The sequence below is a fragment of the Paenibacillus sp. 1SOY10 genome (assembly GCF_056836745.1).
Map to the genome: position 1 here is coordinate 1 of NZ_JBXENK010000011.1, position 56,399 is coordinate 56,399.

59 protein-coding genes and 1 riboswitch (1 of these 60 running past the window's edge) are annotated in these 56,399 nt (G+C 51.3%); of the genes, 18 read left to right on the forward strand and 41 right to left on the reverse strand.

Features of this window, described 5'->3' with window-relative positions:
• Positions 1-196 precede the first annotated feature (196 nt).
• From AC1VOR_RS19650 to AC1VOR_RS19665, 4 genes are all read right to left on the reverse strand, one after another.
• A complete protein-coding gene (locus AC1VOR_RS19650; protein WP_482620345.1) occupies positions 197-1,405 on the reverse strand; it encodes a GTP-binding protein in 1,209 nt (402 codons plus the stop codon).
• A 67-nt stretch (positions 1,406-1,472) separates the two neighbouring features.
• Positions 1,473-2,606 carry an NAD(P)/FAD-dependent oxidoreductase gene (locus tag AC1VOR_RS19655; protein ID WP_482620346.1) on the reverse strand — a complete coding sequence of 378 codons (1,134 nt, stop codon included), beginning with the start codon at positions 2,604-2,606 and terminating at the stop codon, positions 1,473-1,475.
• A gap of 16 nt (positions 2,607-2,622) precedes the next feature.
• Positions 2,623-3,444: an AAA family ATPase gene (locus AC1VOR_RS19660; RefSeq protein ID WP_482620347.1), complete on the reverse strand. Its 822-nt coding sequence runs from the start codon at positions 3,442-3,444 to the stop codon at positions 2,623-2,625.
• A 55-nt stretch (positions 3,445-3,499) separates the two neighbouring features.
• Positions 3,500-3,883, reverse strand: coding sequence for a DUF3024 domain-containing protein (locus tag AC1VOR_RS19665; protein ID WP_482620349.1), 384 nt, complete (start codon positions 3,881-3,883; stop codon positions 3,500-3,502).
• A 244-nt stretch (positions 3,884-4,127) separates the two neighbouring features.
• Here AC1VOR_RS19665 and AC1VOR_RS19670 point away from each other — a divergent pair, with 244 nt between their 5' ends.
• The 3 genes from AC1VOR_RS19670 to AC1VOR_RS19680 are packed head-to-tail and all read left to right on the forward strand — an operon-like array spanning position 4,128 to position 7,143.
• The gene (locus AC1VOR_RS19670; protein WP_482620351.1) at positions 4,128-5,063 is read left to right on the forward strand and encodes a permease; all 936 of its coding nucleotides are present in this window, start codon (positions 4,128-4,130) and stop codon (positions 5,061-5,063) included.
• A gap of 16 nt (positions 5,064-5,079) precedes the next feature.
• Positions 5,080-6,084: a TIGR03943 family putative permease subunit gene (locus AC1VOR_RS19675; RefSeq protein WP_482620352.1), complete on the forward strand. Its 1,005-nt coding sequence runs from the start codon at positions 5,080-5,082 to the stop codon at positions 6,082-6,084.
• A 30-nt stretch (positions 6,085-6,114) separates the two neighbouring features.
• Complete coding sequence (locus AC1VOR_RS19680; RefSeq protein ID WP_482620354.1) at positions 6,115-7,143, forward strand: CobW family GTP-binding protein; 1,029 nt, start codon at positions 6,115-6,117, stop codon at positions 7,141-7,143.
• Between the two features lie 12 nt (positions 7,144-7,155).
• Here AC1VOR_RS19680 and AC1VOR_RS19685 read toward each other — a convergent pair whose 3' ends face one another.
• On the reverse strand, positions 7,156-7,848 hold the full coding sequence (locus AC1VOR_RS19685; RefSeq protein ID WP_482620355.1) for a Crp/Fnr family transcriptional regulator: 693 nt from the start codon (positions 7,846-7,848) through the stop codon (positions 7,156-7,158).
• 137 nt (positions 7,849-7,985) lie between these two features.
• Between AC1VOR_RS19685 and AC1VOR_RS19690 the strand changes: the two genes are divergently transcribed.
• Genes AC1VOR_RS19690 through AC1VOR_RS19715 form a run of 6 tightly spaced genes read left to right on the forward strand, consistent with a single transcriptional unit; the run spans position 7,986 to position 12,023 of the window.
• Positions 7,986-8,318: a cupin domain-containing protein gene (locus tag AC1VOR_RS19690; protein ID WP_482620356.1), complete on the forward strand. Its 333-nt coding sequence runs from the start codon at positions 7,986-7,988 to the stop codon at positions 8,316-8,318.
• A 17-nt stretch (positions 8,319-8,335) separates the two neighbouring features.
• Positions 8,336-8,683: a cupin domain-containing protein gene (locus AC1VOR_RS19695; protein WP_059049501.1), complete on the forward strand. Its 348-nt coding sequence runs from the start codon at positions 8,336-8,338 to the stop codon at positions 8,681-8,683.
• Positions 8,684-8,698: 15 nt separating this feature from the next.
• Entirely contained in the window at positions 8,699-9,457 is a 759-nt protein-coding gene (locus AC1VOR_RS19700; RefSeq protein ID WP_482620357.1) for a class I SAM-dependent methyltransferase, read from the forward strand.
• A 51-nt stretch (positions 9,458-9,508) separates the two neighbouring features.
• Entirely contained in the window at positions 9,509-10,567 is a 1,059-nt protein-coding gene (locus AC1VOR_RS19705; RefSeq protein WP_482620359.1) for an ABC transporter substrate-binding protein, read from the forward strand.
• The gene (locus tag AC1VOR_RS19710; protein WP_482620360.1) at positions 10,542-11,303 is read left to right on the forward strand and encodes an ABC transporter permease; all 762 of its coding nucleotides are present in this window, start codon (positions 10,542-10,544) and stop codon (positions 11,301-11,303) included. The genes AC1VOR_RS19705 and AC1VOR_RS19710 overlap by 26 nt, the downstream gene beginning before the upstream one ends.
• Positions 11,304-11,324: 21 nt before the next feature.
• Positions 11,325-12,023: an ABC transporter ATP-binding protein gene (locus tag AC1VOR_RS19715; RefSeq protein ID WP_482620362.1), complete on the forward strand. Its 699-nt coding sequence runs from the start codon at positions 11,325-11,327 to the stop codon at positions 12,021-12,023.
• Between the two features lie 113 nt (positions 12,024-12,136).
• Here the strand turns inward: AC1VOR_RS19715 and rpsN are convergent, their stop codons facing one another.
• The 19 genes from rpsN to AC1VOR_RS19810 all read right to left on the reverse strand — a co-directional run bounded on the left by rpsN (position 12,137) and on the right by AC1VOR_RS19810 (position 31,828).
• Complete coding sequence (gene rpsN / locus AC1VOR_RS19720) at positions 12,137-12,406, reverse strand: 30S ribosomal protein S14 (RefSeq protein ID WP_059049499.1); 270 nt, start codon at positions 12,404-12,406, stop codon at positions 12,137-12,139.
• 22 nt (positions 12,407-12,428) lie between these two features.
• Positions 12,429-12,851: a Fur family transcriptional regulator gene (locus tag AC1VOR_RS19725; RefSeq protein WP_482620363.1), complete on the reverse strand. Its 423-nt coding sequence runs from the start codon at positions 12,849-12,851 to the stop codon at positions 12,429-12,431.
• A 45-nt stretch (positions 12,852-12,896) separates the two neighbouring features.
• Positions 12,897-14,090, reverse strand: a complete 1,194-nt coding sequence (locus AC1VOR_RS19730) for a metal ABC transporter substrate-binding protein (RefSeq protein WP_482620364.1) — start codon at positions 14,088-14,090, stop codon at positions 12,897-12,899.
• Positions 14,071-14,955: a metal ABC transporter permease gene (locus AC1VOR_RS19735; protein WP_482620365.1), complete on the reverse strand. Its 885-nt coding sequence runs from the start codon at positions 14,953-14,955 to the stop codon at positions 14,071-14,073. Before AC1VOR_RS19735 ends, AC1VOR_RS19730 begins: the two co-directional genes overlap by 20 nt.
• On the reverse strand, positions 14,901-15,608 hold the full coding sequence (locus tag AC1VOR_RS19740; RefSeq protein ID WP_482620366.1) for a metal ABC transporter ATP-binding protein: 708 nt from the start codon (positions 15,606-15,608) through the stop codon (positions 14,901-14,903). The genes AC1VOR_RS19735 and AC1VOR_RS19740 overlap by 55 nt, the downstream gene beginning before the upstream one ends.
• A 93-nt stretch (positions 15,609-15,701) precedes the next feature.
• Positions 15,702-16,901, reverse strand: coding sequence for a GTP-binding protein (locus AC1VOR_RS19745; protein ID WP_482620367.1), 1,200 nt, complete (start codon positions 16,899-16,901; stop codon positions 15,702-15,704).
• A gap of 12 nt (positions 16,902-16,913) precedes the next feature.
• Complete coding sequence (gene rpmG / locus AC1VOR_RS19750) at positions 16,914-17,063, reverse strand: 50S ribosomal protein L33 (RefSeq protein WP_082672940.1); 150 nt, start codon at positions 17,061-17,063, stop codon at positions 16,914-16,916.
• A gap of 218 nt (positions 17,064-17,281) precedes the next feature.
• Positions 17,282-18,250 (reverse strand): carbamate kinase, encoded by a 969-nt coding sequence (arcC, locus tag AC1VOR_RS19755; protein WP_482620368.1) that lies wholly within the window; start codon positions 18,248-18,250, stop codon positions 17,282-17,284.
• A 6-nt stretch (positions 18,251-18,256) separates the two neighbouring features.
• A complete protein-coding gene (locus AC1VOR_RS19760; protein ID WP_482620369.1) occupies positions 18,257-19,675 on the reverse strand; it encodes a YlbE family protein in 1,419 nt (472 codons plus the stop codon).
• Positions 19,676-21,235 carry an acyl-CoA synthetase FdrA gene (gene fdrA / locus AC1VOR_RS19765; protein ID WP_482620370.1) on the reverse strand — a complete coding sequence of 520 codons (1,560 nt, stop codon included), beginning with the start codon at positions 21,233-21,235 and terminating at the stop codon, positions 19,676-19,678.
• On the reverse strand, positions 21,195-22,154 hold the full coding sequence (locus AC1VOR_RS19770) for an oxamate carbamoyltransferase subunit AllH family protein (RefSeq protein WP_482620371.1): 960 nt from the start codon (positions 22,152-22,154) through the stop codon (positions 21,195-21,197). The genes fdrA and AC1VOR_RS19770 overlap by 41 nt, the downstream gene beginning before the upstream one ends.
• A gap of 15 nt (positions 22,155-22,169) precedes the next feature.
• The gene (locus tag AC1VOR_RS19775) at positions 22,170-23,477 is read right to left on the reverse strand and encodes a nucleobase:cation symporter-2 family protein (RefSeq protein ID WP_482620372.1); all 1,308 of its coding nucleotides are present in this window, start codon (positions 23,475-23,477) and stop codon (positions 22,170-22,172) included.
• Between the two features lie 119 nt (positions 23,478-23,596).
• Entirely contained in the window at positions 23,597-24,700 is a 1,104-nt protein-coding gene (atzD, locus tag AC1VOR_RS19780; protein ID WP_482620373.1) for a cyanuric acid amidohydrolase, read from the reverse strand.
• Positions 24,701-24,741: 41 nt separating this feature from the next.
• The gene (locus tag AC1VOR_RS19785) at positions 24,742-25,980 is read right to left on the reverse strand and encodes a hypothetical protein (RefSeq protein WP_482620374.1); all 1,239 of its coding nucleotides are present in this window, start codon (positions 25,978-25,980) and stop codon (positions 24,742-24,744) included.
• 222 nt (positions 25,981-26,202) lie between these two features.
• Entirely contained in the window at positions 26,203-27,849 is a 1,647-nt protein-coding gene (locus AC1VOR_RS19790) for a PucR family transcriptional regulator (RefSeq protein ID WP_482620375.1), read from the reverse strand.
• A 91-nt stretch (positions 27,850-27,940) separates the two neighbouring features.
• Positions 27,941-28,309: a RidA family protein gene (locus AC1VOR_RS19795; protein ID WP_482620376.1), complete on the reverse strand. Its 369-nt coding sequence runs from the start codon at positions 28,307-28,309 to the stop codon at positions 27,941-27,943.
• Positions 28,310-28,487: 178 nt separating this feature from the next.
• On the reverse strand, positions 28,488-29,273 hold the full coding sequence (sdhB, locus tag AC1VOR_RS19800) for a succinate dehydrogenase iron-sulfur subunit (RefSeq protein WP_187377738.1): 786 nt from the start codon (positions 29,271-29,273) through the stop codon (positions 28,488-28,490).
• Positions 29,274-29,285: 12 nt separating this feature from the next.
• Positions 29,286-31,031 carry a succinate dehydrogenase flavoprotein subunit gene (gene sdhA, locus AC1VOR_RS19805; RefSeq protein ID WP_482620377.1) on the reverse strand — a complete coding sequence of 582 codons (1,746 nt, stop codon included), beginning with the start codon at positions 31,029-31,031 and terminating at the stop codon, positions 29,286-29,288.
• A gap of 125 nt (positions 31,032-31,156) precedes the next feature.
• The gene (locus AC1VOR_RS19810; RefSeq protein WP_482620378.1) at positions 31,157-31,828 is read right to left on the reverse strand and encodes a succinate dehydrogenase cytochrome b558 subunit; all 672 of its coding nucleotides are present in this window, start codon (positions 31,826-31,828) and stop codon (positions 31,157-31,159) included.
• 220 nt (positions 31,829-32,048) lie between these two features.
• Here AC1VOR_RS19810 and AC1VOR_RS19815 point away from each other — a divergent pair, with 220 nt between their 5' ends.
• Entirely contained in the window at positions 32,049-32,960 is a 912-nt protein-coding gene (locus tag AC1VOR_RS19815; RefSeq protein WP_482620379.1) for a LysR family transcriptional regulator, read from the forward strand.
• A 79-nt stretch (positions 32,961-33,039) separates the two neighbouring features.
• Here AC1VOR_RS19815 and AC1VOR_RS19820 read toward each other — a convergent pair whose 3' ends face one another.
• Positions 33,040-33,708 (reverse strand): potassium channel family protein, encoded by a 669-nt coding sequence (locus AC1VOR_RS19820; RefSeq protein ID WP_482620380.1) that lies wholly within the window; start codon positions 33,706-33,708, stop codon positions 33,040-33,042.
• A gap of 16 nt (positions 33,709-33,724) precedes the next feature.
• The gene (locus AC1VOR_RS19825; protein ID WP_482620381.1) at positions 33,725-35,059 is read right to left on the reverse strand and encodes a TrkH family potassium uptake protein; all 1,335 of its coding nucleotides are present in this window, start codon (positions 35,057-35,059) and stop codon (positions 33,725-33,727) included.
• A 75-nt stretch (positions 35,060-35,134) separates the two neighbouring features.
• Positions 35,135-35,295, reverse strand: a riboswitch (cyclic di-AMP (ydaO/yuaA leader).
• Between the two features lie 258 nt (positions 35,296-35,553).
• Between AC1VOR_RS19825 and AC1VOR_RS19830 the strand changes: the two genes are divergently transcribed.
• A complete protein-coding gene (locus tag AC1VOR_RS19830; protein ID WP_482620383.1) occupies positions 35,554-37,299 on the forward strand; it encodes a CPBP family intramembrane glutamic endopeptidase in 1,746 nt (581 codons plus the stop codon).
• Here AC1VOR_RS19830 and uvrC read toward each other — a convergent pair.
• Together uvrC and trxA are read right to left on the reverse strand one after the other, a co-directional pair.
• Positions 37,259-39,265, reverse strand: coding sequence for an excinuclease ABC subunit UvrC (uvrC, locus tag AC1VOR_RS19835; RefSeq protein ID WP_482620385.1), 2,007 nt, complete (start codon positions 39,263-39,265; stop codon positions 37,259-37,261). The genes AC1VOR_RS19830 and uvrC overlap by 41 nt on opposite strands.
• Before the next feature lie 103 nt (positions 39,266-39,368).
• The gene (gene trxA / locus AC1VOR_RS19840) at positions 39,369-39,686 is read right to left on the reverse strand and encodes a thioredoxin (protein WP_482620388.1); all 318 of its coding nucleotides are present in this window, start codon (positions 39,684-39,686) and stop codon (positions 39,369-39,371) included.
• A 286-nt stretch (positions 39,687-39,972) separates the two neighbouring features.
• On the opposite strand from trxA, the gene AC1VOR_RS19845 reads away from it, so the two are divergent.
• Entirely contained in the window at positions 39,973-40,128 is a 156-nt protein-coding gene (locus tag AC1VOR_RS19845; RefSeq protein WP_482620390.1) for a YqzM family protein, read from the forward strand.
• Between the two features lie 96 nt (positions 40,129-40,224).
• Here the strand turns inward: AC1VOR_RS19845 and dnaI are convergent, their stop codons facing one another.
• From dnaI to AC1VOR_RS19860, 3 genes are all read right to left on the reverse strand, one after another.
• On the reverse strand, positions 40,225-41,178 hold the full coding sequence (gene dnaI / locus AC1VOR_RS19850) for a primosomal protein DnaI (RefSeq protein WP_482620392.1): 954 nt from the start codon (positions 41,176-41,178) through the stop codon (positions 40,225-40,227).
• Positions 41,179-41,559: 381 nt separating this feature from the next.
• Positions 41,560-43,089 (reverse strand): DnaD domain protein, encoded by a 1,530-nt coding sequence (locus tag AC1VOR_RS19855; RefSeq protein ID WP_482620394.1) that lies wholly within the window; start codon positions 43,087-43,089, stop codon positions 41,560-41,562.
• A 427-nt stretch (positions 43,090-43,516) separates the two neighbouring features.
• The gene (locus AC1VOR_RS19860) at positions 43,517-43,810 is read right to left on the reverse strand and encodes a YuiB family protein (RefSeq protein WP_059049685.1); all 294 of its coding nucleotides are present in this window, start codon (positions 43,808-43,810) and stop codon (positions 43,517-43,519) included.
• A 231-nt stretch (positions 43,811-44,041) separates the two neighbouring features.
• Between AC1VOR_RS19860 and hemQ the strand changes: the two genes are divergently transcribed.
• Positions 44,042-44,788: a hydrogen peroxide-dependent heme synthase gene (gene hemQ / locus AC1VOR_RS19865; RefSeq protein ID WP_482620396.1), complete on the forward strand. Its 747-nt coding sequence runs from the start codon at positions 44,042-44,044 to the stop codon at positions 44,786-44,788.
• 65 nt (positions 44,789-44,853) lie between these two features.
• Here hemQ and AC1VOR_RS19870 read toward each other — a convergent pair whose 3' ends face one another.
• Complete coding sequence (locus AC1VOR_RS19870; protein WP_482620398.1) at positions 44,854-45,102, reverse strand: hypothetical protein; 249 nt, start codon at positions 45,100-45,102, stop codon at positions 44,854-44,856.
• Position 45,103: 1 nt separating this feature from the next.
• The gene (locus tag AC1VOR_RS19875; RefSeq protein ID WP_482620400.1) at positions 45,104-46,297 is read right to left on the reverse strand and encodes an NAD(P)/FAD-dependent oxidoreductase; all 1,194 of its coding nucleotides are present in this window, start codon (positions 46,295-46,297) and stop codon (positions 45,104-45,106) included.
• Positions 46,298-46,679: 382 nt separating this feature from the next.
• Here AC1VOR_RS19875 and AC1VOR_RS19880 point away from each other — a divergent pair, with 382 nt between their 5' ends.
• Entirely contained in the window at positions 46,680-47,681 is a 1,002-nt protein-coding gene (locus AC1VOR_RS19880; RefSeq protein WP_482620402.1) for an NAD(P)/FAD-dependent oxidoreductase, read from the forward strand.
• Between the two features lie 379 nt (positions 47,682-48,060).
• Here AC1VOR_RS19880 and sda read toward each other — a convergent pair whose 3' ends face one another.
• The gene (sda, locus tag AC1VOR_RS19885) at positions 48,061-48,204 is read right to left on the reverse strand and encodes a sporulation histidine kinase inhibitor Sda (protein ID WP_482620403.1); all 144 of its coding nucleotides are present in this window, start codon (positions 48,202-48,204) and stop codon (positions 48,061-48,063) included.
• Between the two features lie 248 nt (positions 48,205-48,452).
• Positions 48,453-49,115: a YheC/YheD family protein gene (locus AC1VOR_RS19890; RefSeq protein ID WP_482620405.1), complete on the reverse strand. Its 663-nt coding sequence runs from the start codon at positions 49,113-49,115 to the stop codon at positions 48,453-48,455.
• A gap of 192 nt (positions 49,116-49,307) precedes the next feature.
• Between AC1VOR_RS19890 and AC1VOR_RS19895 the strand changes: the two genes are divergently transcribed.
• Positions 49,308-49,532 (forward strand): hypothetical protein, encoded by a 225-nt coding sequence (locus tag AC1VOR_RS19895; protein ID WP_187377743.1) that lies wholly within the window; start codon positions 49,308-49,310, stop codon positions 49,530-49,532.
• Positions 49,533-49,746: 214 nt separating this feature from the next.
• A complete protein-coding gene (locus AC1VOR_RS19900) occupies positions 49,747-50,949 on the forward strand; it encodes an AI-2E family transporter (RefSeq protein ID WP_482620406.1) in 1,203 nt (400 codons plus the stop codon).
• Between the two features lie 96 nt (positions 50,950-51,045).
• Here the strand turns inward: AC1VOR_RS19900 and AC1VOR_RS19905 are convergent, their stop codons facing one another.
• Positions 51,046-51,402, reverse strand: coding sequence for a HesB/IscA family protein (locus AC1VOR_RS19905; protein ID WP_482620407.1), 357 nt, complete (start codon positions 51,400-51,402; stop codon positions 51,046-51,048).
• Positions 51,403-51,596: 194 nt separating this feature from the next.
• Between AC1VOR_RS19905 and mqnE the strand changes: the two genes are divergently transcribed.
• On the forward strand, positions 51,597-52,703 hold the full coding sequence (mqnE, locus tag AC1VOR_RS19910) for an aminofutalosine synthase MqnE (protein ID WP_482620408.1): 1,107 nt from the start codon (positions 51,597-51,599) through the stop codon (positions 52,701-52,703).
• A 12-nt stretch (positions 52,704-52,715) separates the two neighbouring features.
• Here mqnE and AC1VOR_RS19915 read toward each other — a convergent pair whose 3' ends face one another.
• Entirely contained in the window at positions 52,716-52,949 is a 234-nt protein-coding gene (locus AC1VOR_RS19915) for a DUF1450 domain-containing protein (protein ID WP_482620410.1), read from the reverse strand.
• A gap of 76 nt (positions 52,950-53,025) precedes the next feature.
• On the opposite strand from AC1VOR_RS19915, the gene AC1VOR_RS19920 reads away from it, so the two are divergent.
• Positions 53,026-53,271 (forward strand): NifU family protein, encoded by a 246-nt coding sequence (locus tag AC1VOR_RS19920; RefSeq protein ID WP_018754084.1) that lies wholly within the window; start codon positions 53,026-53,028, stop codon positions 53,269-53,271.
• A gap of 137 nt (positions 53,272-53,408) precedes the next feature.
• Here the strand turns inward: AC1VOR_RS19920 and AC1VOR_RS19925 are convergent, their stop codons facing one another.
• The 4 genes from AC1VOR_RS19925 to AC1VOR_RS19940 form a co-directional block, all read right to left on the reverse strand.
• The gene (locus AC1VOR_RS19925) at positions 53,409-54,182 is read right to left on the reverse strand and encodes an SDR family oxidoreductase (RefSeq protein WP_482620412.1); all 774 of its coding nucleotides are present in this window, start codon (positions 54,180-54,182) and stop codon (positions 53,409-53,411) included.
• Positions 54,183-54,505: 323 nt separating this feature from the next.
• Complete coding sequence (locus AC1VOR_RS19930) at positions 54,506-55,387, reverse strand: MetQ/NlpA family ABC transporter substrate-binding protein (protein WP_482620414.1); 882 nt, start codon at positions 55,385-55,387, stop codon at positions 54,506-54,508.
• A gap of 57 nt (positions 55,388-55,444) precedes the next feature.
• Complete coding sequence (locus tag AC1VOR_RS19935) at positions 55,445-56,113, reverse strand: methionine ABC transporter permease (RefSeq protein WP_482620416.1); 669 nt, start codon at positions 56,111-56,113, stop codon at positions 55,445-55,447.
• A protein-coding gene (locus tag AC1VOR_RS19940; RefSeq protein ID WP_482620418.1) for a methionine ABC transporter ATP-binding protein crosses the window boundary here: on the reverse strand, positions 56,110-56,399 show its end. Its footprint extends 730 nt past the window's final position; only the last 290 of its 1,020 coding nucleotides appear in the window; its start codon lies beyond the right edge, outside the window; it ends in the stop codon at positions 56,110-56,112. Before AC1VOR_RS19940 ends, AC1VOR_RS19935 begins: the two co-directional genes overlap by 4 nt.

Genomic DNA, 56,399 nt, shown 5'->3' on the forward strand with positions numbered 1-56,399 from the left:
CCTCCGTTAGTTTTATTATCTTTTTCTCTTAACGAGGTGTCCACTTTTTATTCTAGCTCTACTTTTCCCGTTAATCTGGTCTGCAAAGTCATTTCCAATAGAAGAGTGGTGAACAACCGGAGCTTACTACCGGTATGAGCTTACACTCGCTGTTTTCACTCCATAACAGCTCTCCAGCTATGCGTTCACCCTACCTCTAAAACTTCGGCAACGGGTCCGTAAGCTCATGCCAGTTGCCCTGCATTTCTGCATCCGTCAGCAAAGCCTCATCCAGACTGCGGGTAATCCGTTCGCGATCCAGGCCCACACCGATGAAGACAAGCTTGGTAATTCGATCTCCCCAGACCTCGTCCCAGTCGGGCGTCTTGGGATATTCACTGCCGAAATAAGCGAGTCGCTCTTCTTCCGATAGCGCCGCCACCCACAATCCGGCTGGCGAGAGCTGGCGGGATACCCCGGCCTGACTGAAGGAGATCGCCAAATTGTTGCGCGTGGCAATCCACATCAGTCCTTTGGAGCGCACCACTTCCTTCGGCCATTTGGCCAGCCATTGCAGCAGCCGCTCGGGGTGGAACGGAATCTTCCGTGCATATACAAATGAATTGATTCCATATTCCTCGGTCTCCGGCGTGTGATGCCCCTGTTGCAACTCCTGTATCCATCCCGCCGATGTACTGGCTGCTTCGAAATCGAACAGATGCGTATTCAGGATCTCCATCGGATCTACCTTGCCATGGCTGGTACGAATCATTTTGGCTCTCGGCTGCAAGCTTCGCAAGGCCTGCTCCAACTGGTCCAGTTCAGCTTCGCTCACCATATCGCATTTGTTGATAATCAAGACGTCGCAGAATTCAACCTGATCAATCAGCAGGTGGACAACGCCTCGGGTATCCTCTTCCCCCGCCTGCTGGCTGCGATCCCGCAAAGTCTCCCTGGTATGGTAATCCTGCCAGAAATGATAAGCATCCACGACCGTCACCATACAGTCCAGCCGGGTCAGGCTCGATAAGTCGATTCCTTGCTCCTCATCTACATAGGTAAAGGTCTGAGCCACCGGCAAGGGCTCCCCGATTCCCGTCGATTCGATCAAGATATAGTCAAATCGCTTCTCCCGCGCCAGACGCTCCACCTCCTGCAGCAAATCATCCCGCAGCGTACAGCAAATGCAGCCGTTGGACATCTCGACCAGCTTCTCTTCCGTACGACTTAAGCCTCCACCATCGCGAACCAGATCGGCATCGATGTTGACTTCACTCAGATCATTGACAATAACCGCTACCCTCAGCCCCTCCCGGTTATTCAACACATGGTTCAGAACGGTCGTCTTGCCTGCGCCCAAATAGCCGCTCAAGACCGTCACCGGGATTTTGTCCTCCTTCTTCACCTCTCGAACGGGTATGTTCATGCCTGATGCAGCTCCTTTTTTTCTGGATTTGTCGGAAAAACCCTCTGCTTGCTGACTTGGCTAGCCACTAACATTGACAGTTCTCTTCGCAACAGCTCAGGTCAGTCAGCATCATCCGTTGACGGGCGTATTCTTCCAGTGCCTTGGTATCCAGCCCCAACCGGCTGGCGATCTCCCCAGCGACCACACCAAAGCGTTGTCTGAATTTGTAAATGAAGCAGAAGATCAAATGCTCATGACGCACACTCGGTCCGGCCACGAATAACCCCGGCGTCGCCGTCGATTCGTCAAACTCATTCAGTCGCACCGCACCCGTCTCATCCTGCTCAAACAAATCAGCGATCAGGTTCAGGCTGCCCCGAAATCCAGTTGCCAGAATGGGTGGGGTAGGGGTCTTCAGTATGCGAGTTTCTCCGGAGTGCCCTTCAACATAAACCAGATACCCGTTATGATCCTCGGCCGGTTCAATCCAGCCCACTTCGTAACCTGCCATCAGCTCCACCTGACCGTCCGGGATGTCTCGCAACCGATCCTTGGTAAAGGGAGACAGCTCCATACTCGGATCACTGCTACCCTTTGCCGTCCAGCGAGCATTACGGTCAATGATCGTTATCTTCCGGCCAAGCCGGGCCAAATGTATTGCTGCATCGGCACCACTTTCATAGCCCCCGATAATCAGATGCTCCTCACCCTCCAAATCTCCCCAGGTCCGAATCAAGCTACTGTGGACTGCATATTCGGCACCAGGAAATCCACCTAATTCGGGGTACTGGAATTCGCCCGCCGCCCAAATAACGTATTTACTGCGCATCGTTCCTTCTGAGGTCTCTAACACAAAACCTCCGTCCGGCTGGGAATGTATCGCTGTCACATCAACCCCGGTCCGTACCGGAAGCTGCTTATATTCGGCCACCGCCTGCAAATATTGCGCGTACTGCTCACCCGAAGGATGCTCCGTCCCCAGCGTATACGCCGGGGAGGTGTTCAGGCTCACCGCATTAAGATCAAGAATGCCATACGCATTCCCTGTAAAGGAAGGCGTGATCATGCGCATTTCCTGAGGCCACATCCGAAAGGATGCTCCAATGCTTCCGCGCTCCACAATCGTAAACCGGGGGACATTAAGCTCCTGCAGCAAGCACCCCAAGCCAATGCCCGCCGCACCGCCGCCTACAATGATACAATCCCAAGCTTCTTCCATGATATCTGTCCTCCTCTCACGTTCCTGCCGTCCAATATTGCGGCTTATATTCTGTATAAGCCTCCTGCAAATGCTGCCCGGACAGCGCACCGTCCTCGATAATGGCCTTACGCTTGGCCTTCAGCACAATTTGTTCCATGTCGGCAAAGCTGCAACCGTCCAGCAGCTCGGAAGCCGTCTCATGCATGGGCTCCACTTGCTCAAACCCATCCAGCAGCAGGGTGAGAAACTCGCCCCTCTGCACATCATCCGGCATCGCATAAGTCATCTTCGTATCGAAGCGCCGCCAGACGGCCTGATCCAGTTCCTCTTCCAAATTGGTGGCCGCCATAAAGATGCTATTGCCCTCAAATTCATCCAGGCATTGGAGCAGCGTGTTGACCACCCTGGACATTTCCTTCACCTCATCATTGTTGTCCCGCGTTCGACCAACCGCATCGAACTCATCCAGGAACAACACGCAAGGCGTGGTTTTCGCGTAATCAAACACCTTGCGAAGATTGCTTCCCGTCTCTCCAAGGTGACTATGGATGATAGCATCCAGCCTCACCAGGATCAGCGGAAGACCCAATCGGGCAGCAATGTAAAAGGCTGTCAGCGTCTTTCCCGTTCCCGGTGGCCCAAACATGACGATTTTGTTCGGAATTGGGACTTCATAATGCTCGAACTTCTCCTTCATCCCTATGATGGTAATGAACTCTTCCACGATTTGACGGTTCACCGGGGCAAATACAATCCGCCTAACCTTGCGCTCACACTCCTTGGGGGTATAATAAGTCGCCACATCCGTTCCCTTCGACCGGGGTAAGCGAAAATTCGTATTTTTCTTGTTGCTCATCTATTGGCTTCTCCTTTTAGAAAGCAGGGACCATGGGGTCCTGCTTTTAATCCACTCACACTAGCTCAGCCTCGTCCAAATCAGCTACAGGCCAAAATAGGCCGTCCGCATCCAGCTCGACCTGCTCCAGCTGGCATTCAAAGTCCGGTGTGGGCAAAATCGATGGGACTCGCTCCCAGCTCTCGACACCGTTCCGGCCGTACACCTGCCACTTTCCTCGTTCCAGAACAAATCGGGCAACCGCTATGCCATGCCACTTCCGACCTTGTGTGTCGGGTCTTTCTTCCATCAGGGTCAAGCCCTCAACATTCCACTCATAGGTCAAACGAACAGAGGAACGCACCTCACGCGGAACCTTTACTGCTATGTAGCCCTCCAGTATCCGTTCAACCCTGCGCACCGTCAGTTCATCCACCTTCGCTTCCAAAAGCCATTGCATTCTCTACGTTCCTCCTGTCAGCCTGGAAATGTAGTTGGTTAATATTTAAAACTTTTTATTTAATAGTAATTTTTACGATTTAACTCAGTATAATAATCTTGGCTTTTCCTTGTCAACTGTTAGCTAACGATTGATGGAGCCTCTCTGCCCACTTTTGTTCGCTTAACCCGCTTGTTATTTGTACTTATTACGATTAAAATGAAAGGCGAATCTTTTATATTTACTAATGAAGGAGCCTCACCTCATGTCATCGCTTCCTAACGGTCTTGCTAACGATCTGCTTACCTTCAAGACCATATTTATCAGCATCTTTCTCGAAGCTCTTCCATTCATTTTGCTGGGGGTGTTGTCCTCCTCCCTGGTGCAATTGTTTGTCTCGGAAAAGTTAATCTCACGTCTGGTCCCCCGAAATCCCGTACTTGGCATTCTGTTCGCCTGCTTCTTCGGCGTGTTGTTCCCGATTTGCGAATGCGGCATGGTGCCGGTCATTCGTCGCCTGATCGCCAAGGGCATGCCTGTGTATATTGCCGTTGTCTTTATTTTAAGCGGGCCGATACTCAATCCTGTCGTCTTCTTTGCTACATATACCGCATTCCGTAGCCGTCCGGAGGTCCTTTACTCCCGCATGGGATTGGCCTTTCTCGCTGCCTTCATCATCGGGCTGATCGTGTACCGCTTCATCCGTTACCAGCCGCTGCGCTGGAATTTGGAATCCCTATACCAAGAGGACGAAAATCGCAGCTTGCAGCATCAGGGCTGGACGGGAAAAATCACTTCGTTGTTCATGCATATGTCGAATGAGTTCTTTGAAATGAGCAAATATTTGACGCTGGGTGCCCTAATTACCGCACTGATTCATACCTTTGTAAACACTGGACAACTGATGGCCTACGGTAATGGCCCGCTGTCCTCTCACCTGATGATGGGGGCATTCGCCTACATTCTGTCAATCTGCTCAACTTCGGACGCCTTTGTGGCCTCCTCCTTCACGGGGACCTTTGCCACCGGCTCACTGATCACCTTCCTGGTGCTTGGGCCGATGCTCGACTTCAAAGGAACCTTGATGCTATTGTCCGTATTCAAGACCAAATTTGTGATGACGCTGGGAGCTATCATTCTAATCGTGGTGCTCGCGCTCAGCATCGGATGGGACCAATTGTTCCTTAGATCATTCTCGTAAAAAGGAGGCTCGCCCTATGAACAGCAAACCACAAACCGCCACCGCAGTTCATTACAGCATCAGAACGGTCATTCTGCTAGGCATCTCCGTCTACATTGCCTACCTGGTCGAGACCAACAGCCTTCAGCTCTATATTGGCGAACGCATTCGGCCGTTAGTTAGTGCATCTGCCCTGTTGATATATGCCTTGGCCGTCATTCAGGGCTTCCTGGCCTACCGAACTTATAAGGGATCTGTCGTAGAGTGCGACTGCTGCAGCACACCTCCGGCCAAGTCATGGCCTAGGGCCGGCTTGCTTTACGGACTGATTGCTCTCCCGCTGTTGTTGGGCTTCCTGCTCCCTGATACCGTTCTGGGCGGTTCCTTTGCCAGCAAGAAAGGGATCATCCTTAGCGCGGTTGCTCCCGCCTATGGCGGTGGACCCGCTCAGCCGGCACAGCCCGCTCAGCCTGCGGCTGCTATGGATGATGATACTGCCGAATCAACGGAATCGACAGATGAGGGGGATGGCTCCGTGAACAACGAGGCAACCATCACCTCCCCGCCCACCGAAGCCGATCTGGACCAACTGTTCGTGGCCGAGGACGATTTCAGCCGCGATCTGGCTGTATTGGCCAAGCGCCTTTATGTCCTGCCAATGATCGAGGTAAGACCCGACATTTATATGGAGGTACTCTCTGCCATCGTTTCCTTCAAAGAGGCCTTTATGGGTAAGGAGATCGAGATTAACGGGTTCGTTTATCGGGAATCGGGTCTTCCAGATCATCAGTTCGTCATCGGCCGCATCGCCGTCCAATGCTGTACGGCTGACGCTACGCCTTACGGGGTGTTAGCGGAATACGAAGGCGCACCCGAGCTTAAGAACGATACTTGGATGAAGCTGAAAGGCACGATCGGAGAAGCGGAATATAACGGCAATGTCATCATCAAGATTGATGTATCCGAGTCCAGTGTCATTGAAGCTCCGGACAACCCATATATATATCCTAACTTTGATTTTCTGAATGCATCGGTAGATTGAGAGATTAACAGGTAAGGAGGGAGTTAAGAGATGAAGACCCCGGTCATTATTCTCAGCGGCTTCCTGGGCAGTGGCAAGACCACGCTGCTCCTGGAGCTGATTAAGCAGGCTTATGGCAGACAACTCAAGCCGGCCATTCTCATGAACGAGTTAGGCAAAGCGGATGTGGATGGCCGTATTCTGGCAGAAGCGACGAAGGATGTACCCCTGGAGAAGTTGTTTGACGGATGTATTTGCTGTAGCAAAAAAAGCGAGATTACAGGTTCATTGGAAGGATTGCTGGCTCTCGCTCCCGATGTAATTATCGTAGAACTCACGGGAGTTGCCAATCCTGAGGAAGTTGTAGATGCCATGGCCGAGCCTGAGCTTCTGGATAAGGTGCGCCTTCATCGAATCGTGACGGTTATTGATGGCGAGAATGCGCTGGATTACAACAGCATCTTTGCCTCTGACAAGCAGCTTGTTCATACGCTGCGGCGGCAAATGAGCGTAGCTGATCTAATTCTGCTCAACAAAACCGATCTCATCTCTCCAGCTCAGCTAACCAAAGTGACGCAAATCATTCGCAAGCATAATGATACAGCTTCCATTTATAATACCGTACAGGCAAAAATCGAGGGAGATTTCATACTGGGTGGGCTGCTCCCGCTCCAGCTTTCGGCAAGGTCTACCAGCCGACTTAAAGTCGTATCGGGGGCACACCAGCACCAGCATCATCATAGCACCCCAGGTGCCGCTCATAGGCAGGGGAAGGAACAAGATCATCAGGACAACGCCTCCTTCTCCCGCATTCAGAGCATTTATCTCCCGGTCATCCACTCTACGGCCTTTTCGTTAAGGGAATTGGGGAAATTCCTCAAGGCCCAAGGAAGTCAAGTCCTTCGGGCCAAGGGGTATCTCCCGGTAAGCGGCTCCCGCGATGCCACGCTGATCCAGTATGCCGGCAAGCAGCTCCGCTATGAGTCCAGCACCTACCGGGGGCCCCATTATCTGGTGGTCATCGGCTATGAGCTGAATGAGCAGAAGCTGCTGGCCCAATGGACAGCATTGAAAGGCTAGTGTATCTGGTCTCTAGAAGTCAATCATCGTCAGGCCTTGGTCCGTATCCAGTAATTCAAAGTGGTTCTTGGCAAATCGAATGAGTCCATCCTCCGCCATACGCTGCAGTTCCCGGGATAACGCGCTACGGTCCACGTTCAGGTAATCCGCCAAATCGCTGCGAGAGAACGGAATGTCGAAGGCAAGAGCGTTGCTCTTCTTGGCTTGCAGACTAAGGTAATGCATGATGCGGTCCCGCAGCGATTTGTGGGAGACGATGTCCAGCTTATGATACATGGAACGGTTATTCTCCAGCAGTAAAGCCATCATATTCTCAATAATGCGCCCCCGCAGCTTACAGGTTTGCAATCCGGGGCGCACAATCTTATGAATCCGGATGAACAAGATTCTGCATGCCGCGCCAGCTACCGCCTCATACCCGCTGTGCTCGCGCGTCGTTCTCAGTGCAGTCTCCCCCAGAATGTCCCCCGCTTCCAGTTCCGAGAAGATCAGGCGCATGCCCGAGATGTTCTCCTTGCATAGTAGCACCTGCCCGCTCAAGATAATTCCCACCGCATCCAATACCTCATCAGACCGAAAGATCACTTCTTTTTTAGCAAATTCCTTCACATTACCTTCAAGACAATTCACGGCAATCAACACTTCATTCCCCGTAAACCCTCTGAACAAGGCCGTCTTGCCAATAATATTCAAGTCCTGTTGCATCCCTATTCACCTCCTGTTGCCATAGCAACAGAATTATGCTGCCGCTTCTGCTACAATTCACTAAATGAGAACCATTCTCAATATATATCATTATATCAGATGAAGGCCAGCCTTCAATAGCAGCAGGGAGGAAAAGCATGAACAAACTACCAACCCATACGGTATTCGATTTGAAGGAATTTATAGATATCAAGCCGGGACGAATAGCGAGCCGCAGTCTGTCACTGCCTAACTTCTCTTCGTCTACCGCTCAAGAGGGCGTGCTATATGCCATGGATCAGGAGGAAACGATCAGTTCGGAGACCTCTCCCCTGACCCGACTCGTCCATGTGTTGGAAGGAGCACTGGACATGGTGGTCGAACAACAGGCCTGCCACTTGCGGGCCGGAGATTCACTTGTTATTCCTGCGGGCACCTGGCATGAATTCGCTGCACCCACAGGCTGCAAATTTTTGCAAATCTCATATTGAATTAGGAGGCAAACCCTATGCAACAAGGTCAATTTATCAAGAAGCTCCCCGTAGCCGAAGTCATCGATTTGAAGACTATCATTTCCGTGGAAGAGCAGCAGGTATCGAGCCTGACGCTTGTACAGCGCCCAGACCTGGCTATGACACTATTATCTCTGGACCAAGGAACTTCGATCGGAGGACATTCCTCACCTGGTGATGCTATGGTCCAAATCCTGTCCGGACAATCCGAGATCACCATCGGTGACGAGAAGTACACGGTACGCGCCGGTGAAACCATCGTTATGCCCGCTAATGTACCGCATGCCCTCTACGCAACAGAGGCTTTCCAAATGCTGCTTGTGGTCGTCAAGCCCAATTCCTAAAGGAGGAGCCTACGTATGAAAAGAGAAGTCGGCCATAATTTTCTCGCCAAATTAGGCAAGAAGCGTCTTCGTCCAGGGGGTGTCGTCGCTACCGATTGGCTGATCCGGAACGCCGGGATCACCAAGAACAGCCGTGTGCTGGAGGTAGCCTGCAATATGTGTACGACCTCCATTCAGCTAGCCAAGCAATACCAATGCCATATCACAGGCATCGATATGGACGCCAAGGCTTTGACGAAGGCGAGACAAAATATCAAGAATGCCAAGCTGGAAGCCTTGATTGAGGTACAGCAGGCCAATGCCATGAAGCTCCCCTTTCCCGATGCCAGCTTCGATGTGGTCATCAATGAAGCAATGCTGACCATGTTAAATACCGCAGCCAAAGAGAAGGCGGTTCGCGAATATTACCGGGTGCTGAGGCCAGGTGGTGTGCTGCTGACGCATGATATCACCTTTACTAAGGAGCATATGCATGAGCTGCTAGCTGAGCTGCGTGAAACGATCCATGTTCAGGTAGATCCACTGCTTGTGCCAAGGTGGGAAGAGTTGTTCCATGGGGTTGGCTTTGCCAAGGTGACTCACGAATCGGGGGATATGTCGCTCATGAAGCTGAGCGGGCTAATTCGGGACGAGGGAATCTGGGGGACGTTGCGTATCTTGAAGAACGGCTTGAAGAAAGAGAATTTCCCTCAATTCAAGAAGATGTATTCCTTCTTCAATACCTCGGGCAAGGACCTTCAATATATTGCCGTATGCAGCCGCAAGCCAGATTAAATTGACAGATCTAAATATCGCTAACTATAGAAGACCGAAAGGATACCAGCCATGAAGCTTAAATTAATCCAACCTTACAACTACATTCTTGCCTGCGTAATGCTTGGCTTGGTTTTGATATTGGGTGCATGCAGTACCCAGAACAATATGGCTCAGGAGGAGAATGCCCAGGGCCCTGCAACAACGCAGTCTACGGAAGTAGCCGCAACGACAGAGTCTGCCGAGCCAGTCACATTGACTGTAGGTGGACCGCCTTCTCCTCCCTCATTGCCTATCCTCAGAATGATCGACTCCAAGGCGATGGGCGAATCTGTGCAGATGGATTTCAAAGTATGGGAGACCATGGATACGTTAAATGCCTTGGCTAATGACGATAACGTAAGCTTTCTTGCTCTTCCCCTGAATAATGCTGTCATTATGTATAACAAAGGCATGGATCTTGCGTTGATGAACATCAATACCTGGTCCGTCATGGGTATGGTCACCACCGACGCCAACGTGCAGGATTGGGAGGATTTGAGAGGAACCACGTTGTATGTCCCGATGAAATCCTCGCCTGTCGATTACATTACTCAAACCTTCCTGAAGCAGCATGGACTGGTTCCAGGAGAAGATGTTACGCTGCAACACACTCAAATTGCCGAGGGCGCTCAGTTACTGCTGTCTGGCAAGGCTTCTACGATTGTCAGCATTCAGCCGCAAATTACAGCCATTCAGATGAAGAATGACCAGGTACGTTCTATTGCAGATTATAAGCTGGAATGGCAGCAAGTCACGGGGCTGGAGACGGATTTGCCAAATGCCGGTCTGGCTACCAAGCAAGCTGTCATTACTAATGACCCCGAACTGGTCGCACGCTTCCAGGAGGAATATGCCAAGGCCCTTCAGTGGACGCTCGACCATCCCAAGGAAGCAGCTCAATTGGCCCATCAATACCTGAAGCTGGATGCCGCCGTAGTAGAGCAAGCCATCCCCCACATGGCACTGGATTTCGCTTCCGCCTGGGAGAGTAAGGATGTCTTGACCAAGTATTACGAAACACTGTTTGATTACAGTGAGGATAGCATTGGAGGCAAGCTTCCGGATGAGTCGTTCTATTATCAGCCTTAGGCAAAGGGGAACGGCCCTTCTGCTCCTGTGCTTGATATGGCAATTGGCGGCTCTGCGCATGGATCCCTTTATCCTGCCTGGTCCGCTCGATACCTTCCGGGCCTCCATCGCTTATTTAGGGCAAGGAGATTTCTACTACGCCGTCTGGCGTACCCTGGTCAAGCTTGTAATAGGCATGCTGGGCGTATTGCTTGTGGGTGGAGGACTTGGATTGATCATAGGCCTGCGGCCACGCTGGAAGCCTTATGTCGAGCCTGTTATTGATATGATGCAATCCGTCCCGCCTATTGCCTGGCTAGGCATCGCCATCATCTGGTTCGGGCTGACGGACATCCCATCGATTTTCATTATCGTGTTATCTACGATTCCCGTACTGTTCACTAATCTGTATGAAGGCTTCCTTGACATCGATCCGAAGCTGCTCCGCATGGCTCAGGTGTTCAACGTACCCCGCCGAAAGGTCCTGCTCCGCGTGGTGCTTCCTTCCCTCAGTAGCTACTTAAGGGCAGGGATGATTACCTCGGCAGGGTTAGGCTGGAAGCTGGCTGTAATGGCTGAATTGCTAACCTCTGGGCAAGGCATCGGAGGGCTATTGTCGGAGGCCAGAACGAATCTGGACACAGGTAAGGTTTTCGCTTTAGCCTTGTTCATGGCTGTGCTCTGGAACATCATCAAGTGGCTGATGACGGGAATATTTCGTAGCAGGACCCGCCGAACAACTCAATCCAATGAATAGACAGGGAGGCTGCACGCTCACATGATCGTACACCTGCAAAACGTAGCCAAAAGCTATTCAGGCATGCCGGTGCTGCACCATATCAATCTTGCCGTAGAACAACGGAAAATTATTTGCGTGCTAGGTCCCTCGGGAGCCGGAAAATCCACCCTGCTCCATATTCTTGCCCAAACACTGCCTGCGGATGAAGGAGTGGTAACCGTGGACCCCGGACTGAAGGTATCCTATGTCTTTCAAGAGGATTGTTTGTTACCTTGGTGCACAGTACGGGAGAACATCGAATTTGTTCGAAAAGAAACCGAGTCAGACGACATATCTACTCTGCTACATGATGTTGGGCTCGGTTCATACCAGGACCATTACCCGGATCAACTGTCTGGAGGCATGCGCCAACGCTGCTCCATTGCCCGGGCCTTCCATTACGGCGGCAACCTGCTGCTCATGGACGAGCCATTCCATTCTCTCGATTACCATCTTCGCTTCGACTTGGTGCAGAAGCTCATAGCTCTATGGGAGCGAAGCGGCTGCGCCATCATCATGGTGACGCACGACATTGACGAAGCCTTGCTGCTGGGGGACGAAATCGTGATTCTCTCGGCAAAATCACATACCATCGCCCAGCGGATTGCCCTGGGCTCGCCCCAACGGGAACGTTCGCTCAAGGATCTTCATTTAATGAAGGTACGGGCCGATATTTTGGAGCAACTCTGCTTGGTATAGTACAAATCAAAAAACCTCCCTGATTAAGGTAAAGCCCGCTCATCGTCCTGGCGGATTTTTCCTAGTAGGGAGGTTTTATTTCATTCAGTCAGTCAAGCCGAGGATCGTTCCGTTTACCAGCTTGCCTTCTTCACTCCAGGAATTTTCCCTTGATGGGCAAGCTCACGGAAGACGATCCGGGATACCTTGAACTTACTCAGATAACCGTGGGGGCGGCCTGAAACTCCGCAACGATTATGCAAGCGTGTAGGAGAGGAATCCCGGGGAAGTTTTTGCAGGGCAGCATAATCCCCCTTTTCCTTCAACTCCCGGCGCTTCTCCAGGTATTTTTCTACCAGGGCCTGCCGTTTCAGCTCTTTTACAACCTTTGATTTCTTAGCCATGTTCCATCCTCCTCGTAGTTGGTCATTTACGGGCACATTCGCCGCATATTCCATGAATTTCAAATTTGTGCGATACAATTTCAAAGGCCTCTGGCGGGGAAACCCCGCTGTCAATCGGGCAAAAATCCAGCGGATACGTTCTGTCGCACTTGAGACATATGAAATGGTGGTGATGATGTTCCGGCCCGCAACGTAGCTTGAAGCGAACCCCTTCGGGAAAATCAAATTGCTCGATAAGATCAATCTGCACCAGCAAACGCAGGTTGCGATACACCGTATCGAAGCTTACTCCGGGAATATGCTCAGAAATATAATTATGAACCTGGCGTGGCAGCACAAAGCCTGTGGAAATGGAGAACAGATCAGCAATGAATCGGCGCTGTGCTGTGATGCGAAGACCCTTATCTGTCATTGCTTGCACCATACGATCTCGCTTATTTTTCATCTACTCCATCTCCTTATTGGCGTTGATGCTTTTTTCCAGTTCAGGCTATTCGTTTAACGCAGCCTTCAGGGCTTCCAGGTTCTGCCGCATCAGTGCCAGATAGTCGTGCTGACTGCTGATGTCTTCTTCTGTTAACCCTTCAATCGGGTTAAGGACGGCCGACTTGGCTCCAATCTCGGAGGCAATCGTATCCGCCACACTGGAGGACACCAAGGTCTCAAAGAAGATCGTCTTGACGTTATGCTCCTTGGCAAAATCCACAATCTCCGCCATCTGGGAAGCGGACGGCTCCTGCTCCGGCGATAGTCCGGCAATCGGAACCTGCGTTAATCCATACTGCTTGGCCAAATAGCCAAATGCGGCATGCTGTGTAATGAAGTCCTTCCGCTTGGAGTCCTTCAATCCACCCGTGAACTCTTGATCCAGGGCCTCCAGCTTGGCTACATAAGCATCGGCATTGGCCTTGAAAGCATCCTTGTGTTCAGGTGCAGCTTCCGCCAAGCCCTGCTCGATATTGCGAACTTCCTGAATGGCTAAAACCGGCGATAACCATACATGTGGGTCCAGTCCCCCGTGGTCATGCGCATGCTCGCCTTCTTCATGGGCATGCTCATCTTCCTCATGCGCATGCTCGCCTTCCTCATGGGCATGCTCATCTTCCTCATGGGCATGCTCACCTTCCTCATGTGCATGCTCACCTTCCTCATGCGCGTGCTCGTCTTCTTCATGCGCGTGCTCATCTTCTTCATGCGCGTGCTCATCTTCCTCATGCGCATGCTCACCTTCTTCATGCGCGTGCTCGCCATGATCATGGCTATGGCCTTCGCCCTCCATAATCTCCAATCCTTGGCTGGCCTCGATTACAATCAGATCCGTATCAGCCACGCTATCCAGCACTTGCTCGATCCAGCCCTCCATACCTGCCCCGTTGTAGACAAGGACATCAGCATCCGTAATTTTGGCCATATCCTGCGGGGTAGGCTCCCAATCATGGGGCTCCACTCCGGCAGGCACCAAATTCTCTACTTCGGCGAGATCACCTGCCACTTGACGGGTAAATTCGTACATCGGATAGAAGCTCGTTTTGACCAGCAACTTCTCGGCACTGGACGGAGCAGGGGATCCCTGATTGCCTTCTGCTCCTGTATTGGCCGCCTGCTTGCCATTCGAACCGCAGCCCGCTACTACCAGCATGGCGGCTAAGGATAATGCGGCCAAACTATGACTCCAAGATTTCATGTTTTATAGACTCCTTTGTTTTAAATTGTTGTTTAACTAGCCTTCCAGCGCCTCGGCGATTCTTCAGCCGCACGATTCGCTGACACAAAATCGTGATCAGCAGGAACACGAGTAAAATGAGTGCGATTGTCCCGCCAGACGGGGTGTCCAGCATGTACGAGACCGTCAGACCGGAGAACACGCCCGTCAAGCCAACCGCTATGGATATGATTACTGCCGACAGAAAACCACCCGCAACCCGCAGCGCCAGTGAAGCTGGCAACACGATCAGAGCCGATACCAGCAGTACGCCGACTACCGGCATGGCAGCCGCTACCGTCATGCCTGTTAACACTGCGAAGGAGAAGGAGAGCAGCTTCACGCGCACACCTGAAATTGCGGCTGTCTCTTCATCGAAGGTTAACTGGTAAAGCGGGCGACGCAGACAAATGAAGTAAATCAAGCCGACCAGCGCCACGGCAGCAATCAGCCTCAATTGAGTGTCACTGACCGCTACGATGGAACCGAATAAATAAGAGCTGAAGCTTTTGCTCAAATTTTGCTGCATACCCATCAATACCACTGCCAGCGCCAAACCGGACGTCATAATAATCGCCACCGGCAGCTCGCTATATGTACGATAGGAGCGACGAAGTTGTTCAATCACAAGGCCTCCAGCCACGGCCACTGCAAAGCCGCTGAGCGCAGGATTGAGATGAAGAACCGAGCCCAGGGCTACCCCCGCGAGGGAGACATGGGAGAGCGTATCTGCCATCAGCGCCTGACGACGAAGCATCAGATACACGCCCAGCAGAGGGGCAATAATACCGATTAGTCCTCCTGCCCAAAAGGCTCGTTGCATAAATTCGTAACCGAACATTGCCATCCTTCATCTTCCTCCCGCTCCAGACTAATCAAGGTGTCGAGATATGGGCTTGCCTCTTCCAGCGCGTGCGTCACCATGATCACGGTTCGCCCTCGCTCGTCTACATCTTCACGCAGCAAGGCATACAGCTTGGCCCGGCTCGCCACATCCATCCCTGTCCCCGGTTCATCCAGAACCAGCACTTGTGGCTCCTGGGCCAAGGCGCGGGCAAGACATACCCGCTGCTTCTGCCCACCTGACAATTCCCCGATCTTGCGGTCCCGTAGCTCCCATATATCCATCTGCTTCAGGGACCGTTCTACGATGTATTCCTGCTCCTTACCGAAGCGGCGGAACCAGCCCAGCTTGGCATAACACCCCGACCGCACAAGCTCGCTAACCTTGCTGGGGAAGCCAGCATTGAAGGAGGACACCTGCTGTGGTACATAAGCTACCGCCAGCTTTCCCCCATGCTCATCAGAGTCGCTAAACTGAACAGAGCCGCTCCAAGGCTTCAGCAATCCCAGCATCAACTTCAGCAGAGTCGACTTGGCCGCGCCGTTGGGACCAGCGATACCGATGAGTTGTCCAGATTGGATATTAAGCGACAAGTTCTCAATTACCGGCTCGCTCCCGTATCCAAACACCACCTCACGCATCGAGGACAATATCATATAACCATCTTCCTTTAAACGTAATTATTACGCATTCACCGGATTATATTATCGTAATAATTACGATTTGTAAAGATGTTTAATTTGCCATCTCTAGTCGCGTGGCCATGGCAATGGATTATTGAACCTGGTCCAGTCCTCCTGCATTTCAGCTTCGGTTAACAAGCAACGGCCAAGTCTGGCTTCAATATCAGATTGATCCATATGAACACCGATGAACACTAGTTCTGTCATCCGGTCCCCCCACTTGGCATCCCAACGCTCTCGAACCTCCGGCTCCTCGGCCAGCACTTCACGTTGCTGCTCCTCCGGCATCGCTGCCAGCCAGTAACCAGCGGGGCCAAATTGAATGGAAGGACCAGCCTGGCTTAAGGTTGCAGCCATATCACCACGGGCCGCAATCCACACCAATCCCTTGGCCCGTACGACTTCTTCCGGCCAGTTGCTGAAGAAATAACTCAGCCGCTGCGGGTGGAAGGGAATTCTGCTACGGTATACGAAGGATCCAATTCCATATTCCTCCGTTTCCGGGGTATGCTCTTCCTTGCCCAGCTCCGAAATCCAGCCGGAAGACATGCTTGTCTTCTCGAAATCAAACAACCCCGTGTTCAAAATCTCCTTCGGATTTACTACCCCATTGACCGTACGAATTAGCTTGGCGGTTGGCTGAAGCTTTCGGAGCACCGCCTCCAGCTTAACCAGTTCATCTTCAGCAACCAGATCGCATTTGTTGAGCAGCAGCACATCACAAGTCTCAATCTGGTCAATCAGCAGGTCTACAATATCACGGTAATCCACATCCGAGACAGCTTGATTCCGATCCAGCAGACTTTCTCCTGAGGCAAAATCATGCCAGAAGCGGTTCGCATCCACAACGGTTACCAGAGTATCCAGCCGGGCGAGGGAGGTTAAATCAATATCCAATTCCGGGTTGGCATAGGTAAAGGTTTGGGCTACTGGAACGGGCTCACTGATTCCTGAGGATTCAATTAGAATGTAATCAAACCGGCCTTCCGCCGCCAGCTTCTGCACCTCAACCAGCAAATCATCGCGCAATGTGCAGCAGATGCAGCCGTTGGACATCTCCACCAGCTTCTCTTCCGTTCTGGACAAGGTATTGCCCGATTTCACCAGGTTCGCATCTACGTTGACCTCGCTCATGTCGTTGACGATCACCGCAACCCGCAGGCCATCCCGGTTATGCAAGACATGATTCAGCAGGGTCGTCTTCCCGGACCCAAGGTAGCCGCTCAGCACGGTGACCGGTATTCTCTTAGTTTGTTGCGCTAGCATAAGATAAGCCTCCTAGCGTGTTTCGCGGTGTAAAGTGTATTTTCTCAAGCGTGGACAATATTTGCGTAATTCCATCCGTTCAGGGTGGGTCTTTTTATTTTTGGTCGTGGTGTAATTCCGATCCCCGGTTTCCGTACAAGCTAAAGTAATAACAACTCTCATTGGTAAAGCATCTCCTTTTTCGTAATTTTTACGATTTAATTATATTACACGTTCATTTTCCAAGTGTCAACCGGAGGGAAACTACGTTTCTTTACATTGCCATACCAGACTCACCCTAACAAGCAGGGCTGCGAATCGCCGATTGGCGGCCTGCAGCCCTGCTCTTATGGTACGCCTTAAGCGTGTATGCTTTTTCGTTCAGGTCTGTCTGTTGCTTGTTATACTCCCGAGAATGGAGCTGCGCCGCGGGCGGCAGTGTTGCAGAAAAACGTGCCGGTTTCACCACGGATGGCGGCCCCCGCCTTCTCCAGGGAGGTGATGACGGCGCGGCGTCCGGGCTTGGACTCCACGAATCGTAACGCCGACTCTACCTTCGGTAGCATACTGCCTGCCGGGAACTGACCTTCGGCGATCCATTCCCGCGCCTCTTCCGGAGACACCTGGTCCAGATTGCGCTGCTGCGGCGTGCCATAGTGGATAGCCACTTTGTCCACCGCCGTCAAAATAAACAGGTCGTCCAGATCAAGCTCAGCGGCCAGCCTGGCACTCGCGGCATCCTTATCGATGACTGCCTGCGCCGGAACGAGCGCATCACGCTCCTCATACACAGGAATACCCCCACCACCCGCTGTAATGACGATATGACCGGCTTCCACCAGCTTCTTTACCGCTTCCGCTTCCACGATACGCACTGGCTCCGGTGAAGCCACAACCTGCCGATAGCCACGGCCCGAATCCTCAATGAAGATCATATTGTCCGCCTTGGTTTTCTCCGAGGCCTCCTCACGGGTGTAGAAGCTGCCAATCGGCTTGCTCGGTGAACGAAATGCCGGATCATCCTTCGCGACTACCGACTGAGTAACCACCGACACCACCTCCTTGCGGATACCCCGAACCAGCAATTCTTCCCGGAGCGCATTTTGTAGGTGATAACCGATGTAAGCCTGACTCATCGCCACGCAATCGTTCAATGGCACCGGCGGAATTGTACCGTCTGCCGTACGAGCCAGCCGGAAGGCCGACTCAATCATGCCGACCTGCGGTCCGTTGCCGTGCGAGATTACGACCCGATGGCCTTGCGCAATCAATTCGGCTATCGCTTTGGCAGCATGCGCTGCAAGCTCCCTCTGTTCCTCAGGCGTGTTTCCCAAGGCGTTACCGCCTAGCGCAATCATAATTTTGCCCATATAGACTCACTCCTCCCCGTGATAACGGCTTACGTAAGCCAACAGCGCACGCTCAAAACATGGCTGCGGCGGATGAACAAGGCCAGCTCCAATTTGGCCTACTCCTGCTTCCTTATGAGCCATGCCTGTATTAATCACCGGCAGAATTCCTGTTTCCAGCACCTTACGAATGTCGATGCCAAATGCAGAGCCGCGAAAATCAAGGTTCGGGATGGTATATTGGTTGTTTTCAGAAACGCAGATATCGTACATTTGCGTACTGTACCCGATGGCATCCTCAACCGTTCCTCCTACGAACTGGACGATGGCAGGTGCGCCGCCCATGGCGAAGCCGCCGATTCCCATTGTTTCCGTGATCGCACTGTCACCCAGATCTGGCGCGGCATCATTCTCGGTATAACCTGGGAACACCAGACCCTTGACCTGGTTAGCGGCAAAGGTGAACCATTCGTCCGTTCCCATTCCGCTGACCCGGATGCCGAATTCTACCCCGTTGCGGGCCATTGTCGTGACGACGGTCGAATATTCGATGCCATGTCCCGCATCAAGCGACACCTTGCAGGCCGGCATCGACAGGTTGAGGAAGTAATGATCATTGCCTTTAATAAAAGCGAGCGTCTCCCGCAATGCGCCCCCGTCGAGTTCCGCTGCAAGCAGGTGACTGCTTATTTCCTTATAAAAAAGCGAGGTGGCCGCTTTGTTGCGATTATGGCATTCGTCTCCCATATGGAGCGACTGGGCGATAATCGCCTTCAGATCGATGCCACCGCTCCCCGCCAGCGCCTTCTTCAAGGCCGGCGCGAACACATCCCTGATCCAGTTCAAGCGCCCGATGACTTCGCCCGAAAAGGCCCCGAATCGCAGCACCTTACCGAGTCCTTCGTTGACCGTGCAGTAAGCCCGGTTGCCGTGCTCCCGGTTCTCAATGATATGCACCGGCATCGAAGGGGAGATGACTCCGGCCATCGGCCCGACCGCCGCGTATTCATTGCAGGGGGCAAAACGAATATCGCCTGAGCCTGCCAGTCGGCGTGCTTCCTGCTCATCCTTCGCCTTGCCTTCGAATAGCAACGCGCCGATGACCGCGCCCTGCATCGGTCCACACATCTTCTCCCATGAAACAGGCGGTCCGGCATGCAGGATCAGGTGATCGTCCATGCCTGGAATCACGTCCTTCGCTGTTCCAATATCCACAAGATAAGGGTGGGCTTCCTTGATGCGCTGCACGGCCTGACGGTTCGCCTCTTCGATCCGTTCATCGTCCGCCGTCTTATCCAACGCCGCAAGCAGAGCGGGATTGCCACCGGCGGGCGGCTTCCAGGCGAATTGCACCGCCTCCGCCCGCTGCAGATCAAGGTCATTCTTAAAAATAGATGTACCGATATTGATAATGCCAAGGGGTCCCTCAAACAGATTGTGTGCCATCTACGCTTCCTCCTTTGCGCCGCCGACCAGCCTCGCGGCCAGCAGAGCAGCTTCCATGTTGCTGTCCGCTACCAAAACGCCTGCCTCTTCCAGCATGCGGGTCTGAGATGCCTTGTCCTGCTTGTCCAGCTCGGTTCCGCAAATATAAGCGATAACGGGCAGGTAGCGCCCCTCTCCCTCAGCCAGGCGTTTTGCCTCACGGATTGCTTCGATACTGATTCCCGCCGGGTCTTCATGGGAACCGAAGCCAAGCTCAAAGTCGAGAAACAACACAGCCGTAGCCGGGTCCTTCGCCTCCTGCACAATTCTGCCGTTGCGCAGGGAAGGCTCAATCATCGGATGCGGCCGCCCGACCGTAAACTCATCGTCACCGAGATCCAGCAGCGTATGCCCCTGGCTGACAGACACATCCTTCAGCTTTTCCTCCACCTTTTTGGCCACATTACTTCTAACAGACAGCCCTTCTTCCCGCAAAATGGAGAGCGCCTCGGCGGTCAGCGTCCCGCCGCAGAACAATCCGCGAACGTCCGTTTGTCCCGCTGCAAGCTGGCTACGCTGACGGTCGGCTTCCTTCACCAGCTCTCCAAAACGACTGCTTTCTTCCCTGACAGCTTCGGGATTCAGTAACCTGGCTGCCAGACGAGCCGCGTCCAGCAGCGTAGAAGCCGCTTCATAGCCCGCCTCCCGTAGCGCAGCCGTATCCCCGTCCAGAAAGCAGATCACCGACGGCTTGGACGAGCCTTCCAGTTCACGCAGGATGCGGCGCTGCACGTCGGGATGGGGAGGCTTTGAGATGAGTACGATAACCTCAGTAGCTTCGTCGGTCTGCAGGGCACGGATACCCTCCAGCATCATGATTCCGCCGATATCCTCATGCAGGTCGCGGCCGCCGGTGCCGATGGCCTGGGAAATGCCCAGCCCCAATCGATGAAGCTGAACCGTGACTTCCTGCAAGCCCGTGCCTGATGCCGCCACCAGGCCTATAGAGCCGCGCCGGACGTCATTGGCGAAGCAGAGGCCGGTTCCGTTAATAATGGCCGTGCCGCAGTCTGGCCCCATGACAAGCAGGCCTTTGCCCGCAGCCATTTCTTTAATCCGCTTCTCATCTGTAAGCGACACATTATCGCTGAAGATCATCACGTTCAAGCCGCGCTTCAGCGCTTGCTCCGCTTCCCTTGCCGCATATTCGCCCGGCACTGAAATAATGGCCAGATTGGCCTCCGGCAGCGCCTGAACGGCTGCTCCCCACGTATGAATCGTACCTTCCCCTTTTTTCTTTTTACCTTTTTGCGCATTCAGCAACTCGTCAATCACCCGGAACGCTTCTTCCAGCGCCTCCACCGATTCGGCTTTGACCGCCAGAATGAGGTCGTTCTCTCCGCTTGCGTTTACTTCTTCCGTCAGCATGCCAACACCCGCAAGCAGTTCCTTGTTCATGGGCGTCGCCATGGAAACAACGGCTTCGACGACACCGTCCAGACCATTAATCTGGCCAGTCAAAGACATCAAGGCTACGGAATCATGATAGGCATTGTTTTGAATCGCTATTTTGGTTTGCATGGTTTCCCCTCCGCTTCCATACGTCTAATGTTTCCAATCCGAAGGCCATTCCGGCCAGCATATCCGTTCCCGAAGTAGAGCCGAGCGCCATTAAACGCCGCGCCTCCTCCTCCAGGGACTTCTTCTCGTTGCCGAAGCATACTCCCATTACACCAAGAGCTGCCTCGTTCGCTTCCCCGGCCAGCGTCCGCTTTAGCATTTCACCAGCCAGGAAAGTAGTCTGCCCCTTCACTCGGCTGAGCCAGACATCACCGTGGACAGCCGCCCACTCACGAAATGCAGGACGGGCGGCGAAGAGCACACCGAAGAATCCGGCCAGAAAGTCATCCGCAGACGGTGTCAATCCGATGCCAAGTCCAACGATCCCTCCCGCCGCCTCATACAGTTGTTCTTCCTTCCCGGTACGCATTAGCAGATCAAGTAATGTCAACTTGGCATACAGCGCCCGTTCATGCAGCGTCTCCAACTGTACCGCGCAGCCGGCACACAGCAGCCACGGGCGCCCGGCTCCCCCGGGCTTGGCCCAGCGCCGTAGAATAGCCGTCAGCTCGGCGGCTGTTCGTACAGGAGCAGCGGACAGGGCAAGAGGAATAGCCAGTGACACAAGGGCGGCTCCGCCCCAATGACAGACCAGCGAATCGGATAAATGAATCATTTTACCATCTATTCGAATTTGTTTACCTGGTTTAATGTTAGTGCATAGCACTCTAAAATCGGATTCCCGATTTATGACAGCCATGCCAGGTGCCATCACGGTGGAGGGAACGGCCAGGGTTAGCAGCAGTTCCCCCTCTTCACCGCAAATATTGACCGTAGAACGAAATACGCTATGAATATAAGCACCGCTCCCCGAGCGGGCGAGAGGAAGGCGCAAGCCCGCATCCCGCTTGATCGCTTGCAATGCCGTTACGCCTGCCATCCTTCCATCGCCCTCCTACTCTCCCACTTTGGGCTCTGTCCGGCGGGGAAGAATCAAATTCAGCATGATGGCCGTAAATCCACCAATCGCCACGCCCGATTCCAGCAATACCGCCAGCGATGAGGGAAAGTGCTCAAAGGCATTCTCCGGGGCAAGCCCAAAGCCAACTCCGAGTGCAAGCGAGGTGGAAAAGATCATCGCCGCCCGTCGGTCGAACGGTCCCGCATCCTTCATCTGGGAGACGCCGGAGCCAACAATCGAGCCGAACATAATGAGTGCCGCGCCGCCCAGCACCGGAGCAGGCATGCCAGCCACGATCGCCGAGAACTTGGGGATCAGTCCCAGCACGATCAGCACGCCCCCGGCCGCCGCTACCGCATAACGGCTGGCAACGCGGGTGATGCTGATTACCCCGATGTTCTGTGCGAAGCAAGTAAGAGAAAAACCATTGAAGATCGGAGCCAATATCGACCCGATGCCATCCACGGAGATTGCCCCGGTCAGATGTTTTTTAGTAATCTCCTTTTTCACCGCCGCTCCCGTGCCATACGTGTTGCCAATACTCTCTAACACGGCCGTCAGTTGAGCAATCATCATGATGGCAATGGCTGAATAGGAGAAGGTCGGCCAGCCGAAATGCAGCAGATCGGGGAAGGACAACCAACTTGCTTGCCCGACATGGCCCAGATCCAGTAGCCCGAATAAAGCGGAGGCCGCATAGCCCGCTGCAATGGCAATAATGACGGAGAAGGACGACAACAGCCCCTTGCGCGACTGGCTGGTCGTCAACAGCACGATCAGTACGAGGCCGCCCACGATATAGCTGGACGGTTGACCATAGAAAGCGCCGTCCCCGCCAGCGAGCCAGGTGAAGCCCAGCGGCAGCAGCCCGATGCCAATCAGAGTGACGATTGTCCCCGTAACGAGCGGCGGTATCAGCTTCTGCACCCGTCCGATAAAGAAGCTCAGAATATAGGCGATAATGCCACATATCATCGAAGCCCCGAATACAGCCTGGATGCCCATCTGGTTGCCAATCGTAATACTTGGAGCGATAAATACAAATGCGGAGCCCATACAAATTGGCAGACGGGCCCCTAGATGCCCCAACCCGAGACATTGAATCAGCGTACCGATACCGCTTGTAATCAGGCTACCCTGCACCAGAATCGTAATTTCAGCGCTGGGCAGACCTATCGCCGCGCCTACGATCAGCGGAACCGCCACCAGGCCCGAAAATAAGGCCAGCACATGCTGTATGCCCAGCAAAAGCAAAGAGGGAAAGGGAGGCCTCTCCTCGATCCCGATAAAACGGTTATTCATGCGGCTCACCCTCTCAAACACAAATAGGATGCGGGAGAGGAAAAGCCGCGTAAACAGCCTGTCCCCTCCATCTGTTGCAAATTACGCCTTGCGCGGACACGGCCTATGCAGTGCCCCTCCTAAGCCTTGGCAATAACGCACACCGGACCGCCACCGTCGGGGCCTTGATGCTCGGCTCCCCCGGATACATAAACAAGCGGGTCGCGGGTAATAGCGGCGATGGCCGCGTTAACGACGGCTCTGGCCGAACGAGTATGGTTAATGTCGGAATCATCCTGCATCGTATTTCTGCGTCCCCTTACAGAGCCCGTGGAACTGGCTTCCGCCTTGGCGAGCACGTTGACGATCCGATCCAGCTCATCCTGCGACGGCAAGCCCTCGAACTCCAGCCCAGCCTGACGCATAGCTGCAAACAAGGCGTCGATGTCAATCGCGTCCTCCATGACCGCATGGCCGATTTGCAGTTCGCTTGCCGTCTGTTCGGCGTTTCCGATGACGATGATTTCGTCCTTAAGCAATTCTACGCCGGCGGAAGTCGAAGCAACGCCGGAATACAGGTTCCAGTCCTTGCAGATTACATCGTCGCTCAGTTGACTTTCCTGCACTTCGCCTAGCGCCAGCGCCACACCTAACGCCGATGCGCCCCGGGAATACGCCATTGATTTGTACGTGTCCTGCACGGCCACCTTCTGGCCACGTGATTTCGCATCTTCTATACGATCCGCCGTCAAGAGCGGACACTTGATCTGCACAAAATGGACGTCCTGCGGATCTTTGATGCCCGCATCCTTCATTGCGGCACGCACCCCGTTGGCCACTTCCTTCACCTGGGCCATCCGTCCAATCTCTTCGGGCAGGAAATCGCGAGTGAACGAAATGCCGGCGGCCAGACGTTTGCCTTCCTTGGCCGGTTCATCCGTTTCCTTACGGGAGAATACGGTCAGATGGGGCGACATCACGCCTTCGGTTCCACCCGACATGACGAAGGCGATTCGTTCCTGTACCTCTTTAACCGAAAGGTTCAGTTGCTCAGCCATGAAATAGGACAAAGTCTGTGTCGCAAAGCCGCGAGTGAAATCGTTGACGCAGCCGTTGCCTTCCGTTTTGCCTAATACGGCGATAATATCGCGGGGGTCAAGGCGCCCCTCGTCAATCAGCTTTTTCAGCCCGGTTACATCATCCGGCGAGGCGGTAGGGATACGGAACACTTCAACTTTTCTCATCTTTTCATTCCTCCGTTTGATATAGTCAGATCAATGTATCATCAGAAAAAGAATCCAAGAACACAGAGCAGTGCAGCCACGGCGATCATGTAAGGCGCATTGATTTTAACGATTCGCTGAATGTCGAGCTTGAACGATTGCGACAGGGAAGCGACGTTAATCTGCACCGGGCTCATTTGGGTCCCCACGCCAACGGCAAGCGCTGCCAGACCAATCTGCAACAGCGACAACCCCGATTCCACCATGATCGGCATGACAAGGGTACTGACACCCACGCTATAGCCTCCCGCCGGAATGGCGATACAGAAGGCAATCAGCACGGCAACGGGTACGGTGACGAAGGTCGGAGCCGATTTAATAAAGCCGGCGATATAGGAGAACGTCCCGATTTCCGCCAGGATATTGATGAAGCCGAGAAAAATACCGATGGCAAACAACTTAGTGAGCAGAAAGGAAGAGTTCTGCACCAGGTCCTCCGCGATCTCACCAGGCTTCCGCTTGGTAACGGCAAAGGCCAGCAATAACGTACTGAACATATTAAATACGGGATTGAACAGCGCGTAGTCCATCAGGCCGTTCAGGTTTTTGCCCGCTACTACAATAATCAGGAAATAAATCGGTGGCAGCGCTTTAACCAGTTGCTCCTTCAGGTTGACCGCAGGTGCGGCCTCTCCTTCCTCCTTCATGAGACTGCCGCTTCTCCAGACTCCAAAAGCAGCGACCGCCATACCCACCACCCACAGGCTAACCGCCAGCGGAAACATCGTTTCGCTGTAAGCCGATATTTCTACACCGGCAATCTTTGAAATGGTAGCCGCGTCTGCGCCCGAAGGCGAGGTCATGAAGCTAGCCGCGGTCACAATGGCCATCCCTGCAATCAGTGGTGGTGAGGCTCCAATGACAGCGAATGCGAGTGGTCCTGTCACCATGGTATTGCCTGCGCCAAGCCCCGCCGCATAGGTGGCCAGCGCTTGAATCAGCACGATAGCCGCAGCGATCAGGTATTGCCGATGGCCGATTACCCGGCGGCTGAGACCCAGCAGCGCCTCGAAGCCACCCAACCTGGCCAGTACAAGCGCAACCGCGGAGTAGATGACAGGCGTAATGATTCCCGTCATACCGGGAATCGATTCGGCCACAATTTGACCGGCCTGGGCAAAGCCGATTCCTCCGACAAGCATCGCCGTCAGCCCACCGGCGAGTCCGGCCAGAATCATATGCTTGTTCCGCAGGACAAGCACCAGCATGACCAGCAGTGGCAATAATACCAGTATCTGCATAAAAGGGCCTCCATTACTTCAATTTACTGTTTGTAAGCACTTACAATTAAATTATAAAGAGACGGGCCCGCCCTCACCATGGCAGAATCGCATAAAAAAAAGAAACGCTTTTTAGCACATTTCGACAAAAAACGCCCGGTATGCCATCCGGGCGTTCAGACCTGCTTGCACTTATTTTTCACGGCTCTCTATATAGCAAGAGAATTGCAGCAGCCATCGTGGTTAATCCTTACCAACGGCAAGCAGATAGGTATGCATTTGATAGGCCAGTGCCAGCTCCGCCAGCACTAGACCGTCATTCGTATCAACGCCGAGTTCCTTTAGCTTATCCAGCCGGTATCGCAGCGTATTGTAGTGAATATACAGCTCTTTGGCCGTCTTCTGCAGATTGAAGCCATTCTTGAGCAAGCAGAGCAGCGTTTCCAGCAGATCGGTTTCCTTGCTTCCGTTGTTGAGCAAGAACCCCAGCTTTTCCTCCACGTAGCGGCTTAACGCATCCGGCTCGGAAAGGCGGTGCAGCAGCTTGTAGACGCCGGTCTCGGCATAGCAGGACACAAACGGTCCTGGACCTTGCAGCTTCCGCGTGATATCCAGCGCAAACTTGGCCTCCTCCTTGGCATCCTTCAGCCGTTCGAAAGACGGGGCCGCATTGGAAATGCCGATGCCGAGATGAAGCTTATCCTTATAATAAGCGGCGATGCCTTCGCCAGCTTCCTTCAACCGTTCGGCAAAGCCCTGTCTCTTCGGCAGATTAACGAGGCATAACAGCGCATCATCATGATAAACGATTTTGCAACTGCGGGAAGTCAGTCCAAGCCCGCCCGTCATCGCCTGCTCCACGACGCCTTCAGCCAGCAGGTCCGCATACCGGCTCCGTTGCCGTTCCGCATCTTCCTCAAATACCTGGATTGCTAGTACAGCCAAGGGGAAGGTCAAATCCCAATCAAAGAACTTCGCCTTCTCCTCCGCCTCCTGCAAATGTGGAAATTTGCCGTTAAACATATCGCGGATAAAAGAGTCGAGGTAATTGCGTTCGGTCTCCCGAAGCGCCAGCTCCCGCTGAAACAGAAAGGCGCACAGCATCGAGGCCTGCTCTAGCCCCACAATCAAATTGGTGGGATTCGATTCCTTCTCCAGCAGCGCAATCAGATAACCAAGGTTTTCACTGCCGGCCGCTATCGGACGGTGCAGCACCTGTCCGTCACCATATGTCACACCCTCCACGGAAACGGTCAACTCCCCCTGCGAAAGGGCTGTCTCCCAAGATCTGGATTCATCCGTTCTGCCCAGCATACACCCGGCTCCTTCTCCAAACGAAGCCGACTGAAGATGGAAATAACGGTCTACAAACAATACCGGCAGGCCAAACAATTCCGAAACGGTCGACAACAGCTTATGAAGATCTGCCCCTTCCAGCAGCAGGCCCATCAGCTTCCCGTGGATGTTGTCCCGGTACTCCAGCATCCTCGTCTTGTTGCCGAGGAATAGCTCCAGAATATCGTTACTTAGCTTGGACAAGTTGGCGTTGTTCGGCAAAATCATCAGCGGCATCCGGAACCGATCGGCCTGCTCCAGCATAATGGGCGGCACGTCATGAATATAACGTCCCAACTTGAGGGCTACGCAAGATACCTGCTTGTCCACCAGGTTGGGGATAAAAGACCGGATCGCCTCCTCGTCGTCGGCAATCGGATACAGCGTCGTCAGCAGCAGACCCAACGGATCGACATATTTGTAAATGTCGGGAACCTCCATGAAAAACACGTTGTCCACTACATTGGATAGCCCGTCCACGCCGGCCTTCACATATACATCAGCAAAGCTGTTCAGGGATAAAATGTCTTTAACGGTAACTGCTACGATGTCCATCCCCTCCATTATGAAGGGCTTGATTGCCCCCTCTCTAATGTAAATTTAGCAGCAGGTAAAAGCAACTGGTCTCCCCCGAGAATCAATTATCCTATTTCCCTCTATATGCCACTGCATCCATTTGAACTTTAAGCCCATCAGGACCGCCTACGTGGGCGAATTCTGTGGAGATGGTTTTTCTCGCGGGATAATTCCCTTTAAATCGTTCCTTGAACACCTTCTCCATAACAGGAATGTCCCACACGTCTCTAAGCAACACATCTAATTTAACTACGGAATCCAGAGATAGATTCACCTTGGCTAACCGCTCACTCATATTATTGAGGGCGCCTTCCACTTGCTCTTCTACCGAACCTCCGACATTCCCCACACAGAAGCTTAGGAAGATAAAATCTCCAGCTTCGACAAAACCAGCAAAAGCATAGTCTTCGTTGATTTCATGCCTAATAATGTTGCTCATTGTTATTCAGCTCCTTGAATAAATTGGTTGTAATGAACATTACTACAAAAATTATAGAACGTATGTTCCTGTATATCAAATGTCGATCTGATAAATTTTTCTCTGAAATGGATAAAAAAATGACACTCAAAATAGTCATTTTGAATGTCATTTTTATGGTTCTACCCATCAATTTCGTTTAAACCCCCAACCAGCGCTTAAACATATGCTTGGTCGTAGCCTTGTTCATCTCCGCAATGGAAGTCGTTAATGGAATGCCCTTCGGACAAGCCACAACGCAGTTTTGCGAATTGCCGCAGCCCTCAATACCACCATCCTCCATCAATGCATCCAGCCGTTCCTCGGCATTCATTTCACCCGTTGGATGAGCATTGAACAGGCGAACCTGCGAGATGGCTGCCGGACCCATAAAGTTCGTCTTCTCGTTGACGTTGGGACAAGCTTCCAGACAGACCCCGCAAGTCATGCACTTGGACAATTCATAAGCCCATTGCCGCTTCTTCTCCGCCATCCGGGGACCAGGCCCTAAATCGTATGTGCCATCAATGGGAATCCAGGCCTTCACCTTCTTCAGCGCGTTGAACATTCGGGTACGGTCAATCACCAGGTCGCGAACGACCGGAAAGGTCCGCATCGGCTCTACCCGAATCGGCTGCTCCAATTGATCCACCAGGGCCGCGCAAGCCTGACGAGGCTTGCCGTTAATAACCATGGAGCAAGCCCCACAAACCTCCTCCAGGCAATTCGATTCCCAACAGACCGGGGCAGTTGTTTCACCTTTCCCATTCACCGGATTGCGCTGAATTTCCATCAATGCGCTGATCACGTTCATGCCAGGACGATAGTCCAACTCGAACTCTTCGATATAGGACTTGGACTCAGGTTCATCCTGACGCGTTATGATGAATTTAACCTTCTTCACCGTCATTTTGTTGCCGGGTACTTCCGCTTCGGCCATCGCCATGAGTGTTCCCTCCTATTTGTCCTTAGAATAATCGCGAATGCGCGGCGGAATCAGGGATACATCCACCGCCTCGTATGATATTTGCGGACCCTCCGGCGTCCAGGACGCCTTGGTCGTTCTGAGAAATTCCTCGTCATTTCGCTCCGGAAAGTCCGGCTTGTAATGGGCTCCACGACTTTCGTTACGCAGCAGCGCCGAGAGTGTCATCGCTTCCGCAAGCTCCATCATATTCCAGAGCTGACGGGTAAATGTAGCTCCGGCATTGCTCCAGCGAGATGTATCGTTGATATTGATTTTCCCATAGCGTTCCTTCAGTTCCTTAATTTTGCCAATGGTCGCTTCCAATTTATCGTTATACCGTACCACCGTCATGTTGGCGGTCATCCAGTCGCCCAATTCCTTGTGCAGCACGTAAGGATTCTCCGTTCCATTCATCGCCAGCAGACCCTCGTATTTGTCAGACTGCTCCTTGCGACGACTGTCAAACACCGCCGGATTGACGTCCTCGGTCGACTTCTTCAAGCCCCGAATGTATTCGACCGCCTTTGGTCCCGCAACCATCCCACCATAAATCGCGGACACTAGCGAGTTGGCCCCCAGCCGGTTCGCTCCATGGTATTGATATTCGCATTCTCCCGCCGCAAACAAGCCGGGGATGCTGGTCATCTGATTGTAGTCGACCCACATGCCCCCCATGGAATAATGCACCGCCGGGAAAATTTTCATCGGAATCTTGCGTGGATCATCGCCCATAAATTTCTCGTAGATTTCGATAATGCCTCCAAGCTTGACGTCCAGTTCCTTCGGATCTTTATGGGACAAATCGAGGTACACCATGTTCTCCCCGTTGATTCCCAGCTTCATATCAATACATACGCTGAAGATCTCCCGGGTCGCAATATCCCGTGGTACCAGGTTGCCGTAAGCCGGATATTTCTCTTCAAGAAAATACCATGGCTTGCCGTCCTTGTACGTCCAGATGCGTCCGCCCTCGCCCCGCGCCGATTCGGACATCAGCCGCAGCTTGTCATCCCCCGGAATGGCCGTAGGGTGAATCTGAATGAACTCGCCATTGGCATAGGTGACCCCTTGCTGATACACCGCGCTGGCAGCCGTTCCTGTATTAATGACGGAATTCGTTGTTTTGCCGAAAATAATGCCCGGACCTCCGGTCGCCAGAATGACCGCATCCGCAGCGAATGTTACAATCTCCATCGAACGCAAATTTTGTGCGGAAATGCCGCGACAGACACCTTCATCATCAATTACAGCGGATAGGAACTCCCAATTTTCATACTTCGTCACCAGCCCGGCTGCCTCATAGCGACGTACCTGCTCATCCAGAGCGTACAGTAACTGCTGGCCGGTAGTTGCCCCGGCAAAGGCTGTCCGGTGGCGCTTCGTGCCCCCAAAACGACGGAAATCAAGCAATCCCTCCGGCGTACGGTTAAACATCACGCCCATCCGGTCCATCAGATGAATGATGCCGGGAGCAGCTTCGCACATTGCTTTGACTGGCGGCTGGTTGGCCAGAAAGTCCCCGCCATAGACGGTATCGTCAAAATGCTCCCACGGCGAGTCACCCTCCCCTTTGGTGTTCACGGCGCCATTAATGCCGCCTTGCGCACATACCGAGTGGGAACGCTTTACCGGAACAAGCGAAAAGAGCTGCACCGGCACACCCGCCTCCGCCGATTTAATCGTGGCCATCAGCCCGGCCAGGCCGCCGCCTACAACAATCAAGCTTTGTTTAGCCATCTCTATTTCAACTCCTAAACGTTTTGTAGTCCGTATAGACGGATGGTCAAGCCGGGTTGTTCTTCGCGCCCTGGCCTGGCACCGTCCTGTTTCTTATCCAAGGCCTCTGCTGCTTGGGTAAGAGCCTATGCCATGAATGCCTTGATGGTCTCTAGCAAAGCCGTACCCCCGGCCTGGAATTCCGCATCGCGGAATGCGATCAACGACCAGATGAACATCACGGACACGATGGCGAACAAGCCCATGCAAATATAAGAAGATACACGCTGCGAACGGGGACCTACCGTCACACCCCAGCTCACCAGGAACGACCACAAGCCGTTTGTAAAGTGAAACGCCGCAGATACGATACCGATTAAATACAGCACGAAGAATATAGGCTGGTTGACGATATCATGCATCACACCACCCAATTCATCATGTGATACGCGGCCCAGCGCTACTTGCACCCGCGTCTCAAGCACATGCCAAATGACAAAGGCAAAGGCGATCACGCCAGTAATCCGCTGCAATAAGTACCGCAGGTTACGTTCCGTATTGAACCGCCCATTGTTGGGCTTGGCCTGAAAGGCAATGTACATGCCGTAAACGCCATGGTAGAGAAGCGGTAACCAAATCCCGAAAATCTCCAGCAGCAATACCAGTGGCAAGCCGTTCAGGAAAGCTACAGCTTCCCTAAACCCTTCACTGCCGCCCTCAACCGCCGCAAAGTTGGTAACCATGTGCTCCAGCAGGAAAGCGCCCAACGGAATGACGCCCAGAAGCGAATGAAGTTTTCTGGAATAAAACCCTTTCATAAGTGCGTGTACCCCTTTCCTTGGTTGTGCATCTCTTTTTTTGGCTTGCGCATTTGTAAAATAGTTTGTAACAAAAGTAACATGTGAACAACTTGTGTCACTTTTCATGTTACTCCTTTTCATCTTATAATGGAATTGCAATATACTTATTAATTATTATAACGAATGAGCATAAGGAATCCTGTCGATTCCTGTAATGCCGCAAAAAAAGGAGGGCACCATGCTGGAGGAATTTTTGGTATTTACAACGGTTGTGGAGCAGTCCAGTTTAAATAAGGCCTCTAAGGTGCTCAACATCTCGCAGCCGGCTCTATCAAGGAAGATTGTCAAGCTGGAGGAGGAATGGGGGATTGCGCTATTTCACCGGAAGGGTAAAAGGCTTGAACTGACCCGCGTTGGCCAGGAGGCCTACCTGTATGCACTGGAGCAGCGACAACGCCACCAGACCTTCCTGCAAGCAGTCTCTCGCTTCAAGACGGTAGAACGCAGCGTGGTCACACTCGGCGCCAGCCTGACCACCATTCAGACAACACTTCCACCGCTAGTCACGACCTTAATGGAGAAGTTTCCTGATATCGAGCTCAAGCTAGTAACAGGTAAAACGCATGAAATCGTGTCTTATGTCCGTAACAAAAAAGTAGATATTGGCGTCGTAGCCTCTTCGATCAGCGAAACCGGACTCAAATGCCTGCCTTTGTTCCAGGATCATCTGGAACTGGTCGTTCCCCAAGGTCAGGAGCTCTCCACCATCTATCAGAATCAGCGGATCACTATGGAGGACTTGAACGGACAGCCCATGATTGTGTTCTCCAAAGGCACCTGGTATCGCAAGCTGATCGACGACCTGTTTGGACGCTACAGCATCATTCCGGATATACGCATGGAGATTGATTCGTTTGAAGCGATTGTGAGACTCCTGCCCATTTGCAAGGCGGCCGCACTGCTGCCCAAGTCTTACCTGCGCGCCTCCCTGCTGCGCGATAACGGGCTGCTGAGCATTCCCATCTCTGAATTGGAGCAGACCCGCCGGGAGACCTGCCTTATCTACGACGACAAATCAGAGCTTAGTCGGGACATGAAGGAGTGGATTGCCCAAGTACGTCATCGCCTGGTACGAGATTTGTCATTATAAAAAAACAGCCGCTCACAGATTAACACCTGTGCAAGCGGCTGTTTCGCTAGAAATGCATGTTCAAAAAATCGAACTACCTCTATGATTCTTCATTTATCATGTTCTCAAACTGCTCCATCTTCTCGTTCCCACCAATAATGACCATGATATCCCCTTCGTACAACTGGTCCATCGCCGTTGGAGCCACCATGATGTTGCCATCTCTGTGAAGGGCCACTACACTACACGCAAACTGAGATCGTGTATTCAACTCGCCCAGGCTCTTGCCGTGCATACTGGCTGGAACCTTCATTTCCACAATACTGAACTCCTTGGACAATTCAATATAATCCAGCAGATTAGGTGTGACGAGCTGGTGGGCAACCCTTATTCCCATATCACGTTCCGGATAAATGATACGGTCTACGCCCAGTTTCTCCAGTGCGCGCCCGTGAAGCACCGAGATGGCTTTGGCTACCACGGTCTTGACCCCAAGCTCCTTGAGCAGAATTGCGGCCAGAATGCTCATCTGGATGTCATTGCCAATAGCCACAATACCGCAGTCAAAATTGCGCACCCCTAACGATTTGAGCATCTCCTCGTCAGTGGCATCAGCGGCGACGGCATGGGTCAACTGATCGCTCAGTTCCTGGACCAGTTCCTCGTTACGATCGATGCCCATTACCTCATAACCCAGGTCCACCAACTCCAGCGCCAAATTTGAGCCAAAACGCCCCAGCCCAATCACTACAAACTGCTGTGTTCTCATGAAAGGTAATATCCCCTTATCCTATAATCATTTTGCCTTCGGGATGACGGTAGGGCTCTTTCCCCTTCTTTGGTCCCAGTGCATAAGCAAGCGTCAACGGTCCGAGACGTCCCGCAAACATGGTAAAACTAAGGATTAGCTTGCCGATGGTCGTCAACTGCTCCGTTACCCCCATGGATAAACCCACCGTACCGAAGGCGGAGGTCGCCTCGAACAAAATCGCCAGAAACCCTGCTTGTTCGGTGGCAGACAACACAATGGCCACAGTAATAATGAAGAACAACGACATCATGGTCAATGTCACCGCCTTGAAGATCCGTTCCTGAACCATCCTGTAACGGAACAGAACCAGGTCTGTACGACCGCGAATCATCGACAGCACCGCACCTGCCAGAATGGTGAAGGTGGTGGTCTTGATACCGCCCCCGGTAGACCCGGGAGAAGCCCCGATAAACATCAATATTATAATGAAGAATTGCGTAGCCTGACGAAGGGCTTCGATGTCCAGCGTATGAGCTCCGGCCGTCCGCGGCGCCACCGACTGGAACAAGGCACTCCAAAGCTTGCCACCCCAATCCAGCGGCTTCAGTGTCCCCGTATTGGTGAACTCGAAGACGAAGATGATCAAGGCTCCGGATACGATCAAGGCCGCCGTCATCGACAGCACAACCTTGGAATGAAGCGACAGCTTGCGGCGGCGGCGAATGTCGAACAGGTCAGATAGAACGACAAAGCCAAGTCCCCCTGATATAATCAGGAAGATTGAGACCAGGTTAATCAGCGGATCAGATACATAAGACATCAAGCTTTGACTGCCCCCGAACAAATGAAAGCCCGCATTATTAAACAAAGCGATAGCATGAAAAATACCAAAGTACAACGCCCGGCCAAAAGGCATATCCAGAGCCAATCTCAGGGTGAAGAGCACCGCTGCAATCGACTCAATAATCAAGGAAAAGAACAGGACCTTGCGGATCAGTCGAACGATCCCTTCCATTGAATTCTGGTTCATCGCTTCCTGAAGCAGTAGACGATCCCGCAGCGATATTTTCCGTTTAAATACCAGGGAGAACATCGTCGCTACGCTCATAAAGCCCAAGCCGCCCACCTGAATAAGTAGCAATATGACCATTTGCCCGAATGGGGAGAAATAAGTGCCCGTATCCACCACGACCAGCCCGGTTACACAGGTAGCCGAGGTGGCTGTAAACAAAGCATCGATAAATGGCAAGCTTGCCTTGGAGACGCTGGAAATGGGTAGCATAAGCAACAGGGTGCCCAGCATAATAATCAGGGCAAACCCCGTCACCAAAATTTGGGGCGGAGACAAATTCAATTTATGCAATCCCACCAGGCTCACCTCATCGTTGTCATTAGAGAACGCAAAAATAAAAAAGCACTGGAAATCCAATGCCTTTCGGTGTTTGGTTCCTGCTGCAAAGACCTACGAGGTTAGCTGACGGATTCGGACATGCACAGTTGCCCTATTCGCTTCCTCCGCAAGCTTAGGCTCGCGAGATTCAGCAAAATTCACCCCAAAAAAAACCGGTTCCCCCGTTTTCCATCGAAATTCGGCCATTTTATTTTCAATTGGATTATAATCCTTATTTGTTGCCAGGACAAAGCTTCATTTGGCCTAAATAGACGGGAAAACCGTGAAAAGGAGTGAACCCTGAATCCACGGGCCCCTGAATCTGAGCCATGCGAAGGGTTACCGGGTTTATTGCCGCTTTTCTTATTTTTCACCTGCTATTCTGGCGAAGGCCACTTCAACTGTGTTATCTTTACTGTGACGAACTTGGGGCTAAATCATACCTCTTATTACATCAAAAAGGAGTTGTGCAAGTGAATTTCTCCATGAAACCTGCCGGTGGCACACTAAAGACCCGTACACTTTGGTTGCTCGCTGCGCTAGGGCTAGTCGTATTTATCGTTATCCAGTTGCTTCCGACGAATGATTCGGAGCTGCTGCAGATGGAGCAATCCAAAGAGATTATCAGCAAACAGCAAGCCAAGGAGCAAGCGGAGCATTTCGTGCAATCCGTTCTGCAGTTGGACTTGTCTGAACAGTCAAAAGATAAGGCACTGGTTACCTACGAATCACGTTCTGATTTGCTGGGTTATTTGACAAAATCGGAGTTGCTATCCTCGTATCTGAAGAGCTACGAACAGCAATTCCCTTACGATGTGTTTCGAGTTCTCTTCAAGCAGCCCGATGATCTGCTGAATGCCTTGACCGTCGATGTACATATGAATTCCGGGCAAGTCGTTGCCTTTGAAGAAATTCTGTCCGCCAGCAATACGAACAAGCAGACTATGCTGGATTTGGGGACGGAGACTACCGAGACTATGTTGTCCTGGGAAGGCGATTTAACACTGGCCGAAAAGGAAGAAATGGCCCAGCCTTACCTGGATGCCTTCGGCTTCGCTGACGCTGATTTGACGCTCGCTTCCGGGGAAGGTGACGTCGGCCTGTTGTATGATTTGAATGGATATACCATTGGAGAGTCCAAGGCGCAAATTCAAATTCAATATGAATATGGCTACGTCTCTTCACTGGAAAGCTATTTCGTCGCTCCGGCCGACCATTTGAATTATGTGAAGCAGCAGACCACTCTCGCCACTTGGCTTACCTTTGCAGGCTATGCCTTCTTGAGCTTTATCCTGGGTGTGCTTGCCATCGTGTATAGTGCCCTCACGAGACGACACACATCATTCAAACGTGGTATTTTTCTGACTTCACTTTATTTTGTGCTCTCCATGGTAGGCACTTTCAACATGCTGCCTATTTTTGAGAAGGAAAGCACCGAGCCGTTTATGCTGATCTTCCTGCTGGTCTTCCAAAGTGTGTCGACCCTGTTCATGTCCATAGCCATCTATTTCTCACTGGTAGGTGGAAATGGATTATGGCGCCAGCAAGGAATGAATCCGTGGCCTCGCGCCAGAGAAGCAGGCTATGGCCGTCATGTGCTTACCTCCATGACTGATGGCTATGCCTGGGCCCTGATTTTGTTAGGTGTACAATCGGTTATCTTCCTCATTCTGGAACAAAGCATCGGTACCTGGTCTACGAGCGATTCGACGCAATCGCCGTACAATATGGTATATCCGCTCTTGTTCCCGCTTTTGGCCTGGGTGGCCGGGATCGGAGAAGAAGCGGTTTATCGGTTGTTTGGGATTCCGATGCTGAAGAAGATGTTTCGCAGCACCTTTGTAGCCTGCTTGCTATCCACGCTAATCTGGGCGCTGGGGCATACGTTGTATCCGATCTATCCTATCTACTCAAGACCCATTGAGCTGACCATCATTGGATTGTTGTTCAGCTTCGTCTTCCTGCGTTACGGCTTTGCCGCCGCCGTGTTCTCCCACGTCATCTTCGACAGCATTCTGATGGCGCTGAGCTTGATGTTTATGGGAGGCGCACTGAATATCGCCGCTGGTGTATTCTACATCGCTCTGCCAGCTATTGTGGCTTATGTCATTTATGTATTCAACCCGCCAGGTCGGGAGCGCAAAGAGCCGCCAGTACAACAAAAAGAGGAGCCGTTCTTCACGACTCCTCCGGTGGCTCCTCGTCCCGAAGGGCATTGATAATTTCACGAGCCAGCTTATCCCCTATAGAAAGAGGCCGGAAGTCTTCGACGGAGGCCTCTTTTATTTTTTTAAGTGAACCAAAATGCTTTAATAGCGCCTTACGTCGCTTCTCTCCGATACCAGGAATAGCGTCCAGTTGCGAAGTCACCATCGACTTGGCCCGTTGCTCACGGTGGAAGGTAATGGCGAAGCGATGCACCTCATCCTGTATGCGTTGCAAAAGGTAAAACTCCTGACTGTCACGGGGCAGGTGGACTGGCTCCGGCGGATCATAAGCCATGAGCTGCGCCGTTTTGTGCTTCGCATCCTTGACCAGCCCACAAACGGGAATGTAAAGGCCCAGCTCATTCTCCAGCACATCGCTGGCTGCTGAAATCTGGCCCTTCCCGCCATCGACAACGATCAGATCGGGACGGGGCAGTTCCTCCTTGAGTACCCGCTCATAACGACGCCGGATCACCTCGCGCATCGTTTCGTAATCATCGGGGCCTTCCACGGTCTTGACCTTGTATTTGCGGTATTCCTTCTTGGCTGGCTTGCCGTCAATGAAGACCACCATCGCCGATACGGGGTTGGTCCCCTGAATGTTGGAGTTATCGAACGCCTCAATTCGCGTGACCTTCTCCAGGCCGATGGCTTTGCCCAAATTCTCTGCGGCCTTGGAGGTCCGCTCCTCGTCGCGTTCGATGAGACGGAATTTTTCGTCCAGCGACACACGAGCATTCTCCGTTGCCATCGTAATCATTTGCCGCTTAAGTCCACGCTGAGGAACCAGCGTCTTCACGCCAAGCCACTGCTGCAAGGCAGCAGCTCCGGAAGTCGAATCGAGCGTAAAGTTCTCACCGTGAGCACCCTCTAACGCGTCTTCACTGACACCCGAATCGGCCGCAGGAGCAACTTGCTCCTCTTCATCAGCAGACGTATTCACTTCGGCTTCGGCTGCCATTCCCTTAACTTGCAAGGTTTCAGCGCCCTTTGTACCGACAAACTCTTTCATCTCAGGCAGCAAAATTTCTTGTGGCAGCGCCGGGTTTTCACTGTAATACTGCGTGACATACGACAGAAAGTCCCCGTAAGCATCGCCGTAGAATGGAAATACCGACGCATGGCGTTCGATCATTTTCCCTTGACGCATGTACAGGATTTGTACGCACATCCAGCCCTTGTCCACCGCGTAACCAAACACATCACGATCCTTGGCATCATTCATGGTAATCTTCTGCTTCTCCATGAGGGCATCAATGTTGATGATCTGGTCACGCAGTTCCTTGGCTCGCTCGAATTGCAGTTCCTCGGCCGCCTCATGCATCTTGCGCTGCAACTCCCGCTTGATCTCTTCATGGCCGCCGCTCAAGAACGATACAATCTCCTGGATCATGGAATCATAAGTATCCTGCGATACCTCTTGAACACAAGGGGCCAAGCATTGCCCAATATGGTAATACAGGCAGACCTCTTTGGGCATTACGTTGCATTTACGCAGCGGATACATTCGATCCAGCAGCTTCTTGGTCTGCTGAGCCGCATAGGCATTAGGGTAAGGTCCGAAATATTTTGCTTTATCTTTAAGCACCCGCCGCGTCACTTCCAGCCGGGGGTGTCGCTCATTCGTAATTTTAATGTAAGGAAAAGTTTTATCATCTTTCAATAATACGTTAAACCGCGGATGGTGTTTCTTGATCAGGTTGCACTCCAGAATGAGCGCCTCCATATTGCTACCGGTCACGATATATTCAAAATCGCGGATTTCGGAGACAAGCCGTTGCGTCTTACCGTTATGGCTGCCCGTAAAGTAAGAACGGACCCGGTTCTTCAGAACCTTGGCTTTACCTACATAAATAATCAAACCATCCTTGTTCTTCATTAAATAACAACCCGGTAAGTCGGGCAGCAACGCCAGCTTATGACGAATTGCTTCCATCGCCTTTTCCTGGTCCAGCGCCTCGCTTGTAAAGGAATCCATGCCTTCCCCTCCTCTCTCCTTAGCATATAACGATAAAAATAACGCCTCCGGTTGGTCCGGAGGCGTCATCCAAGGCACCAATCAACGTGCCTGATAGCCTGGCTTACTGATGTTTAGCAATCAGGTTCTTCAGTGTGTCCTTCGAATTCAAGCCAACGATCTTATCGACCGGTTGACCATCCTTGAACAGAATCAATGTAGGAATGCTCATAACGCCAAAACGGGAAGCCGTTTCCGGGTTATCGTCGACATTCAATTTAGCAATCTTCACCGCATCTCCTACTTCGCCTGACAGCTCTTCCAGAATCGGAGCAATCATTTTACAAGGACCGCACCATGGAGCCCAGAAGTCAACAAGAACGGGAGCTTGCCCTTCAATCTCATTATTAAAAGACTGATCGGTTACATTTACGATGGCCATAACCAATTCCTCCTTATGTTTGTGCTCATGGTCTGCAGGCAATACCTGCAGGAACCACGAACAGCTCATTTATTTAACCAGATAGTAAAGACGAGCAGGCCACAAAGGGACTGCCGATGCCATTATACCACAACTCACTAAAAAAAAGAAAGTGCGTAAGCAAGCCTTCTTTACAAATAGAAGGGGCTTTGGTTATACTAATATTAACCAATATCAGCTTTGTCTATGACATAAATCATTGATGTTCTTTGCGAAATATACATTTTCTCTGAGGAGGCCTATCGCCATGGATGCCAAGATGCAGGCGAACGACCCGCGTCAACATATCAACGAAGAACCCCGTAACGATTTGTTCGATCTGATGAACGGTTTCTTCGGCATGTTTACGCTGATGAGCATCATTTTCTTCGGCATGGTCATCATCAAATTTATCGGCAGCTAGTCTGCTCAGAATTACCCATGCACAGCAAATGGACTTCAGAAGCCCCGCTTCCCTCACTAGTGAGGAAGCGGGGCTTCTTGGTTATACACACCGCCATCAGCCCTGTCCGCGTTTGTTCGCACCCTTTACCTGCACCACATCAACGAACGGAGCAATGCGGTCCATTAGCCGCTGTCCTTTATGACGCTCTTCCCCATCCTTGCTGGTGAAGCTCAGATGCTTCTCCAGGGCATTCAGGGAATAGTTAGAAGTATAGAAGGTAGGTTTACGGTTCATACGGTAATTCAGAATCGAACCCAAAATATGATCGCGCACCCATGGGTTTAAATTTTCCGCCCCGATATCGTCGAAGATCAACAGGTCCACCTGCTTCATCGTCTCCACTGTCTCGCGTAACTTCTCGCTATCCTGCATCATCGATTTCAGCTCTTCCACGAATTCCGGCATGTACACGATGGCACCGGAATACCCATCCTTGGCTAATTCATGGAGCATATAACACATGAGAAATGTTTTACCTGTTCCAAAAGACCCTTCCAGGTATAACCCCTTCGCCGTCAGCCCCTGCTCCTTCGTCCCATCAATGTAACCAAACACTTGATTGACCGCAGGTGCCCTGGTTGAATCCTTCGCCATGATCTCTACATCATCATAGCCTTGCTCCAATGCGCGCTCATCCACATAGAAGCTATGAATTCGCTTCTTGACCGCAAGCTCCCGTTCATGCCGCAATTGCTTGGAGCATGGCACTTGACGGTCCACCAGTTGGGAGGTTTCTCCTAACTGCTCCACGGTAACCTTGGTGAAGTGACCAGAGAAATCATTAGGGCAGCGGTCCAGACCTGGGCAGTTGGCACAATTGTTGCTGTCCTTCACATATTGATACAGCTTGGCCATTCCACGCGTCAACGTCGCTAGCTCCAGCTCCGGGTGCTGGCTTTGCAACTCCATTACCAGCGGATCATTCAGTAGCCGAGCAGCAAGCTCCTCCTGACGTTGCTTAAGCTGCGGATTCCTCATCTGCGTCAGTAACTCTCCGAGTGACTCCATGGCAGTTCACCTTCTTATCCGTCTTTTTATCACTAGATTTGAATCAAAACAAAAATGAATATACCTCTAACGGGAAAACCTCATGCTAATTCGCCTGTATTTCCCCAAATATCATATATAACAGGAAATCCTCATGTTAATTTTGGGCTTTTCCCAAAAATCGACCATTTTATAATGATTAACATGAGAAAATCCATATAAATCACGATTCCGGGCGAATTCGAGCCATTTAACGGGAGTTTTTCCCTATAATAGAAGCGGAATCGCCCAATAGAATCTGTGAACCAGCGGTATTCAGCGAATTCCAGAGATACGTGCAATTCGCCTCATAAGTCTTGCTAACGATCAACCGCTAATTTTTAGATTGAGCACAAAATTTCACTATATTTTCTTCTGCTTGTTGGCCTTGCGGCGTTCCGCCATTCTGACAAGCTCCGCGAATTCTTCCTCGGAGACGGCCTCATCCTCTACCGTCTGCTGTACGATCGGAATCTCGGGCTTCGCCTTGGCCGATCGCCCGCCATAGGTTCGTGGCCGCGGGTTGCCTGCAGCAGCAGCTCCAGCCGCCTTCTCCTTCACCTTGGCCTGATCACGAATATACTGTACCGCCTGCTCGTACGTATTAACCTGCTTCAGCAGCATATTAGCCGCAATCGCATCCACGAAGTTACGGTTGATTCGTTGCTCCCCGCCAGAGGTTAGCAGCGACATCAAATAATGAATTAATACGTTAATAACCTCGCCCGGCAGCTTATAATTAAGATCAACTTTCTCGAAAATATCGAGCATATTATCAGGTACTGTCCCAGGAAAGAACGTCTTCAGCAACCGGGTATACGGCTCGTTCCGTAGCATCATATTATACTGGTGAATGTCGCATTTGCTGCGGAACTGCGGAGGCACCTCGACGTAAAATTCCATTTGCACCGCTACCTCTTCGGGCATAGCCCCGGCTGTTGATGTCGGCTGATCTTCTTCCGCACGCAGTGAAGCGATCTTCCCATACACCACTTCGCGCTCCTCCATCCGCCGTTTCCCTTGCCGGAATTGCAAATTGGCACGATGTTGTAGCTGATCCAGTTGAAGCCCCCCTGCCGGATCGAACACCCCGTCCTCATCGAGCAGACGGCATAAATCCTGTGCGGTCAGATCATATTTGTGAGCTACATAATTAATGACGCCCATGCCTTCATGGTCGAAGCGCAGTCCCTCCACAAAAGCCCGGTTCCCGGATTCCCGCGGAAAGCGGAGAATAATGTCCGCGTAATTAATCTCTTCTTCTTCAGGAGCAATACGCATACCTGGCTGTCTGGCAATCGATGTCTCGGCAATTGCCTGCTCCAGCTCATAATCAATCGAATGCGTGTTGAGCTCGAATATATCATAGAAAGGAATGCTAAGATTCTCTTTATTATAGCTGGCTCCGGCCCAAGCCTCCGGCTCTTTGCTGAATAGCTGCTCCCGCAGCGCCAGCACCGCAAACTTGCCAATCTTGTCGCGCAGCAGCAGCGTTAGATGCTGCGTCCGAAAAAACTCTGCCGGCGATAGTGGCGGTTGCAGTTCATATTCATACATATAATCATCGCCGTCCGGGGCATATAGGCGGCTTGTCTGAAGCAAGCCCACCGCCTCCAGCAGCGATGCCTGTTCTATTAGAAATTTTCTTCCCTTTTCACTAGGATCCAGGCCTAAGGTCAGAAACAGCTTGCGCTGCTGCTCCATCCCTGAATATCCAACCTGCTCCTGTGGCACCTGCTCCGTCAGCAAGCGATAGAATGAGACGGCGAACGCCCCTACCATCGGCTGATAGAGGAGGCCGAGCATCTTGCCATCAACGGGACTGAGACCAAAATCACGGTATACGCAGTAACGGTGATTCTCGGTAAAATGCAATATATTGCTTATCCGCACGGCCCCAACTCTCCTTCCCTATGTCTATTAAGTCCTTGTTCAAAAAGTCGGGTTTGCAGGACCGAGAAGGTTGGATGAAGGCAGGGACTGAGTAGCGGAGCGTAGACAGATCTACGTGAGCAACGGAAGGCCCGGCTGAATTCAAGATTCGACGCCCGAATCTACTACTCGAACTGCTTCGTTCTGGAAAGACGACTTTTTGAACTACCTCTATAAATAGACTGGTTTTATTTTAACATAAAAGAGACTTGCCTGAGTTGTCCTCTTGTGGCAAAAATCGGCGTTTTCACCCACGCTTCACGCAAATAGCAAATTTTACGCCAGCGAACGGCCCCATTCGTGGTCCGTCATCCTGCCATCAAAAAAAGGGTTGCCCCACTTGGCAGATCCCTCTCCGCCTTGGGACAACCCCACATAAAATGCTATCCTAGAACATCTTGTATCCGCCCTGCCGCAGCTTCTGAATAGTCCAGCCACTGAGCAACGCACCGCAAAGCCCTGCGAAGGCCGTCAAATAATCAACCAGCCCGAACGAGGCCAAATAAGCCCCAAAGCCCTTGTCATGATCCCACAGCGTATAAACAACGATTGGCAATATGATGATAATGAATACATATGCGGGAAACCAGGTTGTCTTCATCAGCATATTGAGAATAAATCCGATGCCAAACATCATGACGAAGAACAACACCATTAGCACCAGCACGATGAGCCAGCCCATCGCTTCCCCACCCTTCTGCATATCCATTGATAAAATACTGCAACTATAAAATAAATCACATAAACTCAAGCTAGTAGTTAGTTTACTAGAAAAAATGTAGCGAAGCAATGAACTTTGGAGGAAAAATGGGAAAACTCATTTGCCCCCTTTACATTCCTTGCGCTACAATGGAGAAAGCGTAACCGCAAACTTGCGGCAGGATTATAAATTCATCGAGGAGTGAGTATAGATATGAACGAAGCAACCTTGACCTTGGAAGGTTGGTATGCGCTTCATGATTTCCGCACTATAGATTGGGCGGCCTGGAAGGCAGCGGACGATGAGGAACGTGCCGGAGCCTTGGAGGAACTACATACATTTCTACAAGAATGGGCCAGCCTTGAGCTGGACAAGATCGGAAGCTATGCCGTGTATTCCGTCGTTGGCCAGAAGGCCGACATCGTATTCATGCATTTACGGGAGACACTGGAGGAGCTTAACGCTCTGGAGAATGCCTTCAACAAAACCTCCTTTGCCGATTACACCATCAAGACTTACTCTTATGTCAGCGTAGTGGAGCTAAGCAACTACCTGGGTTCGGGGGACGGTGATCCGAAGGCCAATCCGGAAGTGCTGGCTCGCTTGCAGCCTGTGCTGCCCAAGTCCAAGCATATCTGCTTCTATCCGATGAACAAGAAGCGCGAGCTTGCGGACAACTGGTACATGCTATCTATGGACGAACGGCGTGCCCTGATGCGCAGCCATGGCATGATCGGGCGCGGCTACGCCGGCAAGGTCAAGCAGATTATTACCGGTTCCGTAGGGCTTGATGATTGGGAATGGGGCGTGACCCTGTTCGCCGACGATGCCCTGCAATTCAAGAAGCTCGTCTACGAGATGCGCTTCGACGAGGTCAGCGCAAGATACGGCGAATTCGGCCAATTCTTTGTGGGCAACCTGCTCAATGCCGAATTGCTTGATGATATGCTGAAATTGTAATTCATAATAAATAAAGGCGTGCCGCTCTCTCCAGGGCGGCACGCCTTGTTTATTGCTTTGTTACCCTATTCTTCTTCCGGATCAGAGCCGAGCGATTCCAGATACTCGGCAGTAGCCCGGTCCCGTTCCCGACTCTTCTCCTTCAACCGCTCAATCGCTGGCAAAATTAAGACATCGACTTCTCGCTGGACCGTATACGCCAGGTCATGGCGCTGCTGCGATTCGAGATAGGAGCCTACCTCCATCAGCGCATTGTAACGATCCAGCTCCTCCCGCGTTAACAAGCCCCGCACTTGAACACTGCAATGGCGCATGTTAGAAGAATCTTCCCTTCTTCAATACTAACGGAATTCCCCCGATGGTGAACAGATAACGCAGGTCGACCAGCTTTTTCAATTGAGCTGCTCCCCAGCCTTTGTATTTTTTGCCGAAGGCGCTGGCAACAGCCTCACCCTTACCCAAAGAAGCCACGGTGCCTTTATTACTGAACACAAACTTCTTAAGCTCCTTACCGCGGATGGAGGCCACTACGTTTTGTGCGCAGGTCACGCCCTGCTGCATGGCAATTTGCGCGGTAGGCGGATAAGGGCGGCCTTCCGGATTGAACATCAGGGAGTTATCCCCGATAATAAACACGTTATCATGGCTTGGAGCCCGCAAATAGTCATCAATCTTGACGCGTCCACGTGCCGTCTCAAAGCCTGCAGCTTCAACCAGACGATTGCCACGAATGCCCCCTGTCCAAACGACAGTCTGGGATTTAATCTCCTCGCCGGTGGCCAGAACCACTCCATCCGGTGTGCACTCCTTGATCGCTACGCCAATCTTGAACTTTACGCCCTTCTTCTTAAGCACATCCATGGCGTACTCTACCAACTCGGGATCAAAACCAGGCAGAGCGGTTGGTGCAGCCTCCACGTTGTATACGTTCACGTAGTTGGGATCTACATCGTATTCCTTGCATAATTGCGGAATGCGATCAGCGAGCTCAGCTACGAATTCAATACCGCTGAAGCCAGCTCCGCCAACAACAAAGTTCAGACGATCAGCACGGCTCTCATCCGCCTTATAAAGGGCAAATTGATATTCGATATGCTGGCGAATCATCCGCACCGAGTTGATGCTGCGAATCGTCATGGCGTATTCGGTCAATCCCGGAATGCCAAACGATTCAGGCTCTCCACCCAGGGCAATGATCAAATAATCATATGAAAGAGTTCCGTCCTGAAGTACGACCTTCTTATCTGCCAGACGGATTTCCTGTACATTCGATTTCACCAAATCGATTTTGAACTCGTCGATTAGTTTGGAGATGGCTACCCGCGTATGCTCGATGGAATCTGTCCCGGCCGCCGGCATATGCAGATGTGTCGTAAAATAATGATAGTCATGGCGATTCACCAGGGTGACGTCAGCCTCATTGTAATTCAGTTCTTTTTGCAGTCGCTGGGCGGTAAGAATACCACCATAACCCGCACCAAGAATTACAATTTTGGGTATGGTACTCATGATTTTGTTCTCCTTCCAAGTTGGGGCGCTCTATATTTGAAATTAAACCAAAAACTTCAATGTGAAAATTAACACATAAAATTACAGTCTTCGGCACGATTCTTAACCTATACTATTATTCGCCAAAATCGGGAATCCTATTTCACAAATGTACTTTTTTCGTCACAAATATGAATGCATACATTTGAATGATATCGGCTTTTACATAAAAGATCAAGTCTTATTTTACCCGTAATCATGGGACTTTCTACGTTTTCTTTTACAGATTCAGGGCAGTTTGCAACCTGTCTTTGCAAGAAAGGATATGACGTTTATAATAAAGTAGAATTGACATTATAAAAACCTGTGAAGGTGCAGAAAAATATCTGGAGGTGTTTGGCCCGTGTCATCCCAAAACAATGCCGGCGAATTCACCGATCTCCTTATTATCGGAGGCGGACCGGCAGGCATGTTTGCCGCATTTTATGGCGGAATGAGAAAAGCTTCCGTCAAACTGATTGAGAGTATGCCTCAGCTTGGGGGGCAAGTTGCTGCCCTCTATCCTGAGAAATATATTTACGATGTAGCCGGGTTCCCGAAGGTTACGGGGCAACAGCTCATCGACAACCTGAATGAGCAGCTCAAGCTGTTCGATCCTGACATCCGTCTTGAGGAACGCGTGGTGCAAATCGAGAAGAAAGACGAACGCCACTTCATCGTAACTACGGACAAAGACGTTCACCACGCACGCGCCCTGATTATCACGGCTGGCGTCGGAGCCTTCGAACCTCGCAGACTGGATTTGGAGAATGCGGCTGGCTTCGAGAAGGCCAACCTGCATTACTTCGTCAGCGACTTGAGCCGCTTCAGCGGCAAGAAGGTACTGATCAGCGGCGGCGGCGATTCCGCCGTAGACTGGGCGCTGATGCTGGAGCCCATCGCGGAACAAGTTACATTAATTCATCGCCGCGATAAGTTCCGGGCCCATGAGCATAGCGTGGAGAGACTGATGTCTTCCAAGGTACAAGTCATCACTCCGACGGAAATAACCGAGTTGCATGGGGGAGACCGGATTGAGCGCGTGACGTTGGCTCATGTGAAGACGAAGGAGACGCAAGAGCTTCTGGTAGATGACGTTATCGTGAACTTCGGCTTTGTCTCTTCGCTGGGACCCATCGCTGAATGGGGCCTTGATATCCAGGGCAATTCCATCGTTGTCGATTCCCGTATGGAGAGCTCGATTCCCGGCATTTTTGCTGCAGGCGATATTACGACGTATTCCGGCAAACTGGATCTGATTGCTGTCGGCTTCGGCGAGGCGCCAACCGCCGTTAACAATGCCAAGGTTTACATCGATCCAGAGGCCAAGCTATCCCCGGGACACAGCAGTAATCTTAAACTGTAGTTTTTACATGATTTAACAAAGAAAAGGGTATCTTAACCTTACGGATTTTATTATACCGTAAAGGAGAAGATACCCTTTGCCATATATATGCCCGCTCTGCAACGGCTTGGCCACATTTCATGCAACCTGTCCTGATTGCGGATACGTACTTGAGAATACTGGAAAAAAGGAAGACTATACCGGACCTTACAGTCCTTACGGCTCCGCTGATCAATACACCTCAGTCATTTCCGAGCGCAGTCCATCCGGCTGCGAACATGTCGTACAGTGTCCGCATTGTCATGAAGCTTATATATATCATGTTAACGCCTGGCAAGCGCCTTGAATGCCTGGGGATAACTCAATTCATCTCTAGCAAACTGGACAAATTGTCCACAGTCTAGTGAAGCATGGTAGATTGGGAAAGGTCCAATTCCCGTCTGCGGATTTCAGCCAATAGCAATGCGATAAACTCCTGATCCAACTGCAATTGGGTCGCTTTATAGTAGGATTCGAGAAGCAAATCATCGGTCAACAACGCCATTGGTAACACGCCCTTTCTAGTATTTTCCTCATCATAACAGGAAAAGTTTAGTAGAACAAGCGTTCCTGTTATCCACATATGCCTGTGGAAATCCTGTGAACAACATGTTAGTAATTATCGAAAAGCGTTGAAAAATATGATGGGATAATGTGGACAAAAGTTATTCACAGGACACCAGTTCGCATATTTTGACGGAAAATTTTCTCCTAAACAAAGGAATTTTGGAGAATTTCTGTGCTGCTTACATCTTATTGTGGTCTTGTATTCACTTCAAAAATCCAGATCTTACCGCTACGATCGACTCCGTAATCAAATCCAAGCTCCCCGACACCAGGGAAACGACTCTCCAGGATGGTTATACATGTATTTGTCAGCGTGCGCATTTCTCTGCGCTTGCGAACAGAAATCTTACGACCCAAGGAACGGCTCAGCCCCTCGCGAGCGCTCAGCATAGACCCGCCCTTGCACAGGTTGGTTACGAACAATCCGGGACGAGCCAGACGCCCTACCATTGAGCGATACCCCCAGGCTCCGTTCTCCTTCACAACCTTCACTCTGTAATCAATGGGCCGTCCATAAATCCGAGCCAGATGAATCCCTTGCTGAATCATGTACTTGCGTTTGGCCTTGGCCCGGTTCAATGCACGAAACATGGCATTGAAGCTGGAGAAGCAATATCTGCGCGAAGCATAGGTGAACGCGTATACACCGCCGGAATACGTTACCTTAATTACACCATAGCCGCCTCCCCCACAAAGCGGCTTAATCACAACCATGCCAAACTGATGTAGCATTCTCTTCAAGGCATCAGCGCTGTACAATCGGGTCTGCGGTATGTGGGTGGCCACTTCCCCATTGCTTAGAAGCGCCTCTGTCTTCAGCCATTTGTTGGCTAACTGTCTTCCCGCCATGACACTATCCCCTTTCTACGATATAAGGTATTTTACTCGTAGGAAGTTATAGATTCTTGGATGATTGTCCAAGGCCTAAGCCCCTTTTCCCCGCGATCATCCAAGGGCTTTTCTTTGCAAATGGGAAGAATTAACGTATATTAATGGGGAACAATGGTCTATATCCGACCAGAGAAGGGGGAGGAACGGGTATTGAATACAGGGGGATCTTCATTTGAGGCTTCGCTCTTTGAGGTGCTTTATTGGTTCGCCATGATTGCCATGTCGCTAGTGCTTGCGGGAATTACCGTAGCTTTATTCCTTACAGGGCTCAAAATGGTCAAGTCCTCCCGCAAGGGCCTGGGGGCTGGTTGCATCGTCTTCTCACTAGTCGCAGCGGTTATGGTCTTCCTTATGGTGGATCGGCAGTTTCTGTAAAGATGTCGATTCTACTCCTTGAACTGCTTCGTTCTGGGAAGACGACTTTTTGAACTACCTCTTGTAGAGAACCTTGGACTCAAGCCACAGCCTTTATCGGGAACGGCATGAGTCTTTTTCTCTAAAAAAGTGGAAACCTAACTCAAGTTATTCGTATTATTTACATAGACCAATTTGCCTCATTGCAAAGAAAGAACCAGGAGGGTCATATCGCATGGGAAGTACACCACTGTGGAGTCAACGCTTCAAGAAGTTTTTCCTGAACAACCGTTTTGTCTTATTTCTGCTTATCGTATTACTGATTAGTCTGAACATTTTGGTATTCTCCAAAATTTCGTTCGTGTTCACACCGGTTACCGTGCTGGTCAAAACCATTCTGCTGCCGATCATCTTGACGGGAGCTATCTACTATCTGCTTAACCCGCTGGTCGATTGGCTAGAGAAGAAACGGATTCGTCGTGCTTATACCATTACAGGCCTCTATCTGCTTATTGCAGGACTGATTACACTTCTCGTCATGACGGTTGTCCCACTCGTACAGGAGCAGATCATGAGTCTTGTCGAGAACTTCCCCGGATATATGACGGAAGCACAGGAGCAGTTCGCCTTGCTCATTGGGAGCAACCTCTTCCATCAAATCCAGGAGACATCAGGTTTTAACTTCAATGATTTGACCCGTTCGCTGGCTGAGCAAGGCAGTGATCTGCTGAATAACGCCTGGTCCGGCATCGGGGGCTTCCTTGGCGCAGTGAAGAACGTCGTGCTGGCCATCATCACCGTGCCTTTCATCCTGTTTTATCTACTCAAGGACGGGAAGAAGCTTCCGCAATTTATTCTTCGTTATGTGCCAGTTCGCCTTCGCAGTCAGACGCATCATGTCATGACAGAGGTCAATGGACAGATCAGCTCCTACATCCGTGGGCAAATTATCGTCAGCTTCTGCATTGGCGTGTTAATGTATATCGGCTTTGTGATTATCGGTCTGGACTACTCGCTGACCTTGGCTATCATCGCATCCTTCACCAGCATCGTGCCGTATCTCGGTCCGGCTATCGCTATTACACCGGCATTAATTATCGCTATCGTGACCTCGCCGATCATGCTGGTCAAACTGATTATCGTCTGGACGGTAGTGCAATTAATTGAAGGTAAATTTATTTCGCCGCAAATCATGGGCAAATCACTAAGCATTCACCCGATTACAATCATCTTCGTAATCCTTACGGCAGGTAACCTGTTCGGGGTGCTTGGCATCATCTTGGCCGTTCCAGGATATGCCGTGCTTAAGGTCATCTTCTCCCATCTATTCCAGTGGTTTGAGCGGCGCTCGCATCTGTATGATCCAATCACAGCGGATGTGCCCACTCCTTCTGATGAGATCATTACTGAGCAGCCGCAACCCGGGCCCGAAGAGTAACACCTTAATCTAGTTCACTACAGATAGCTGTACAAATAAAACAGGCCCTCGCGGAAAACCCGCGAGGGCCTTTATAATGGCTATTAGTCTGCTTACTTAATCACACTCTTGTGGCTGGCCTTCTTCGTCCTTCATGCGGAACGACTGGCCGCAACCGCAGGTAGCGATGGCATTGGGGTTCTGGATGGTGAAGCCTCCGCTCATGCCCGACTCCTTGAAGTCAATCTCCAGACCGTTCAAATAACGAACGCTTTCCTTATCCACAACCACCTTCAGCCCATGAATGTCTATATAGACATCCTCTGCACTTTCCTCATCATCCAGTCCCATGCCGTAGGAAAATCCGCTACAGCCGCCAGGATTCACTCCCACCCGCAGGAACATCCCCGGCGTTTCTTCTTCAGCAAGCATATTTTTAATCCGCGCCATTGCGCTGTCCGTAATTGTAATCATGACCTTCACACTCCTTTAAGCAAATTATACTCCTTCTCCCTCATACGCTCAACAGATGTGATATTTCTTGTTGCAGAAATGATTTCCTCCAGCTATCATTGTTGCCCCCTTGGGATACGGGGTTTATAATAGGAAGGTAATTCATACAGTAATTGTACCAGGCATTAATTGCACTTGGAAACGGAGGGAACGCTATGTTCACGCTGGTTACCCCGAATACCGACAAGAGAATGGCCGAAATTGCGGATAAAGTCCGCAATGGAGAACGTCTCTCCCTCGAAGATGGGGTCTATTTATATGAAAGCGATGATATCTTGAGCATTGGCCAGCTTGCCGGTGAGGTCAATCTGCGCAAAAATGGCAAAAAGGTTTATTTTATTGAGAACATGAGTCTCTACTTCACGAACGTTTGCGAATCCCGCTGCGCTTTTTGCAGCTTCCGCAAGGATCAAGGCGAAGAAGGCTCTTATACCCTGTCCGGGGAAGAAATGGTGGCTTACGTGAAGCAGCACATTACCCCGGGGGTTCGCGAATTTCATATCGTGGGCGGACATAACAATCATGTGCCGTTCCAGTATTATGTGGATTCGCTGAAAGTCCTTAAGGAAAATTTCCCACAGGTCACTATCAAAGCCTATACCGCAGCCGAAATTGAATTCTATACTCGCTTGAGCGGATTAAGCACCAAGGAAGTGCTCCTGCGCCTGCAGGAAGCGGGTTTGGAGTCACTAACAGGCGGCGGTGCGGAAATTTTATCGGATCAATACCGTGAGAAAATGAAGGTCGACAAAGCCAACGTCGAGCAATATCTCGATGTCCACCGGACCGCCCACCAGCTCGGCATGAAGACGCCAACCACGATGCTCTATAGCTCCGTGGAGTCCTACGAGGACCGCATCCGCCATATGATGCAGATCCGTGAATTGCAGGATGAGACGGGTGGATTCCAGGTATTTATTCCGCTGTCGATGCAGCCACGTAACAAGAACGCCAGCATTATGCGGCGGAACTCGGCCTATGAGGATTTGAAGACGATTGCGATTAGCCGATTGATGCTGGATAATATTCCGCATATCAAGGCTTACTTCATTAATATTGGAGTGCAGCTCACTCAGGTAGCGTTAGCTTTTGGCGCATCGGATGTGCACGGCACAATTTTGAAGGAGCAAATCAGCCATGCTGCCGGGGCGCAAACTCCGGAAGGGATGACTCTGAAAGAACTGATCTGGCTTGTTAAAGGAGCCGGACGTATCCCGGTCGAACGGGATACCTTCTATAACGAAGTTCGCGTATACGAATAACTCTTGTTTGGCTTAAACCGCAGATTCGCTGATGATTTGGAGAATTCGCACAGCCAATTGCCCGGCATCCTCTGCCTCCACCTGCTTGCCATTAACAATAACGTAAGGGAAGGCGTAGCAGGTTCCGCAGTGGGTCAAGCAGCCATATTCATGAACTTCACAATCGTATTGCTCCTGAACCATGCGAATGGCCTCATGAGTCCCCAGGCTAACATTCCGGGTACAATATTCAAGTAAGTGTTTCACCTTCGGGCCTCCCTGAAGAAGGATTTAAATTTTAGACATTATGTAATATAATAAGACGAGAAAGGAGTTGAAAACAATGAGTGAGCATGTACAAGATAAATTATATGATGAAGTGCTGGAAGTTTTGGACAAACTGCGCCCATTCCTGCAACGTGACGGCGGCGACGTAGAACTGGTGGACGTAGAGGATGGCATCGTCAAGTTGCGACTGATGGGAGCCTGCGGTAGCTGCCCAAGCTCCACGATTACCCTCAAGGCAGGGATCGAGCGCGCTCTGTTTGAAGAAGTAGAAGGCGTTGAAGAGGTCGTTCAAGTATTCTGATCTCATTAACCTAAGCGATAACTATTCTGCTCTTCAATGGAGTATGAGAAGTAAACCCGACCCTTCGGCGATTTGCCGGAAGGTCGGGTTTTTTGTGGTTGTGCAAGTCTGCTATGCGTTCACCTGTCATGTGCGGATCAGGTCGGCTTAATCCAGGGACGAACGGGGTCCAAGCCACCGGACACATCCATAATATTGCCGGTGACAAAGTCAGAATCCTCATGACACAGGAAAGCAATGACCCGTGCTACATCCTCGCCACTTCCCGGCCTCCCCAGCGGTGTCTGCCCGTCTTGAAGCTCGCGAGCTTCCTCAATAGTAGTCTCCTTGTTCCTCCCGCGAATATCGCCGGGGCATACCATATTAACAGTGATTCCATATGGGGCCTCTTCGACGGCCAACGTTTTGGTGAAGGACACCAGCCCCGTCTTGGCCGCAGCATACACCGCACGGTGTGGCCAAGCACGCGATTCTGCTGCGTGTCCGAACCCGAAATGAATGATCCGTCCCCAGTGCTTCTCACGCATGGCCGGAAGCACCAGACGATCCAACAGCAGGCTACCCACCAAATTCCCCTCAATCATCTCCAGCACCTCGTCCTGGCTATAATCGGCGAAGGGTTTACGCTCCCGGATAAAAGGACCCGCATTGTTGACCAGGATATCAATCGTCCCTAGTTGCTCCTCTACCTGCCCGGCTAAATAAGTGATTTGCTCACGCCGTGACACATCAGCTTGCACCGCAATACAACGCACGCCCCGCTGCTGGATATCGGAACGGAGGGAGAACGCTTCCGATTCGCTATGTACGTAATTCAGCGCAATATCAAAACCTTGCTCCGCCAACGTCAATGCCGTCCTTTTTCCGAGGCCTTTGGCGCTCCCGGTAATTAGGGCTATTTTTCTACTCAACGTTTCTCCTCCTCCCAGAGTACACTCCCTTTAAGAGGTAGTTCAAAAATTCGTCTTCACAGTACGTAGCTATTCAAGGAGTCGATTCGGCATCGAATCTTGAATTCACCCGGGACTTCCGTTGCTCACGTACCCACTACGTACGCTCCGCTACTCAGTCCCTAGCTTCATCCAACCTTCTTGGTCCTGTAAACCCGACTTTTTGAACACTCACTTTAAGTATAAAAGATTCGGCGCGTTCCCACAAACGAGAGCAAAAAATCCCGCTGCGAATTTTCGCAGCGGGAGAGTATTACCATGGAATGAATTACCCTGGCGTATTATTAAAATACCGGTACCAAGGCACCTTCATAGGTATCATTGATGAACGTTCTGACTTCATCCGAAGTAAGCGCCTTAGCCAGCTTCTGAATGGCTTCGGAATCCTTGTTGTCCGGACGAGCTACCAACAAGTTGGTGTATGGGGATTCTTTGTCTTCAATGAACAAAGCATCCTTCGTCGGATTCAAATCAGCTTCAAGCGCATAGTTCGTGTTGATCAAAGCCAGATCTACTTCTTCCAATTGGCGAGGCAGCATAGCTGCATCAGCTTCAATGATCTTCAAGTTCTTCGGATTTTCAGCAATATCCTTTTGAGTTGCTGTAATTCCAGCATCCTCTTTCAGCTTGATCAAGCCTTGATTTTGCAACAGCAGCAAAGCACGACCACCATTTGATGGATCATTAGGAATAGCTACCTTCGCTCCGTCAGGAAGCTCATCGGCGGAAGTGTATTTTTTGGAGTAAGCGCCAAACGGCTCCACGTGAACCCCTACAACTGACACAAGATCAAATTTGTTTTGCGTGTTTTGTTCGTCCAGGTACGGTTGATGTTGGAAATAGTTCGCATCGAGTTCTTTCTCGAATACCTGTACGTTAGGTTGTACATAATCGGTAAATTCCTTCACTTCCAGCTCCACGCCTTCTTCCTTCAGCTTTGGAGCGATAAATTTAAGAATATCAGCATGAGGCACAGTAGCACCTACGACCAGTTTCACTGGCTCGGAAGTTGTTTCGTTACCGCTGTTCGCTGCATTTCCTTCTGCTGCCGGAGTATTTCCTTCCGGCGTATTCCCCGCTGTATTGTTCCCTGCATTGTTGCTTCCGCAAGCCGCCAACACCAATACCAAAGCCAGTGTCAGTACGGATAAAGTCCATTTTTTCATCGCAGATTCCCCCTTAATTTGTTTTGAATAAGGATAAGATTATATATTATTGTTTCCTTATTTCCGCGTAAAATGAATAACTAGCCGGTCACCCAGCATTTGCAACAATTGCACTAAAATAATCATAAATGTAACAGAAACCAGCATGACCTCACTTTTGTAGCGGTAATAACCGTAGCGAATGGCCAAATCACCCAAGCCGCCCCCGCCAACCATACCGGACATCGCCGTATAGGAGACCAGTGTAACCACCGTGATTGTCATCCCAGCCAGTAAGCCTGGTAACGCTTCGGGCAAGAGCACCTTGCGAATCAATTGCAGGGACGAAGCCCCCATAGCCTGGCAAGCCTCAATCACCCCACGGTCCACCTCGCGCAGCGCCGTCTCCACTAATCGGGCAAAGAATGGGGCCGCCCCGATCACGAGCGGTGGAATCGTTCCCTCCACGCCACTTGATACCCCCATAATAGCCCGGGTTACCGGAATCAAGGCGACAATCAAAATAATAAACGGTACGGAACGAAGTATGTTCACTACCAACGAAATAATCCTGTAAACCCATCCTAATACCGAGGATTGAGAACGTGAAAAGACAAATAACATGACGCCTAAGGGCAATCCCAGGATGAAAGTAAACAATGTAGCGTAACCCATCATCTGCAACGTATCCACCGTTGCTGTACCCATTTCCGACCAATCAATGGTACTGAAGTCTAACTCTTTCATGATTCAAGCACCTCCACGTCAAGATCCCGTTCCCGCAGCAGCCGTAGTGTCTGTTCTACATCCTGCCTGTCACCTTCAAACGAAACCGTCAGTTGGCCGTAAGGCGTATCCTTAATGGTGGAGATGGTGCCTTGCAAAATTGCAAAATTCACGCCTGTCTCCCTGACAACCTGGGACAACACGGATTCATACGTCTGGGCCCCCAGGAAAGTGATCTTTACCAGCTTGCCTCTCGCTGCCGACGAGGCGGCTGCCGCAAGCTTCAAGCTCTCTTGACCCGCGTTCT

Excerpts from the sequence above, each read along its gene's own strand:
- AC1VOR_RS19650 (WP_482620345.1), bottom strand. The coding sequence starts at position 1,405 with ATGAACATACCCGTTCGAGAGGTGAAGAAGGAGGACAAAATCCCGGTG.
- AC1VOR_RS19655 (WP_482620346.1), bottom strand. The coding sequence starts at position 2,606 with ATGGAAGAAGCTTGGGATTGTATCATTGTAGGCGGCGGTGCGGCGGGC.
- AC1VOR_RS19660 (WP_482620347.1), bottom strand. The coding sequence starts at position 3,444 with ATGAGCAACAAGAAAAATACGAATTTTCGCTTACCCCGGTCGAAGGGA.
- AC1VOR_RS19665 (WP_482620349.1), bottom strand. The coding sequence starts at position 3,883 with ATGCAATGGCTTTTGGAAGCGAAGGTGGATGAACTGACGGTGCGCAGG.
- AC1VOR_RS19670 (WP_482620351.1), top strand. The coding sequence starts at position 4,128 with ATGTCATCGCTTCCTAACGGTCTTGCTAACGATCTGCTTACCTTCAAG.
- AC1VOR_RS19675 (WP_482620352.1), top strand. The coding sequence starts at position 5,080 with ATGAACAGCAAACCACAAACCGCCACCGCAGTTCATTACAGCATCAGA.
- AC1VOR_RS19680 (WP_482620354.1), top strand. The coding sequence starts at position 6,115 with ATGAAGACCCCGGTCATTATTCTCAGCGGCTTCCTGGGCAGTGGCAAG.
- AC1VOR_RS19685 (WP_482620355.1), bottom strand. The coding sequence starts at position 7,848 with ATGCAACAGGACTTGAATATTATTGGCAAGACGGCCTTGTTCAGAGGG.
- AC1VOR_RS19690 (WP_482620356.1), top strand. The coding sequence starts at position 7,986 with ATGAACAAACTACCAACCCATACGGTATTCGATTTGAAGGAATTTATA.
- AC1VOR_RS19695 (WP_059049501.1), top strand. The coding sequence starts at position 8,336 with ATGCAACAAGGTCAATTTATCAAGAAGCTCCCCGTAGCCGAAGTCATC.
- AC1VOR_RS19700 (WP_482620357.1), top strand. The coding sequence starts at position 8,699 with ATGAAAAGAGAAGTCGGCCATAATTTTCTCGCCAAATTAGGCAAGAAG.
- AC1VOR_RS19705 (WP_482620359.1), top strand. The coding sequence starts at position 9,509 with ATGAAGCTTAAATTAATCCAACCTTACAACTACATTCTTGCCTGCGTA.
- AC1VOR_RS19710 (WP_482620360.1), top strand. The coding sequence starts at position 10,542 with ATGAGTCGTTCTATTATCAGCCTTAGGCAAAGGGGAACGGCCCTTCTG.
- AC1VOR_RS19715 (WP_482620362.1), top strand. The coding sequence starts at position 11,325 with ATGATCGTACACCTGCAAAACGTAGCCAAAAGCTATTCAGGCATGCCG.
- rpsN (WP_059049499.1), bottom strand. The coding sequence starts at position 12,406 with ATGGCTAAGAAATCAAAGGTTGTAAAAGAGCTGAAACGGCAGGCCCTG.
- AC1VOR_RS19725 (WP_482620363.1), bottom strand. The coding sequence starts at position 12,851 with ATGAAAAATAAGCGAGATCGTATGGTGCAAGCAATGACAGATAAGGGT.
- AC1VOR_RS19730 (WP_482620364.1), bottom strand. The coding sequence starts at position 14,090 with ATGAAATCTTGGAGTCATAGTTTGGCCGCATTATCCTTAGCCGCCATG.
- AC1VOR_RS19735 (WP_482620365.1), bottom strand. The coding sequence starts at position 14,955 with ATGGCAATGTTCGGTTACGAATTTATGCAACGAGCCTTTTGGGCAGGA.
- AC1VOR_RS19740 (WP_482620366.1), bottom strand. The coding sequence starts at position 15,608 with ATGATATTGTCCTCGATGCGTGAGGTGGTGTTTGGATACGGGAGCGAG.
- AC1VOR_RS19745 (WP_482620367.1), bottom strand. The coding sequence starts at position 16,901 with ATGCTAGCGCAACAAACTAAGAGAATACCGGTCACCGTGCTGAGCGGC.
- rpmG (WP_082672940.1), bottom strand. The coding sequence starts at position 17,063 with ATGAGAGTTGTTATTACTTTAGCTTGTACGGAAACCGGGGATCGGAAT.
- arcC (WP_482620368.1), bottom strand. The coding sequence starts at position 18,250 with ATGGGCAAAATTATGATTGCGCTAGGCGGTAACGCCTTGGGAAACACG.
- AC1VOR_RS19760 (WP_482620369.1), bottom strand. The coding sequence starts at position 19,675 with ATGGCACACAATCTGTTTGAGGGACCCCTTGGCATTATCAATATCGGT.
- fdrA (WP_482620370.1), bottom strand. The coding sequence starts at position 21,235 with ATGCAAACCAAAATAGCGATTCAAAACAATGCCTATCATGATTCCGTA.
- AC1VOR_RS19770 (WP_482620371.1), bottom strand. The coding sequence starts at position 22,154 with ATGGCAGGCGTAACGGCATTGCAAGCGATCAAGCGGGATGCGGGCTTG.
- AC1VOR_RS19775 (WP_482620372.1), bottom strand. The coding sequence starts at position 23,477 with ATGAATAACCGTTTTATCGGGATCGAGGAGAGGCCTCCCTTTCCCTCT.
- atzD (WP_482620373.1), bottom strand. The coding sequence starts at position 24,700 with ATGAGAAAAGTTGAAGTGTTCCGTATCCCTACCGCCTCGCCGGATGAT.
- AC1VOR_RS19785 (WP_482620374.1), bottom strand. The coding sequence starts at position 25,980 with ATGCAGATACTGGTATTATTGCCACTGCTGGTCATGCTGGTGCTTGTC.
- AC1VOR_RS19790 (WP_482620375.1), bottom strand. The coding sequence starts at position 27,849 with ATGGACATCGTAGCAGTTACCGTTAAAGACATTTTATCCCTGAACAGC.
- AC1VOR_RS19795 (WP_482620376.1), bottom strand. The coding sequence starts at position 28,309 with ATGAGCAACATTATTAGGCATGAAATCAACGAAGACTATGCTTTTGCT.
- sdhB (WP_187377738.1), bottom strand. The coding sequence starts at position 29,273 with ATGGCGATGGCCGAAGCGGAAGTACCCGGCAACAAAATGACGGTGAAG.
- sdhA (WP_482620377.1), bottom strand. The coding sequence starts at position 31,031 with ATGGCTAAACAAAGCTTGATTGTTGTAGGCGGCGGCCTGGCCGGGCTG.
- AC1VOR_RS19810 (WP_482620378.1), bottom strand. The coding sequence starts at position 31,828 with ATGAAAGGGTTTTATTCCAGAAAACTTCATTCGCTTCTGGGCGTCATT.
- AC1VOR_RS19815 (WP_482620379.1), top strand. The coding sequence starts at position 32,049 with ATGCTGGAGGAATTTTTGGTATTTACAACGGTTGTGGAGCAGTCCAGT.
- AC1VOR_RS19820 (WP_482620380.1), bottom strand. The coding sequence starts at position 33,708 with ATGAGAACACAGCAGTTTGTAGTGATTGGGCTGGGGCGTTTTGGCTCA.
- uvrC (WP_482620385.1), bottom strand. The coding sequence starts at position 39,265 with ATGGATTCCTTTACAAGCGAGGCGCTGGACCAGGAAAAGGCGATGGAA.
- trxA (WP_482620388.1), bottom strand. The coding sequence starts at position 39,686 with ATGGCCATCGTAAATGTAACCGATCAGTCTTTTAATAATGAGATTGAA.
- AC1VOR_RS19845 (WP_482620390.1), top strand. The coding sequence starts at position 39,973 with ATGGATGCCAAGATGCAGGCGAACGACCCGCGTCAACATATCAACGAA.
- dnaI (WP_482620392.1), bottom strand. The coding sequence starts at position 41,178 with ATGGAGTCACTCGGAGAGTTACTGACGCAGATGAGGAATCCGCAGCTT.
- AC1VOR_RS19860 (WP_059049685.1), bottom strand. The coding sequence starts at position 43,810 with ATGGGCTGGCTCATCGTGCTGGTGCTAATGGTGTTGTTCTTCGTCATG.
- hemQ (WP_482620396.1), top strand. The coding sequence starts at position 44,042 with ATGAACGAAGCAACCTTGACCTTGGAAGGTTGGTATGCGCTTCATGAT.
- AC1VOR_RS19870 (WP_482620398.1), bottom strand. The coding sequence starts at position 45,102 with ATGCGCCATTGCAGTGTTCAAGTGCGGGGCTTGTTAACGCGGGAGGAG.
- AC1VOR_RS19875 (WP_482620400.1), bottom strand. The coding sequence starts at position 46,297 with ATGAGTACCATACCCAAAATTGTAATTCTTGGTGCGGGTTATGGTGGT.
- sda (WP_482620403.1), bottom strand. The coding sequence starts at position 48,204 with ATGGCGTTGTTGACCGATGATTTGCTTCTCGAATCCTACTATAAAGCG.
- AC1VOR_RS19890 (WP_482620405.1), bottom strand. The coding sequence starts at position 49,115 with ATGGCGGGAAGACAGTTAGCCAACAAATGGCTGAAGACAGAGGCGCTT.
- AC1VOR_RS19900 (WP_482620406.1), top strand. The coding sequence starts at position 49,747 with ATGGGAAGTACACCACTGTGGAGTCAACGCTTCAAGAAGTTTTTCCTG.
- AC1VOR_RS19905 (WP_482620407.1), bottom strand. The coding sequence starts at position 51,402 with ATGATTACAATTACGGACAGCGCAATGGCGCGGATTAAAAATATGCTT.
- mqnE (WP_482620408.1), top strand. The coding sequence starts at position 51,597 with ATGTTCACGCTGGTTACCCCGAATACCGACAAGAGAATGGCCGAAATT.
- AC1VOR_RS19920 (WP_018754084.1), top strand. The coding sequence starts at position 53,026 with ATGAGTGAGCATGTACAAGATAAATTATATGATGAAGTGCTGGAAGTT.
- AC1VOR_RS19930 (WP_482620414.1), bottom strand. The coding sequence starts at position 55,387 with ATGAAAAAATGGACTTTATCCGTACTGACACTGGCTTTGGTATTGGTG.
- AC1VOR_RS19935 (WP_482620416.1), bottom strand. The coding sequence starts at position 56,113 with ATGAAAGAGTTAGACTTCAGTACCATTGATTGGTCGGAAATGGGTACA.